Here is a 57,671-nt window from a genome sequence, read left to right as displayed (position 1 = left end):
CCAAAGCGCCCGCGCTGATCAGCATCTTGGAGCCGAAGCGATCGAGCAGCAACCCCGCGGGGACCTGCGCGACGGTGTACACGATGACCTGAACGACTACGAATACCGAGAGCACACCGGGCGTGACGGCAAATCGTTGCGCGGCCTCCAGACCCGAGACGCCCATTGTGGTGCGGTCCAGCACAGCGACGATGTAGGCCAGCAGCCCGCCACCCCAAATGATCCAAGGCCGCACGGTCGCCTCCCTGCATACCCACCGGTGTGGTCATTGTCGCGTACGGGGCGGTTCGGTCAGGCGGTATTTCTAATGTACATTTGTACATGTACATTCGTACACCAAGGAGGCGTGTTGGCTTATCTATATCTTTTCTGCGCGATATTCGCCGAAGTGGTGGCGACCAGCTTGCTCAAGAGCACCGAAGGCTTCAGCCGGCTGTGGCCGACCGTGGTCTGTCTGGGTGGCTACGGGATCGCTTTCGCCCTGCTGGCTGCCTCGATATCGCGCGGGATGCAGACCGACGTCGCCTATGCACTGTGGTCGGCAATCGGCACCGCCGCCATCGTGCTCATCGCCGTACTCTTTCTCGGGTCACCACTATCGCTGTCGAAAGTCGTCGGGGTCGGGCTGATCGTCGTCGGCGTGCTGACCCTGAACCTCACCGGGGCGCATTGACCGCGATGTCCGACCGCCGCCCGCGTGATCCCGCCGGCCGTCGCCAGGCGATTGTCGAGGCGGCGGGGCGGGTGATCGCGCGCCAGGGCCTTGGCGCACTGACGCACCGCCGGGTCGCGGCCGAGGCCGAGGTGCCCGTCGGATCGACGACCTACTACTTCAGCGACCTCGGCGCGCTGCGCGAAGCCGCACTCGCGCATGCAGCGACTTCGTCGGCCGAGGATCTCGAGGAATGGCGCCGCCGGCTCGACGAGAACGACGACCTGCCCGCCACCCTGGCTCGCCTCGTCGGCGAATATCTGGCCGACCCCGACCGGCACCGCACGCTCAATGAGCTCTACCTCGCGGCGACCCATCGACCGGAGTTGCAGGGGCTGGCCCGGTTGTGGCCGGACGGCCTGGTCGCCCTGCTGGAGCCACGCATCGGCCGGCAAGCCGCCGAGGCCGTCACGGTGTTGCTCGATGGTGCCACGCTGCGCGCACTCATCACCGGAACCCCGCTGGGCATGGACGCATTGACCGACGCCATCCGCAGGCTTACCACCGACGCGTGAATGTGCGGCGCACGCTCTGGAGTGGACGCCGAAACCCATTGGGGCAACAGACATACTTGTCTCATCACGTGGCTCGCTGCCGGCGCACGACTCGGCCGTCAGGAGGGCGTTTTTGACATCGGACGGTTCGAACCCGTCGAATTGACCGTGTTCTCCAATGACGATTGGATTACGGTGTCCCGCTTTGCGATTCCAGTTCGGAGATACGCTCAGCCAACGCAAGAATGCGCTGCGCCCCACGTACGTGCAGGCTCTCGATCATGCGGCCGTCGACGGTTATGACGCTCTCCCCCGCGGCCTGAGCCCGCTCGTAGGCCGAGACTATCTTGCCGGCCTCGGCCAGCTCTTTTTCCGACGGCCCGAACACGTCATTGGCCGGCACAATCTGAGACGGATGGATCAGGGTCTTGCCGTCGAAACCCATCTCGCGGCCCTGGCGCGCCTCGGCGGCAAACCCCGCATCGTCATTGATGGCGTTGAATACACCGTCCAGCACCACCTTTCCGGCGGCCCTTGCGCCCAGCACGGTCAGCGCCAACGCCGGCACGACCGGCGCGCGCCCGGGCACATGAAGTCCGTGCAGCTCGTTCACCAGATCGTTGGTGCCGACCACCAGCACGGCCAGACGATCGCTGGCCGAGGCGATCTCCTCGGTCCGCAAGAACGCCCCAGGTGTTTCGACCATCACCCACAGCTGCAACGAATCCGGCGCGCCCAGCCGTTGCAGACTGGCGACCAGCTCCTGAACCTGTTGTGCGGTACCGACTTTCGGCACCAGGACTCCGTCGGCGGCCGATTCAGCCACGGCGGCCAGATCGTCGTCGTGCCAGTCGGTGCCAAAGCCGTTGACGCGCACCACGATCTCGCGCGGCCAGTACTTACCGGACGAGACGGCCTCACACACCGCGCGCCGCGAGTCGACCTTCGCATCGGGGCCCACGGCATCCTCGAGGTCGAAGATCAATACGTCAGCCGGCAGTGTTTGACCCTTCTGCATTGCCCGGGCATTGTTGCCTGGCAGGTAGAGGGCCGATCGGCGCGGGCGCACACGAGCTAGCGTAAAGCACGCATCGGCGCACATTGGAGGACACAGTGACGGTCGTTTTGGTCCATGGCAATCCGGAAACCGACGCGATCTGGGGGCCGCTGCTCGGCATTCTGGGCCGCGGGGACGTGGTGTGTCTCTCGCCGCCGGGCTTCGGTGCGCCGCTGCCCGACGACTTCCCGGCGACCTTCCTTGCCTACCGCGACTGGCTGGAGGGCGAGCTGGAATCCATCGGTGAACCGGTCGACCTCGTCGGCCACGACTGGGGCGGCGGCCACGTCGTGAACCTCGTGCTGCATCGGCCCGAACTAGTGCGCAGCTGGGCCAGCGACATCCTGGGCGTCTTCGACCCCGACTACGTGTGGCACGACCTGGCCCAGGTCTGGCAGACGCCCGGGGACGGCGAGCAGCTCATCGAGACGATGCTGGGCGGGACGCTCGAGGACCGGACCACCCAGATGGCCGGGTTCGGCATACCCACCGAAATCGCGGCGTCACTGGCCGCCGCGCAGGGCCCGGAGATGGGCCGGGCCATCCTGGCGCTCTACCGGTCAGCGCGGCAACCGGCGATCAGCGAAGCCGGCCGGGCGCTGGAGAGCGCCGCGGCACGGCCCGGCCTGTCGCTGCTGGCCACCGAGGACATCTTCGTCGGTTCCGAGGCCATTCGCCGCCGTGCGGCCGAACGAGCCGGGGCACACACGGAAGTGCTTGACGGACTGGGACATTGGTGGATGGTGCAAGACCCGGCTCGCGGCGCGGCCGCGCTGACCCGATTCTGGGAATCGCTCGGCTGATCACGTGCCTTTCACGTTGAGCACCTGGCGCAGTTCGTGCTCGACGTCGACGAGATCGGCGGCATCGGCCATCACGATGTCGATGTCCTTATAGGCGTCGGGGATTTCGTCTACCCATTGATCGCCGTGCCGGTACTCGATGCCGTGCATTCGGGCCGCCAGGTCGTCGGCGGTGAACCGGCGCCGGGCTTCGGTGCGGGAGAAGCGCCGGCCCGCCCCGTGCGGCGCCGAGCACAACCCGGCCGAATTGCCTTTACCCCGCACGATGTAGGAGCGGGTACCCATTGAGCCGGGAATGACGGCTTGAACGCCTTCGTGTGCGTCGACCGCACCCTTGCGGGTTAGCCAGACATCTCGACCGCCGTGCCGCTCCAGCTGGGTGTAATTGTGGTGGCAATTCGTTCTCTCGACTTCGACGCGCTGCGACTCGACCCCTATCCAGTGCGCAAGCGCTTGCCGGAAGCGATCCATCATCTCGTTGCGGTTCTCGTAGGCGAACTTCTGCGCCCAGTTCAATTCCCTGAGATACGAGTCGAATTCGGGTGTGCCTTGCGATAGATAGGCCAGGTCCTGGTTCGGCAGCGCGATATGAGCCCGCTTGCACAGTTGCTGCGCAGTCTTGATGTGGCGTTGGGCTATCTTGTTGCCGACGCCGCGGGAGCCGGAGTGCAGGAACATCCACACGCGATGTTGCTCGTCGAGACACAGCTCGATGAAATGGTTTCCACCGCCGAGGGATCCGAGTTGTTCGGGCCACTTCGGCGAGTGTGACAAGTCGATCTGCTGCGACCGCGCCAGATCGCAGAGCGTGTCGATCCGGCGCTTGGTGAAGGGGAACCTGGTGGTGGACTTGTTGTAATTGCCGGGTGACAGCGGTATCGCCGACTCGAGTGATTCACGGAGTTCGGCAAGATTCTTGTCGGCAATGTCGTCGGCGGTGAATCGGGTGCGCGCGGCCACCATCCCGCAGCCAATGTCGACGCCGACGGCTGCGGGGATCACGGCGCCGTCGGTGGGTATCACGGTGCCGACGGCAGATCCCTTGCCGCTGTGCGCATCTGGCATCAAAGCGACATGAGGGTACACGAAAGGCATTGCGGCCGTTTGCTTTGCCTGTTCGATGGTGTTGGGGTCGACTTGGCTGGCGAAGTTCAGCAGTTTGTAGCCGTCGACTTTGTGGGCGGTCACGGCAACGGGTTTACGCCATCCCGTAATGCGGCGCAACTCAATATCGGCGGGCCCAGCCTCGTTGAGCGATTTGCCTTGCTTCGGCGCTTCCTCTGTGATGATTGTTCGATGGGCGCCGTGGATGCGCCCCGGCAGCCGGCAGGAGGCTGACACATGACAATTCTCCGCGTGCTTGCCGTCGCCCTGATCCTGGGCGCGGTGGACTCAGCAATCGCCGTCGTCGCACCCGGAACCGCGGCAGCGACTGCGTTGGCTGACGGCATGTATCGGTTCGACTTCGACGGAAGTAAACAGACGTTGGACGGCAAGCCTCACCCGGTTACACCCTCGTCCACCGTGATCGCGATTCGCTCCGCGTGCCCACCTGCGGGGTGTGTGGCGACGGCGGCGGACACGTCGATCGGCGCGAAATGGCTGCAACCACCCTACGAACGCACCATCGTCTTTCGCGAAGACAAAGGCCAATGGGCAGGCACCAGATGGCGAATGTATACCTGCAACAACAGCATCAACCAGGGCAGCGAAACACTGTCCTTCCAAGCCCGGGCGGATGGAACATTCGTCGGCGCCAGCACTGGCCTGGAGGCGCCATGCGGCCCGATCGTCACGCCGCTCACCGCGGTGCGGGTCGGTGAGCTGGCACCAGACGTGGACCTGGCCGACCCGAATACCGCGTAGGACTCTGTCCGGAGAACGACACGGACGCGAATTGGTATCAGCTCAAACACTCCATCATTTCACAGCAGCCACATTGTTAACATCACGCGATGGACATGTCGGCGTGTCTAGACTTCCGGCGGCCGCGCTCAGTTTCCCGCCGTGACGCATTGCGCTACACCATCGCTTTGTCGGCACTGCCTGCGTTGTCTGCGACAGCGGCCATGGCATCTGTCGCCGCCCCAGCGGCGGCTGCTGCGGCTCCCAAACTGATCGACTTCGCCCAGAGCCAAATTCCCGCGGAGCACATACGAGCAGCCGGCTATACCGGCGTCATCAACTACGTCTCGCTGTCGCGGCCCGGTTCGTCCTTTGGTGCCAAACCGATCACCCGGCCCTACGCCGATCAACTCAAAGCCGCCGGGCTGATGATCGTCAGCAACTACCAATACGGCAAGCCAGGCGGCACAGCGTCATCGGACTTCAAACGCGGGTTCGACGGCGGCGTCGCCGACGCTCGCACCGCCTGGAAGCTGCATACCGCGGCGGGCGGCGGTCAAAGTGCCCCGATCTTCTTTACCATCGACGAGGACATAAACCGCGACACTTGGAACACTCAGGCGCTGAAGTGGTTTCGCGGAATCAACTCGGTGTTGGGAGTGCAGCGCACCGGCGTCTACGGCGGTATCGATGTGTGCCAGTGGGCGGCCGCCGACGGCGTTATCGGAAGTTCGCGCTCCCCCGGCCACCGGTGGGCCTGGCAGACCAAGGCCTGGTCGCACGGTCGGGTCGACCCCGCCGCAGTCCTCTACCAACGCGTGGTGAGTACCGCGTCGAATCCAGGGCCAAAAGTCGGTGGACACGAAGTCGACGTCAACGACGTCCTTGCCCAGGATTACGGTCAGTGGAGCCTGCATCCATGAGCCGTGCGCTCATGACCGTTTTCTTGCGCAGCAACGCCACTGGAATGACTGTCGAGGTCACCAGAACCACAGCGACCGCGAACACCACGGCGTAGCTGTGCGAAAGATCATGCAGCAGGTTGCGCTGAAAATCACCGGCCGACGCCTGTTGCGACAGTGTGGCCGGATCTGGCGATCCCCCCCGCCGAGCAGAGTTTTCCTGCAGGACAGCGATCTTGTGTGCGGCAGTGATGTTCGCACTGCGGTTGAACTGACTGGTCAAGATCACCGATAGCAGCGCGGTCCCAACCGAGGTGGCCACGTGCTGATTGACGTTGATCAACGTCGAACCGCGAGCGATTTGGCGAGGGGCCAGGGTCTGCACCGCCACTGCGGACAGCGGCATCATCGTGCAGCCCATGCCCAGCCCCATGATCGTCAAGCCGGTCACCAGGGTCGGGAAGTAATCCGCCTGTCGGGCAACGCCGTAAGCGAACACGCCCATGCCCGCGGCGATCAAGGCGACGCCTACTAGCAGGATCTTGCCTGGCCCTCGTTTGTCCATCAACAATCCCGCGAACGGCATCGTGACCATGGCGCCGAGTCCGCGCGGGACCATGCTCATCCCTGCCTGCAGTGGCGTCTGGTGCAGCAACTCCTGAAAGTAGCTGGGGAACAGTAGCCCAGCGCCGAAAAACGACGTCGCGAGCAGAAACATCGCCGCGTTGGCCAGCGCGACCACGTGGTTGGTGAACAACCGCAGATCGATCAGCGGATGATCCGTTCGAAAGAGGGCGTGCAAAACGAACCCGACGATCAAAAACAATCCGATGGTTACCGGTATCCACACCCGACCATCGGTTACCGCGCAACTCGGGATCACCGATACCCCGTACAAGAACGTCGCCAAGCCGGGTGACAGCAGCAGCATGCCGATGAAGTCGAAGGTTTCGGATAGCGCCGGGCTGTCTTGCGGGAAAACGATCGCGGCCGAGACGAGCGCAAACACACCCACCGGTAGGTTGATCCAGAAGATCCACTGCCAGCCGTAAGCGTCGATAAGCCAGCCGCCCAGGACCGGACCGAAGACTGGACTCAACAGGACAGGGACGCCCAGCACCGCCATTACGCGGCCCATCCGCTTTGGACCTGCCTCGCGGGTCATGATGGTGAGGATCAGCGGTACCAGCATGCCGCCGCCCAGGCCCTGTACTACTCGAAAGGCTATGAGCAGATTGATGTTTGGCGCCGCAGTGCACAGCAGCGAGCCAAGCGTGAACACAAGAACTGAGGCCATGAAGAGCCGTTTGGTGCCGAACCGGTCGGCCGCCCATTCGGCCAGTGGGATCACCGCGGCCAGCGCAAGCCGGTAGCCGGTTATCGTCCATGCCACGACGGCCTGAGTTGAGTCGAACGTGGTGACGAAGGTGCGTTGTGCGACGGTGACGACCGTCATGTCCAGGGTGGCCATCATCGAGCCCAAGACACACACGGCGGCTATTCGGAGCAACCGGGCATCGAGCTTGCCGGGATCTCGGCTATCTGTGCCGGTGTATTCCATGGCCATCAATCTCTAGGCTCTGGCGTGCGACGCATTCAACGACACCGAGAGCATCGCACACCGCATCCATTTCGGTGTTCATGCTCGTGCCCAGGCATGATTCCGAGCCATCGGTCGCCGCTGGCTGTGCTAGGTTTTTCAACGGTTACCTAATCTCCACTAGCGGATCAGGAAATCTGTTGAGCACCAACACATTCGATGACGATGCCTAGCCTTCTCGGCAGGAGCGGTGAATGGACCTTCACGAGGAATTCCTACCCCTCACGAGGGGGCAGCTCGACATCTGGTTGTCGCAAAACCTACATTCCTTGGATTCGGAATGGCAGGATCAAATACTCGTTGTCATCGCAGGCGCGATACAGCCCGATTTACTCGAACAGGCGATCCAACATGTCATTCGCGAGGCCGAACCACTTAGGGCCACCATTCTCGACAGCGATGGCGTAGTTGGCCAAAGGGTCGTCGATCAGTTCGATATTGAGATTCCCCGTTATGATTTCTCGTCACAGCCAAACCCCGCGCAAGAGGTCTATCGCTTAGCATTAGCGTTCCAGCGCAGGCCAATGCCGCTCACTGGCCCGCTATTCAAGTTCGCTTTGTATCGGACGCAACTGAACGAATTCTACTTGTCTATTTGCGTTCATCATATCGTGAGCGATGGGTACGGCGTCCTGCTTATTGCCAACCGGGTGGCGTCGGTCTATTCCGCCCTCATTGGGGACGTGCCGGTGCCGCCCGCACGCTTCGGCTCGTTGCGAGAACTGATCAATTGGGAATTGGAATACGAGGCCTCCACCGATTATCTAGAAGATCGAGCTTACTGGAGTGCGATTCTTCCGCAGGAAAACACACCGGATTACGGGCCGCCGCGAACCGAGAGTGAGCCTGATCCTGAGCGGGCTGCTGGGTGGGTGCAGTTAGACCGTTCCGTGGTCAGTCGAATCCAGCCGCTGTCCAAACTGTTGGGTGTTCGTCAATCGTCGGTACTGAGCGCGGCGTGCGCGCTTTTGGTGAATCAGTGGGACAGCGGTGGTTCTACGGTGGTGGTCGACTTCGCGGTCAGCAGGCGAACGACTCCCGAATCCAGAACAGTTCCGGGAATGGTGGCTGGAACCGTTCCCTTGGTATTGGAGCCCTCGCCAGGATCTCAGTTTGCGAATTTCTGTCAGCACGTTGATGCCCGAATACAAGAGGCCCTACTGCATCAGAGGTTTCCGGTACACGTCCTGGAGAACAAACCCGACCTCGCCGGCGGCGGACCGGCGCCACGCCGGATCAGTGTGAATTTGTTCCCGTCTACACCCCTTGAGCCCTTCGGTGACGCTGCGGCATCGGTCGTGGTGCTGCCCTTGTCCGGCGACCGTCCGGCCCTGTTTCTCACCAGAGCTGGTGACCGGCTCTTTCTGGACACCACCGGTCAGCCCTTTCCCGATGTCAGCGTCTCAGGTTTGGCGAAACGGTTGGAGCGCCTGCTGGCGCAGCTAATCGCCGATCCGGGGCGGCGGTTGTCGTCGATGGATGCACTACACGACGCCGATCATGCCCGCCTGGACGAGGTGGGCAACCGGGCCGTGCTGAGTGTCGGCGGGCCAGCGCCGGTGTCGATTCCGGTGCTGTGGGCCGCGCAGGTGGCGCGCACACCTGAAGCGGTCGCCGTCGTGTTCAACGGCGACCACGTGACGTACGGCGAGCTTGACGCGAGGGCCAACCGGCTCGCGCATCTGCTCGCCGACTACCACCGGGTGGGTCCCGGCAGCGTTGTGGCGCTGCTGTTGGAGCGCTCCACGAACACCATCGCCGCGATTCTCGCCGTATACAAGATCGGGGCCGCCTATCTGCCCATCGATCCCAACTACCCCGATGCCCGGATCGCGTTCGTAGTGCAGGACGCGGCGCCGGCGGCCGCGGTGAGCACGGCGAGGCTGGCCGGGCGACTCGCCGGGCATGACCTAACTGTCATCGACATCGACGACCCAGCGATCAACGGTTACCCCGGTACTGGATTCCCGGCCCCCGACGCCCACAACCTCGCCTACATCCGCTACACGTCGGGCACTACCGGTGTGCCTAAAGGCGTGGCAATCACCCAGCACAACCTCACCCAACTGTTCGACGCGATGGATCGGCGTTTTTCTCCGATGCCCGGTCGGGTCTGGGCTCAATGTCATTCGTATGCATTCGATTTCGCGTCGTGGGAGTTCTGGGCCGCACTGCTGCACGACGGACGACTCGTGGTGGTACCCGACGCGGTAACGCGGTCACCGGAGGATCTGCGCGCACTGTTGATCGGCGAGCAGGTAGACGTGCTCAGCGTGACTCCGTCGGCGCTGGCCGCCTTGTCGCCGCTGGGTTTGGAGTCGATCGCGTTGGTGGTTGCCGGTGAGCCGTGTCCCGCCGAGCTGGTGGACCGTTGGGCGGGCGGGCGCCTGATGGTCAATGCCTACGGCCCAACCGAGACCACGATCTACGCGACGATCAGCGCGCCGTTGAGCATCGATTCGGGAGTCCCGCCGATCGGGTCACCGGTTTCGGGCGCGGCCTTGTTTGTACTGGATTCCTGGTTGCGGCCGGTGCCGGTCGGGGTGGCCGGAGAGCTGTATGTGGCGGGCCGTGGCGTCGGATGCGGCTACTGGCATCGGCCGGGAATGACCGCGTCACGATTTGTGGCGTGCCCCTTCGGCAGCGGCGCCGACGGAGCCGGCCAGCGCATGTATCGCAGTGGCGATGTAGTGCGCTGGCGACCAGACGGCCAACTGGAGTTTCTCGGCCGCTCCGATACACAGGTCAAGATCCGCGGGCATCGCATCGAGTTGGGCGAGATAACCGCCGCATTGAGCAGCCTCGACGGAGTCGACCAAGCCGTGGTGATCGCCCGCGAGGACCGGCCCGGCGACAAGCGCCTTGTCGGTTACATCACCGGCACAACCGATCCCGTCGTCGCCCGCACGGCACTGACCACCCAGCTACCCGGCTTTATGGTGCCGGCCGCGGTGGTTAGCCTGGCTGCGCTGCCGTTGACGGTCAACGGCAAATTGGACACCCGCGCGCTACCGGCACCCGACTACACGAGCATCGACTGGTATCGAGCCCCGACAACTCCGGCGGAAGAGATCCTGGCCAGCATCTACACCCAAGTGCTCGGAGCTGGCCGCGTCGGCGTCGACGACTCATTCTTCGACCTCGGTGGAGACTCACTGTCGGCGATGCGGGTCATCGCGGCAATCAACAACTCCCTAGACACCGACCTCAACGTGCGCACCTTGTTCGATGCCCCCACCGTGAGTCAGCTGGTTGCGCACGTCACGAGCGGCGGAGCTGCACGCACACCGTTGGCGCCGATTCCGTTGCGGCCCAAGGTGGTTCCATTGTCGTTCGCCCAGAGCCGGTTGTGGTTTATCGACCAATTGGAAGGGCCCACGCCGGTCTACAACATCGCGGTGGCACTACGGTTGACCGGTGCGCTGAATGTCGAGGCGTTGAGTCAGGCATTGACCGATGTGGTGGGCCGTCACGAAAGCCTGCGCACAGTATTTGCGGCGGTCGACGGAGTACCTCGCCAAGTGGTGATTGCGGCTGAACAAGCCGACGGTGCTTGCGAGGTGATCGACACAACCGGATGGCCACCCACCCAGTTAGCCGAAGCCGTCAGCGACGCGGCCCGCTACACATTCGACCTGGCAAACGAAATTCCCTTCCGCGCAACACTTTTCACAACTCGCGAAGACAAACACGCGCTGGTGCTGACCATGCACCACATAGCCGCCGATGGCTGGTCGCTGGCCCCGTTGGCAACCGATCTGAGCACTGCCTACACCAACCGCTGCGACGGACATGTCCCCGAGTGGGCCGAATTGCCGGTGCAATACGTCGATTACACGTTGTGGAAGCGTGAGCAGCTCGGTGATCTCGCAGATCCCCACAGCGGAATTGCCACCCAGCTGGCCTACTGGGAACAGGCCCTGGCCGGAATGCCCGAACGTTTGGAGCTGCCCACGGATCGGCCATATCCGCCGACCGACGATCACCGCGGCACGACCATTTCTTTTCACTGGCCAGCCGAGCTACAGCAGCAGGTGGCCCGGATTGCCCGTGACCACCACGCGACCAGCTTCATGGTGACCCAGGCCGCCCTGAGTGTGTTGCTGTCTCAGTTGTGCGACAGCACCGACGTGGCCGTCGGGATCCCGATCGCCGGTCGCAGCGATCCCGCGCTCGACAAGTTGGTCGGCTTTTTCGTCAATACCTTGGTGCTGCGAGTCCAGGTCGACGGTGACCCCACATTCGCCGATCTGCTCGCCCAGGTGCGCACGCGCAGCCTGGCCGCCTACGAACACCAAGACGTGCCATTCGAAGTGTTGGTGGAGCGGCTCAATCCGGCCCGAAGCCTGACCCATCACCCGCTGATACAGGTGATGCTCGCGTGGCAAAACACGGCTCCCGCCAAGCTGACATTGGGCGAACTCGACATCAGCGAGATCCCGTTGGCAGTTCAGACAGCGCGCATGGACATGGTGTTCTCCTTGTCCGAAAAGTTCACCGACACAGGTGAATCAGCCGGAATCGCCGGCACTGTGGAGTTTCGCACCGACGTCTTCGATGCCGCCAGCATCCACACGCTGGTCGCGCGGTGGGAGCGGCTCATGCTCGCCGTGCTCGCCGATCCGGCATGCTCGCTGTCGTCGATCGATCTGCTCGACGCCGGCGAACACACCTACCTCGATGACCGCGGTAATCGTGACGTGCTGGCTGATCCACCCCCGGCACATCCGGTATCGATTCCCGAGGTGTTCGGCCGCCAGGTGGCGCTACGCCCCGAGGCGGTAGCGCTGGTGGATGAGCAGCGGTCGTGGAACTATGCCGAGCTGGACGCCGCGGCCAATCGGCTCGCCCACCTCCTGAACGGCCACGGTGTGGGGCCCGGCCGGCTGGTGGGGCTGCTGGTCGAGCGCTGCGCCCAAGCCGTCACCGCGATCCTGGCCGTGCTCAAAACCGGGGCCGCGTACCTACCCATCGATCCGGCGAACCCCGATGCCCGCGTTGCGTTCCTGGTCGAAGACGCTGCCCCGGCAGCGATAGTGACAACCGCTGAGCTGGCCGGCAGGTTGATGGGATACGCCGTGCCGGTGATCGATATGAACGACCCGGCAATCGATGCGTATCCAAGCACCGGATTGCCGCACCCCGCGGCCACGAATCTGGCTTACATCCTCTATACCTCCGGCACTACCGGCGTCCCTAAGGGTGTGGCGATCACCCACCACAACCTCACCCAGCTGTTCGGTTCGCTAAGCGACAGGTTCGTGCTGGCGGCCGGGCAAGTGTGGAGCCAATGCCATTCGTACGCGTTCGACTTGTCCTCGTGGGAGATCTGGGGCGCACTGTTGCACGGTGGGCGGCTGGTGGTGGCGCCCGACACGGTAACTCGCTCGCCGGAAGACCTGCACGCGTTGCTCATTACCGAGCAGGTCGACGTCTTGACCCAGACCCCCTCGGCACTGGGCGGGTTGGCCCCAGAGGGGTTGGAGTCGGCCGCGCTGGTGGTCGGCGGTGAGACCTGTCCGGCCGAGCTGGTGAATCGCTGGGCCGTCGGCCGGCTGATGGTCAATCAATACGGGCCGACCGAGACCACGATGTTCACGTCGATGAGTGCGCAGTTGACACCGAATTCGGGTGCGCCGCCTATCGGTTCGCCGGTTTCGGGGGCGGCCCTGTTTGTGCTGGATCGATGGTTGCGCCGGGTCCCGGTCGGGGTAGCCGGAGAACTGTATGTGGCCGGCCGCGGCGTCGGCTGCGGGTATTGGCGCCGGTCAGGCTTGACGGCATCGCGCTTTGTGGCTTGCCCGTTCGGCAGCGGCGCGGACGCGTCCGCAGAACGCATGTATCGCACCGGCGACGTGGTGCGCTGGCGCGCCGATGGTCAATTGGAATACCTCGGCCGCGCCGACGAGCAGGTCAAGATCCGCGGGTACCGCATCGAGCTCGGCGAGATAACCGCGGCACTGGCCAACGTCCAAGGCGTCGATCGAGCGGTCGTCGTCGCCCGCGAGGACCAGCCCGGCGACAGACGCCTGGTTGGTTACGTCACTGGGTCCGCCGATCCGACCGAGGCACACGTGGCGCTCGCCGAGCAGCTTCCTCCACACATGGTGCCTGCGGCAGTGGTGTCGCTGAGCGCGCTGCCGTTGACGGTCAACGGCAAGCTCGACATCGGCGCCCTGCCGGCACCCGAGTACACGACTACGGACCCGTACCGCGCCCCGGCGACGCCCGCCCAAGAGATCCTGGTCGACATCTACGCCCAGGTGCTCGGCGTCGAGAGAGTCGGAGTCGACGACTCGTTCTTCGACCTCGGCGGCGACTCGCTATTAGCGATGCGGCTCATCGCCGCAATCAATAGCTCACTGGGGACCAACCTCAACGTCCGCATGTTGTTTGATGCCCCGACGGTGGGTGAGCTTGTCACCCATGTCGCCGCGAGAGACACCGCGCTAACCCCGTTGGAGCCGGTGCACCCGCGGCCCGTGGCGATTCCGCTGTCGTTTGCGCAGAGCCGGTTGTGGTTCATCGACCAGCTTGAGGGCCCGTCCGCGGTATACAACATCCCGTTGGCATTTCGATTGCGTGGCGAGCTGAATGTCGAGGCGTTGCGCCAGGCGTTGGCTGACGTGGTGGGCCGTCACGAAAGCCTGCGCACAGTATTTGCGGCGGTCGAGGGCATACCGCATCAGGTGATCATCGCCGCTGAAGAAGCGCACTATGGGTGGGACGTCGTTGACGCAAGCCGATGGTCACCCAGCCAGTTAGCTGAGGCCCAGAGCGCGGCGGCCCGGGATACCTTCGACCTGACAACCGAAATCCCTTTTCGCGCAAAGCTTTTCATCGTCGCCGAGCACCAGTATGTGCTGATGCTCACGATGCACCATATCGCCGCCGACGGCTGGTCGCTGGCACCGTTGGCAACCGATCTGGGCGCGGCCTATGCCAGCCGGCGCGCAGGACAGGAGCCTGCCTGGGCGCCACTGCCGGTTCAATATGTCGACTACACGCTGTGGCAGCGCGAGCGCCTCGGCGATTTAGCCGATCCGGCCAGCGCGATCGCCGCGCAGCTGGCCTATTGGCAAGACGCGCTGGCCGGTGCGCCGGAACGCTTGGAGGTGCCCACCGATCGGCCCTATCCGCAGATCGCCGATCACCGCGGCGCCACTGTTGCTTTTCATTGGTCCGCAGAGTTGCACGAGCAAGTACGCGACGTTGCCCGTCACCACCATGCCACCAGTTTCATGGTCATCCAGGCGGCCCTCGGTGTGCTGCTGGCCCGGATCACCGCCAATCCCGATGTGGTAGTAGGGATCCCAACCGCCGGACGGAGCGACCCCGCACTCGACGAGTTGATCGGCTTCTTCGTCAATACCCTGGTGCTACGAATCCAGGTCGACGGCGATCCGACATTTGCCCAACTGCTCAGCCAGGTGCGGGCGAGCAGCTTAGCCGCCTACGACCATCAAGACGTGCCGTTCCACGTCCTCGTGGAGCGACTCAACCCAACCCGAAGCCTTGCCCACCATCCCGTGGTCCAAGTGACATTGGCGTGGCAAAACACCGGGCCCGACCAGCTGGTGCTGGGCGATCTCGACGTCACACCGGTGCCGATACACACCCAGACCGCGCGTTGGGACCTGGTGTTTTCCATGGCCGAACGCTTCACCGACACCGGTGCGGCCGCCGGCGTCGCAGGCGTTGTGGAATTTCGCACCGACGTCTTCGACCCGGCCAGCATCCACCGGCTGATCACCCGGTGGGAGCGCCTGCTGCACGCCGTGCTCGCCGACCCAGAGCGGCGGTTGTCGTCGACCGACCTGCTCGACGAGGCCGAACATCTCAGTCTCGATGCGTGGAGCAACCGTGCAGCGCTGACCCGGCCGGGACCAACCGTCTCGATACCGGAATTGCTTGCCACGCAAGTGATTCGCACACCTGAGGCGGTCGCCGTGGTTTTCGACGACGACCGCCTGACGTATCGCGAACTCGACACGGCCACCAACCGGTTGTCGCACTTGCTGGCCAGCCATGGCGTGCGCCCGGGCAACTGCGTTGCGCTGCTATTGGAGCGCTCGACGCAGGCGATCGTGGCAATGACGGCAGTGCTCAAAACTGGTGCGGCCTACCTGCCTATCGACGCCAACTACCCGGACGCCCGAGTCGCATTCATGCTCGACGACGCCACCCCGGCAGCCGCACTTACGACGGCTGGCCTGCGCCCCCGACTTGATGGGCGCGACCTGCTGGTGATCGACGTCAAAGACCCTCGAATCGACAGCTGTCCCGACGTACCGTTGCCGCCGCCTGCCCCGGACGACGTCGCCTACCTCATCTACACGTCCGGCACCACGGGAGCGCCCAAAGGCGTTGCCATCACTCACCGCAACGTAGCTCAACTGTTCACGTCGCCTATGCCGTTCGCACCCGTGGCAGGGCAGGCCGTAACCCAGTGCCATTCGTATGCTTTCGACGGCTCGGTAAAGGAAATCTGGGGTGCGCTGTTGCGCGGTGGACGGCTGGTGGTGGTGCCCGAAGCAGTGACCCGGTCGCCGGCAGACCTGCATGCACTGCTGATCTCGGAGCAGGTTGACGTGTTGAGCCAGACGCCGTCAGCGCTGGCGGTGCTACCTGCGCAGGGGTTGGAGTCGACGGCGTTGGTGGTGGCCGCCGAGCCCTGTCCGGCTGAGCTGGTGGACCGTTGGGCCGACGGACGGCTGATGGTCAATGTCTACGGGCCAACCGAGACCACAGCGTATGTGTCGATGAGCGCGCCGTTGAGTTCAGGTTCGGGTGCCCCGCCCATTGGTTCGCCAGTGCCGGGCGCGGCATTGTTCGTGCTGGACCAGTGGCTGCGACCGGTACCGGTGGGAGTCACCGGAGAGCTCTACGTCGCGGGCCACGGAGTCGGCTGCGGCTATTGGCGCCGTTCGGGTTTGACCGCGTCACGCTTTGTCGCGTGCCCGTTCGGCAGCGGCGCGGACGCGCCGGGACAGCGCATGTATCGCACCGGCGACCGGGTGCGCTGGCGTACCGACGGCCAACTGGATTTCCTTGGCCGCGCCGACGAGCAGGTCAAAGTGCGTGGGTACCGCATCGAGGTCGGCGAAATCAGCGCGGCGCTAACGAGTTTGGCAGGAATCGACCAGGCGGTCGTGATCGTCCGCGAAGACCGTCCCGGCGACAAACGCCTCGTCGGCTATATCACCGGGACCGCCGACCCAGTCGACGCGCGCACGGCACTAACCGACCAGCTGCCAGAGTTTATGGTGCCCGCCGCAGTGGTGACGTTGCCCGCGCTGCCTTTGACAGTCAACGGCAAACTGGACACCCGCGCCTTGCCTGCTCCCGAATACGGTGAGGTTGACCACTACCGGGCCCCCGCCAACCCGACCGAGGAAATCCTCGCGGCCGTCTATGCCCAGGTGCTTGGTATCGACCGCGTCAGCGTCGACGACTCGTTCTTCGACTTGGGCGGGGACAGCATTTCCTCGATCCTGGTGACCGCGCGAGCGCGTGCTGCCGGCGTGTTGTGTAAACCGCAAGACATTTTCGTCGAGCGGACCGTGGCCGCGGTTGCTCGTGTTGCCAAGCTAATTCGTGACGAGGACGCCGGGTCCGACGATGGGGTCGGTGAGGTGATGGCGACGCCAATCATCTGCTGGCTGGCCGGCGTTGAGGGCTCGGTTGACGAGTTCAATCAGACGATGATGTTGCGGGCTCCCTCGGGGGTCAGCGATGACGACGTGGTGCCGTTGGTACAAGCGCTGTTGGATCGCCACGCGATGTTGCGGTTGCAGGTTGTCGACGATGTCGCCGATGACCGACGGTGGTCGCTGCGGGTGCCCGAACCTGGCTCTGTTAGTGCGAATTCGTGTGTGCAGTGTGTGCCAGTGTTATCCGATGCCGCGCTGGTAGCGGCGCGACACCGGTTGGATCCGGCGGCCGGAGTGATGGTCAGCGCGGTGTGGGTGTCGTCCACAGCCGAGCTGGTACTGGTTATTCACCACCTGGCTGTGGACGGAGTGTCATGGCGGATCCTGGTCCAAGATCTGAACACCGCATGGGGGCAGCGTCGTGCCGGTCAGCCGGTGGCATTGCCGTTGAGGGGCACGTCATTTCGTCAGTGGGCGGCGAAGTTGTCGGTGCATGCGCGCTCGACGGCCGTGCTCGATCAGCTGGCGGCGTGGCGGCGAATCCAGGCGGCGGGGGCGGTGCTGCCGGCGGCGGACCCCGCAGCGGATACCTTTCTCACCGCGGGCCACCTGTCGGCGTCGTTGGATATTGAGACGACCCGCATGCTCATCGGTGAGGTGCCGGCGGCCTTTCGCGCGGGAGTGCAGGACATTCTGCTGATTGCTTTTGCGTTGGCGTGGACGGAATTTCGCGGTCGCCCGACTGCGCCGATCGGCATCAATGTCGAGGGACACGGCCGCAAGGACGAGCTGGCCCCCGACATCGATCTGTCGCAGACAGTGGGGTGGTTCACCACCAAGTACCCGGTTGCGATCTCGGTCGAGCGGCTCGATTGGCAACAGGTGCACGGCGGCGGCCCGGCGTTGGCGACGGTGATCAAGGATGCCAAAGAACAGCTTCGAGGCATTCCCGACGACCTGAGCTACGGTTTGCTTCGCTATCTGAACGACGACGTAGAACTGACCGGCCCCGATCCTTCGATCGGTTTCAACTATCTCGGCCGGCTGGGCACTACAGCGGATTCGCTTGCGCCCCAAGATGAATGGCAGATCGCGGGTTCCGGCCCGCTGTTCAGTGATCCCGCCGCTGCCGCGGTGCCCATGCAGCTGACCCAAGCCGTGGGACTGAACGCGGCCACCGTCGACACTGCCGGCGGCCCGCAACTCAAGGCCGAGTGGACCTGGGCGCCGTCGACCGGACTCGATCACGCCCAGGTCGCCAGGGTCAATGCGCTCTGGTTTGAGGCTCTGGCCGGCATATGCGCTCATGTGCAAAAAGGTGGGCGCGGCCTGACTCCAAGCGATGTGGCCCTCACCGCGCTGAGCCAGCAGCAGATCGACCACCTCGAAACGCGGTACGCGATCGCCGACATCTTGCCGCTCACTTCGCTGCAGCAAGGCTTGCTGTTCCACACCAGCCACGGGCATCGGTATGGACAGGGTGCCGCTGATCCGTACGTGGTGCAGCTGAGCATCGACTTGGCCGGTCACCTCGAACCCGACCGCATGTGCGGTGCCATCCAGGCAGTGCTCAACCGTCATCCCAACCTGGCGGCTCGATTCGTTATCGACCAGTTCCACCAACCGGTGCAGATTATTTTGGCCGAACCGGTGTTGCCCTGGCGCTACACAGACCTAACCGAGGACCTAGCCGGCGCTCCTGCGCCGGACGCACAGATCGAGCGAATCTGCGCCGACGACCGTGGTTCCGTCGCGGATGTGACTCGAGCATGTCCGTTGCGCGCGACCCTGATTCGCACGGCCGCTCATCGCTATCGGCTAGTGCTGACTCACCATCACATCGTGTTGGATGGTTGGTCCCTGCCGATCCTGTTCCGCGAAATATTCGCCGGTTACGACTTGCAGCCCTTACCCACTCCTGCTCCATACCGCAACTACTTGTCCTGGCTGAGCGGGCAAGATCACGACGAGGCGGCCACTGTGTGGCGCTCCGTGCTTGCCGGCTTGCCAGCGCCCACGTTGGTCGGCCCTGCCGACCGGTTCGGCCTCACCAGCAAGGAAGTGAAATCCTTTTCGCTCCCTGCGGCCACTACCGACGAGCTCACCCGAATGGCACATTGGCACAACACCACCGTCAGCACCGTGCTGCAGGCCGCCTGGGCGTGCCTGTTGAGCTGGCTTACCGGCCAGCAAGACGTGGTGTTCGGGGTGACGGTCTCAGGCCGGCCGGCCGAACTTGCGGGCGTGCAATCAATGGTGGGCTTGTTCATCAACACGCTGCCGGTACGCGCCACCATCGCCGCGATCACCACCACCGAACAACTGTTGGACCAATTACGGCACGCCCAGAACGAGACCCTGGCACACCAGCACCTGCCGCTCACCGAAATTCATCGCATAACCGGCCACGCCTGGCTGTTCGACACCTTGTTCCGCTACCAAAACTATCCCTATGATTCGGGCCCCCAACCTTGCGGCCACGACCTGAGCATCCGCGAAATCAGCGGCTATGAGTTCAACCATTACCCACTGAACTTGATCGCGGTTCCGGGCCCTGAGCTCGAGTTCCGCATTGAATTCGCCACCGAGGTTTTCGACGGCCCCACAATCGACGCCCTGCTGGCGCGGCTGGAGCGAGTGCTGGTGGCGATGGCAGCCCATCCGGATGAGACGTTGGCGTCCGTCGCTTTTGTCGACGACGGGCAACCCGCCCGTGTGAATAGGATCGTTGGCCGCCGCCCGGTGGCGACTCCCGCGCCGATTCGGGACTACCGGGCCCCCACGACCGCCACCGAGCAGCTCCTGGCGAGCATCTACTCCCAGGTGCTGGGTGTAGGTGACGTCGGAGTCGACGACTCGTTCTTCGACCTTGGCGGCGACTCTATTTCGGCGCTGCGGGTGATTGCCGCGGTCAATAAATCTCTTGACGTCGATTTGAATGTGCGTGCCCTGTTCGACGCATCTTCGGTGGGCAGCTTGAGCTCGCTCGTCGACAGCCGCGCCGCTTAGCTCGGGGTTGACGGGCCTTGGGGCGGCACCGGGTCAGCCATGCCGACCAACACCCGGCGGTCGCCGGTGAATGGCCGGCGCCCGTGCGCGACCAACATGTTGTCGACGAACAGTAGGTCGCCCGGCTGCCAGGGAAATGTTCGCGTCTGCTCGCGGTATGCCCGGTCGATCTCTTGCAGCACGGCATGCGGAACGGCTTCTCCATCGCCATATGTCGTGTTGTAGGGCAGGCCTTCGACGCCGACGGACTCGAGTAGCACTTCGCGCACCTCCGGCGTCAGCGAATACGGGTTGAAGAACAACCCGTGGTTGAACCACACTGGCTCGCCAGTGACCGGATGGACGTGGATCGCGGGGCGCGCATAGGTGACCGTCAGCGAGTCGTCGCGACCCCACTCGACGTCCATCGCGTTCTCGCGGCAGTAGGCCTCCACCTGATCGCGGTCGGCCGAGGCGAATACCTCCTGCCAAGAGAATCCAAAAAGCCCGAAATGCCGTCGGTACCGCCACCCGCGCTCGGCGAACTCGTCGCGGATTGCGGATGGGATTGCGGCGAGCACGTTTCGGCAGTCCGCAAGCGGTGTCTCACCGCCGGTGGCGGATGCAGTTACGCAGCAGAAGTACAGCTTCAGGGGCCACGACGTGCAATGCGAGTTCTCGTTGTGCAGCTGGATAACTTCCCGCGCCGGATATTCCGTGGAGGTGAAGATGTTATCGCCGACGGCGGTCCGTGGGGTGGCACGCTCGCGGTAGCTTGCCCACTCCTCGGAAGTCGCCACGATGCAGCGGTTAAGTGCCACGGGGCTGTCGATCCCGAATCCTCGAAACAGCAGGGCGCCGCTGTCCCGCAAGGCAGCTTCCCAGATCTCAGAATGCTCATGAAGCCATGGGACAAGGTCCTGCCCGAGGTCATCCGGCAGCATGACCCGCGGCAAAGGCGGTGTCTGCGACTCGCTCACGCGCTACCCTCCTTGGTCTTTCTCACCGGAGGCTGACGCGACTCATCACATGGGTGGAGCTAAGGGGACTCGAACCCCTGACCCCCACACTGCCAGTGTGGTGCGCTACCAGCTGCGCCATAGCCCCAATAAGTTGTGCCAATCGAAGCTACACCACTGTCAAGACGGGTTCAAAGCCGCTGGTCAGCGCTCACCGATATCGCCTGCGATATCGCACTTGGAGATCGGGTATGCCCGTTCAGCCGGTGACTGGTGTGGCTGATGTGGCGCGAACCGGCCGCTACCCGATGACCTTGCTGACCACCTCCCGGGCCGCCTGTTGCACCTGGGCCAAGTGGTCGGCTCCATGAAACGACTCCGCATAGATTTTGTAGACGTCCTCGGTGCCCGACGGCCGAGCGGCAAACCAGGCGTTAGCCGTGGTCACCTTGAGTCCGCCCAGCGGTGCACCGTTGCCCGGCGCCGCCGTCAGCTTCGCCACAATCGGCTCCCCCGCCAGCTCGGTGGCGGTCACCTCCTCGGCCGAAAGCTTGCTCAGCCGGGCCTTTTGCTCCCGGTTTGCCGGCGCGTCCACCCGGGCGTACGTCGGCGCCCCATAAGCAGCAGCCAGCTCGGCATACCGTTGCGACGGCGTCTTACCGGTGACCGCCAAGATCTCGGATGCCAGCAACGCCAGGATTATGCCGTCCTTGTCGGTGGTCCACACCGAACCGTCGCGCCGCAAAAACGACGCCCCTGCGGATTCCTCTCCGCCGAAACCGATGCTGCCGCCGATCAGGCCGTCGACGAACCATTTGAACCCGACCGGTACCTCGACCAGTTTGCGGCCGAGGCCGGCGACCACCCGGTCGATGATCGACGAGCTGACCGCGGTCTTGCCCACGGCGATGCCGCCCGGCCAGGACGTCCGATGCGTGTAGAGGTAGTCGATCGCAACGGCCAGGTAGTGGTTGGGATTGAGCAGCCCCTCGTCCGGGGTGACGATGCCGTGCCGGTCCGAGTCGGCGTCATTGCCGGTGGCGATCTGGTAGCGGTCCCGGTTGGCGATAAGCCCGGCCATCGCATCCGGCGAGCTGCAGTCCATTCGGATCTTGCCGTCGTGGTCGAGCGTCATGAACCGCCACGTCGCATCGACAAGCGGATTGACCACCGTCAGATCCAGCCGGTGCCGAGCAGCGATCTCGGCCCAGTAATCCACGCTCGCCCCACCCAGCGGGTCGGCGCCAATGCGAACCTCAGCCGAACGGATCGCCGCGATATCGACGACGTTGGGCAGGTCGTCGACATAGTTACCCAGATAGTCGTGCCGCTGCACGGCCGGTAACGCACGGGCCAGCGGCACGCGCCGCACTCCCGACCCGCCGTCGCGCAGAATCTCGTTGGCGCGCTTGGCGATAGCGCTGGTCGCGTCGGTGTCCGCGGGGCCGCCGTTGGGCAGGTTGTACTTGAAGCCGCCGTCGGGCGGCGGGTTGTGCGACGGCGTCACGACGATTCCATCGGCCAATCCACCGGACGAAGCCTCAGTGCGGCCCCGGTTGTAGGTCAAGATAGCGTGGCTGATCGCCGGCGTCGGCGTGTAACGATCGGCCGCGTCGATCATGGCGACGACGTCGTTGCCGGCCAGCACCTCCAGCGCCGACACCCAGGCGGGCTCTGAAAGTCCGTGTGTGTCACGGCCGATGAACAACGGCCCGGTGGTGCCCGCCGCGGCGCGGTACTCGACGATGGCCTGGGTGATGGCCAGAATATGGGCCTCGTTGAACGCCCCGTTCAGGGCCGAGCCGCGGTGCCCCGAGGTGCCGAACGCCACCTGCTGCGCGACGTCGTCGGGATCTGGCGCCACGGTGTAGTAGGCCGTCACCAGGTGTGACAGATCGACAAGGTCTTCGGGCTGGGCCGGCTGTCCGGCTCGGGGGTTGGCCATGGTTACCAATTCTGCCCGTACGCGGCCGTCCCGATTAGGCTGCGAAGCGCACAGTTGGCCGATCGAAGGGAAACAACCAGTGGCAGGCCGCGATTACCGGGAGTTGGCCGCGATTTTCGCCGGCGGAGCGCTGGGCGCACTGGCTCGAGCGGCGCTCGGCACGCTCGCGGTCCCCGACCCGGCGCGCTGGCCCTGGCCGACCTTCACCGTCAACATCGTCGGCGCCTTCCTGGTGGGTTACTTCACCACGCGGCTACTGGAGCGATTACCGCTGTCCAGCTATCGGCGCCCGCTACTGGGCACCGGATTGTGCGGCGGGCTCACCACTTTTTCCACCATGCAGGTCGAGACCATCAAGATGCTCGAACACGGCCACTGGGCGCTGGCCACCGCCTATACGGTCACCAGCATCGCGCTCGGCTTGTTGGCTGTGCACCTGGCGACGGTCCTGGTCCGCCGGGTGCGAGTGCGCTCATGACGACGGTCCTGGTCTGGGCCGGCGTCATGGTCATCGGTGGCATCGGATCGGTGTCTCGTTTTCTGGTGGACCGCACGATCGCGCGCCGGATGGCACGGTCGTTCCCATACGGCACCTTGACGGTGAACATCAGCGGCGCCGTGCTGCTGGGTTTCCTCGCCGGCCTGGCGCTACCCAAAGACGTGGCACTACTGGCCGGCACCGCGTTCGTCGGCGCGTACACCACCTTTTCCACCTGGATGCTGGAAACCCAGCGGCTCAGCGAAGAGCGCCAGATGGTTACCGCGTTCGCCAATATCGCCGTCAGCGTCGTACTCGGTTTAGTCGCCGCCGTGCTGGGGCAGTGGATCGCGGAGCAGATATGAGCGAGCAATCTCTGAAGTTGACCGCGTACTTCGGCGAGCGCCAGCGCGCGGTCGATACGCCAAGACGGTTCCTGGCCGACGCCATGTTGGATTTGTTCGACACCCGCGAAGTCGCGACCAGCGTGATGATGCGCGGTACCACCGGCTTTGGGCCCAAGCACGAACTGCGCGGCGACCAAACGCTGAGCCTGTCCGAGGACCCGCCGGTGACCATCGTCGCCGTGGACGTCGAGTCGAAGATTCGTCCGCTCGTCGAAGATGCGACGGCCATGACCGGTACCGGTTTTGTGACGCTGGAACGCGCACGACTGGTCACCCGGCATAGCGGTGCCGACGCGCTCAACGACATCGACAGTCGAACCGGGGACGCCACCAAACTCACCGTCTACGTCGGCCGGCAAGTGCGATGCGCCGGCGCACCGGCCTACCACGCCGTGTGCGAACTGTTGTATCGGCATGGATTCGCAGGTGCCACAGTACTTTTGGGGGTCGACGGCACGGCGTACGGTGAGCGCTACCGGGCCCGGTTCTTCGGGCGCAATACCAACGTTCCGCAGATGATCATCGCCATCGGGTCTGCTCCACAGGTGACGGCCGCTGCCGCCGAACTCACCACGCTGCTGCCCAATCCCCTGCTGACCATCGAACGGGTTCGCCTGTGCAAACGCGACGGTGAGTTATTTGCCCGTCCTCAACAGCTGCCGCAGACCGATACCCAAGGTCGCACCCTGTGGCAAAAGCTGATGGTGCACACCGCCGAAGCGACCCACCACGACGGGCAACCGATCCACCGCGCACTCGTTTACCGGCTGATGCAGTCCGAGACGGCCCGCGGCGCAACCGCGCTGCGCGGCATATGGGGCTTTCACGGCAACCACAAACCCCACGGAGACAAGCTGTTTCAGATCGTCCGGCGCGTCCCGGTGACCACCATCATCGTCGATACACCCGACGCGATCGCACGCAGTTTCGACATCGTCAACGAGCTGACCACCCACCACGGGCTGGTAACCAGCGAAATGGTCCCCGCGGCAGTGTCCCTCACCGGATCCGCACACTCCGCGGAAACCCAACTGGCACAGTACGATTACTGACCGGGCGTCCACTGCTCGGCCAACGCCGAAATCCAGTCGGGCACCGCGCCGGGATCAGCTGGTGGCGCCTCAACAATGACCAACTCGTCCACCCCGAGTTCGGCAAGCGCACCGACGTCATCTGATTGCAGGTTTCGCAGGGCCACCGCAAGCCGCAGTTCACCACGTTCGCGGCCGGCATCGGCGCACAGCCGTTCGAGCTTGCCGATGCTTTCGCGCACCGCGGCCACCCCGTCGAGATTGAAGCCGTACCAGCCGTCGGCCCAGGCCGCCACTCGCCGCAGGGCGGCATCACTGTTGCCGCCGACCACAATCGGAATCCGGCGATCGCGGACCGGTTTGGGGTTGACCCGGATCGAGTCGAAGCCGACGAATCTTCCCTCGAAGGAGGCGACGTCGTCGCGCCACAGGGTGCGCATGGCGGAAACGTACTCGGCGGTGCGCGCGGCGCGATGTTCGAACGGCACTCCAAGAGCGTCGAACTCCTCGCGCGACCACCCGACGCCCACACCGAGAGTCAGCCGCCCGCCGCTGAGCCGATCCAGGCTGGCGGCCTGTTTGGCCACGATCACGGGATTGTGTTCGGGCAGCAACAGCACGCCGGTGGCAACGGTGATCCGCGACGACGCCGCCGCGGCGAAACCCAGCGCGATCATCGGGTCAAGCCAATCCGCTTGTGCCGGAACGGCGATGACGCCGTCATCGGAGTAGGGGTAGCGCGATTGCGATCGGTCCACCATCACGACGTGTTCGCCGGCCCACAGGGTGGCGAACCCGCTTTCCTCGGCCGCGGACGCGACGGCATCGATCACGGCCCGGGCAGCGCCGGCGCCGATTCCCAGTGCGTGCAATCCCAGCTGCATCCGACCCCGATCTCTCAATTGACGTCAGCGAACTCGCGCTGAACCATGTGGTAGGAGAAGTCGATCGTGTGCTCGACCATCTCGAAAGCCATTGCGCTGCCAAGGAAATAGGTATTCAGCTTACCCTGCAACGCATCGGCACGGTCGTATAGGCCGGCCGCGACATCGGCGCAGGAGAAGCGGGGAAAGTATCGCCACTGTTGGGTGTGGAGCACCGACCCGAGTGAGATCCCGACGTGAGCGAGGTCTCGACGCAACCGGTCGACCGCGGCGTCGGCGTTCCAAGGATTATCGGGATCACCGTAGTGGTAGAAGACGCGCAACTTGCTGTCAGACCAAGGCCGAATCGAGGAATGGCCGCCCGCGTGCCCCAATTGTTCGGCGCCGTAGGCAAAATGCATCTCCGCGTCGTCAAACAGCGCAGAGGATTCCGCCAGCGTGCCGTAGTACTCCGTGTACTCCAGGCGCTTGAAGACTGACGCGGTTTCCTCGGCCAGCCCGGCGGGGGTGTCATCCGCAAGAAGATCGGCAGCGGCGTCCAAAGGCATCGCCAGCAATACCTTGTCGAATCGCTGGGGTTCGGCATGCCCGGCACAGTGGATGATGACACCGTCTTGACTGCGGCAGATCCGGGTGATCGTGGTGCCCGTGGTCACGTCGAAATCCCTTGCCACAGCCTCGAATAGGGCCTGATAACCAGAAGTGAACGAAAGCATGGGAGCGGCGCGCCTGCTGACCATTGTCCATAGCGCTTGGCGAACGGACATCCGCGGGTGGCAAAGCATGTACTTCAATAGGTATTGGGCGGCAACAGATGAATATGGGCCATATCCCATGTTGGCGACAGCGGGTTCCCAGGCGGGCAGCAGCAGTTCCAATTTGTTCGCTCGCGCCCAATCAGACATGGGTTGGGCGATCTCCTGCCTCAGACTTTCCAGCTCAGGAAAGCCGGTGAAGGCGAATCCGGGGCGGTCGAAGAACCTACGGTATTTGGATACGTAGTGCTGGGCGCGCGCCAACATGATGAGACGTTGGCGGGCTGAGTATTTTTCGGCGTGCGCATCAACGATGTCGGCCCAACGCTGGTTCGCCAGGTCGACGACAGACCTGGTGCCGCTGAGCGACGAGAGCTGCAAACCATATCGCTTGGCCAGCTCCATCGCATGTCGACAGCGGTCGCTGATCAGCACCGCACCCAGGTCGTAATGTCGACCGTCGACCTCGACACTCATCGCCTTGCCGCCGACGCGATCAGCCTTTTCGAAGATCTTGACGTCGCGGTACCCGAGGTCGCGCAGCTTGACCGCCGCGGCGAGGCCAGCCGGCCCTGCGCCGACAATCGCGATGCGCAACGTCAATCCTTCCCGCGGGTGAGCAACTCCACCAGGACGGCAAGGTGCGTGCCGTCCAGCTGACGGGTGGCGGTGACCAGGGTGACGACGCCGCGCTCGGCTCGCTTGCGCAGTTCGTCCAGTGCGGGATTGCCGGCCAGTTCCGCCTCGTAGCGCGCGGCGAATTCGCCGAACCGCTCGGGCCGGTGGTTATACCACTCGCGTAGTTCCTTCGACGGTGCGACTTCCTTGCACCAGATGCCCACTCGGGGATCGTCTTTACGGATACCGCGGGGCCACATGCCGTCGACCAGCACGCGCTGGCCCTCATCGGGATCGATCTCGTCATAGATCCGTGCCGCTCGGACGCCGCGGTTGCCACTCATGAATAGATCAGCTTGCTGTGCTTGGTGCAGTAGTTGATGAGTCCCTGCGGAGTCAGTAGATCATCTTGTGCCACTGGGCAAATCAGCACTGTCAAGTCCGTAACGGGCGCCGCGAGCGTTACCAGGTGCCCCATCATTCGTCTCCTCGATGCCGACGTTGTCAACCCCGATCGCAAACGTTACGCCGCAAAGCGGCCCACACCGGTGTTTGGTTTGACGATTCGGCACACCGGCGGACGGGTATGCGGCGAGTTAGCCGTACGACAAGGAGTAGCCATGGAAAGTCGCGCGAAGGCACTCGGCCATGCCATCCACCCGATGTTGATTCCATTTCCCCTCGGGTTGCTGGCCACGGCGGTGGTGTTCGACATCGTCTACCTGATCACCGACAAGGCCGGATTCGCACTGGCATCGGCCTATGCAATCGGCGCTGGCATTATCGGCGGTTTGATTGCAGCACCTTTCGGCTGGATCGACTGGCTGAAGATTCCACGCAACACGCGGGCCAAGCGCGTCGGCCTCGTGCACGGCCTCGGCAACCTGCTTGTAGTGGTGTTGTTTGCAGTCAGCTGGGCGCTGCGTGCCAACAGTGACGGCTGGGTTCCCACAACCTGGGCGCTGGGCTGCAGCTTCGTCGCGGTGGTGGTGGCGACCGCCGCCGGCTGGCTGGGTGGCGAACTGGTCGAGCGCCTCGGCGTCGGCGTCGACGACGGCGCCCACACCGACGCGCCGAGCTCGCTGGCTGCCAAGCGGGTAGGGACTGCGCCGACTGCAACCTGACGCGGCGCCGCCCTCTGGTTCCGCGACGCTGGTCAGTAGTGGTAAGTGTCCGACGGCGCCGGCGAGTGCACCGGTTCATCCTCGAACTCGGAGGCCTCGATGCCGTAGGACCGCGCCAGATCGAGAATCTTGGTGGCACGAGCGATGCGCGGCAGGTCCGACCCGTTGCGGATCTCTCCCCCGTCGCGCTCGAATTCAGCGAAAAACTCTTTCGCCCAACCGATTTCGTCTTGCGACGGCGACAGGCCCTCATTCACCACGGCACACTGCTCCGGCGAAAGGCAAATCTTGCCGGTCATTCCGAACTCGACCGAGACGGCACTGGCCTCGATCAGCTTGAGCGGATTGGAACCGATGGTGGGCCCGTCGATCGCACTGGGCAGCCCGGCCGCCTTGGCCGCGATGGTGAAGCGTGACCGGGCGTAGGCCAGCGTGGTCGGGTCCTCGCCGAAACCGGTGTCCCGGCGGAAGTCTCCGATACCGAAGGCGAGCCGGAAGGTGCCCTTGGCGGCAGCGATCTCGGTGATGCGCTCCAGCCCGCGGGCCGTTTCCACCAGGGCGACGATCGGGACGTTGGGCAGTCGGCGCGCGGTCTCGGTGATGTGGTCCACCGATTCGACCATCGCCAGCATCACCCCGCCCACCGGGGTGTTGGCCAACTCGGCGATGTCCTTGGCCCACCACGGCGTGCCGAAGCCGTTGATGCGGACCCAGTCCTTGTTGTCGGCAGTCAGCCAGCGCACCACATTGTCGCGCGCGACGTCCTTGTCTTTGGGCGCAACCGCATCCTCGATATCGAAAACGACGATATCCGCGCGGGAATGGGAGGCAGCTTGGAACCGGTCGGCGTGCGTGCCGTTGACCAATAACCAGCTTCGAGCCAGAACCGGATCGATGCGCGAACCTATGTCAGCGGGATCCGCCGCCTCGTAGTTGACTTGGTCATACATTGCGTGCTGCGCCGCCTCTTCATTCCGTCCGGTGAGTTCGTGCCCCTAAACCGTAGCGGCGAGCCGGCAACGAGTTGATCCTGGTCTCTTTTCACGAAACGTTGCTGCACTAACTAACCCTCCGGTAAATTTCCCGCTTACCCGCTGCGCGCAACGTTCCCGGGTGAAGACTCCCCAGGGTGGACGGCGCTGGCAGGCGAACGGTCGGAGAGGTGGTGATCATGACCGAAACGGCGCAACCGGTCTGCGCTGCCGGAGCCACGACGCGCGTCGAAACCCTGCTTGCCGAGACCCGCCTTCTCATCGAACCGGCACAACGCGCCGTGATCGAAACCCTTCCGCCCGCCATTCGCCATATCGTCGGCTTTCATCTGGGCTGGTGGGACGCAGATGGCCGGGAAAGTTCCGGAGGCGGCGGCAAGGCGGTCCGCCCGGCGTTGACCATTGCCTGTGCGCGAGCCGCAGGCGGCTCCGCGCAAGCCGCGATCACACCCGCTGTTGCCGTGGAGTTGCTGCACGACTTTTCATTGCTCCACGACGACATCATGGATGGCGATCTGACCCGGCGGCATCGGCCTACGGCCTGGGCCGCGTTCGGGCTACCGATGGCCTTGCTGGCCGGTGACGCGCTTTTTCTATTGGCCTCTGAATTGATCCACGACGGCCCGTCGGGGACCGCGATCAGAAGTGCCGCGCTGGAATTGTGCGCCGGACAGTCCGACGACATTGCGTTCGAAAGCCGCGCGGCGGTGGGCCTGGCGGAGTGTCTGCGCATGTCGGAGGCCAAGACAGGGGCGTTGCTCGGGGTGGCATGCCAGTTGGGCGCCCTTTCGGTAGCCGACGACATCGAGTTGGCCAGTTTGTATGGGCAATTCGGGCGGCACTTAGGAATTGCTTTTCAGCTGATCGATGACATTCTCGGCATTTGGGGCGGGGAATCGGTTACCGGTAAACCGATTTTTTCCGACGTCAGGTCGAGAAAGAAGTCTTTGCCGGTGGTGGCGGCTTTGACCTCCGGCACGTCCGCCGGTCACGAATTGGCCAGGCTGTACGCCAGGACCGACACCCTCGACGATCGCGAGCTGAGCCGGGTCGCCGACCTCGTCGATGCCGCCGGCGGCCGCACATGGGCGGAAACCGAGGCTCAGCGGTATCGCGCCAGCGCGCTGGACGCGCTGGCGGCCGCCAAACCGCAGCCTTGCGCGGTGGCGGATTTGCACGCGCTGGCCGAGTTGGTCACCAACCGCGTGTGTTGAACTTCGTTCGCGGCGCCGTCTTGGTATTCGGGGCCGGAGCCATCACCCCGCGCGCTCGTCCCGGCATCGCGATAGCCGTCCTATGCATCAGCAATTTCGTCGCCAGCATCGATATGACGATCGTCAATGTCGCTCTGCCCACGCTGTCGCGCGTCATGCGAGCCGACAACGCCGAACTGCAATGGGTCGTCGATGCCTACACCTTGACCTCAGCCGGATTGTTGTTGCCGGCGGGCAACTTGGGCGATCGTTACGGCCAACGCGGCTGGCTCAACATCGGTCTCGCCCTATTCGCCGCGACGTCCGCGATTGCCGCCAGCGCCAACTCGCCCGGGACGCTCATCGCGGCGCGCGCGGCCATGGGAATCGGCGCGGCGATCATTTTTCCGACCACGCTGGCACTGGTCACCAACATCTCCACCGACGCGACCCAGCGCGCCAGGGCGATCGGTGTGTGGTCGGCGATGAACGGCATCGGGATAGCCGTCGGCCCGATTACCGGAGGCTGGCTGCTCGAACACTTCGCCCTGGGTTCCATCTTCTGGATCAACGTCCCGATCGCCGTCTCGGCCCTCGTCGGGACGATTCTGTTCGTGCCGACATCGCGCGATCCCGCTTGCCCCCCAACGCATTTCGGCGGACTGTTGGTGTCCGCGACCGGCGTGACCGTGTTGGTCTACACGCTGATCGAAGGGCCCAACAACGGCTGGGTCAGCGTGCGGACCGGCGCCGGTTTCGTGATCGCGGCCATCATGTTGTCGTTGCTCTGCCGGCTGGAGCGGCGGACCTCGCACCCGGCGCTCGATTGGTCGATTTTTGCCGATCGGCGCTTCGCGGGCGGAAGCGTTGCCGTCACGACGGCCTATCTTGCGCTGTGCGGGTTCATTTTCATCGGCACCCAATATCTGCAATTCATGACCGCTTATCTGCCGTTGGAAACCGGCGTCCGATTGCTGCCGCTGGCGTTCTCGTTCGCCGGCGCCAGCGTGCTGGCACCCAGAATCGTCGAACGGTTCGGCACCACCGCCGTCGTCACCGCCGGACTACTGATCTTCGCTGCCGCCTTGGCAGGATCGGGGACCTTCACCACCCACACGCCGTACTGGGTGATCGGTTCGACGATGGCCCTGCTGGGTGGCGGCCTTGGTCTCACCATGGCCCCGGCCACCGAGGCGATCATGGGTTCGCTGAGCCCGTCGAACGCGGGCACCGGATCGGCGGTGACCGGTGTGACGCGCCAACTCGGCGGCTGCCTCGGTGTGGCGATCGCGGGCAGCGTTTTCGCCTCGGTCTATGCCAGATCACTGGATGGCCGTGCCGCACTGTCCGAGCTGGATCCCGGCGTGCGCGCCGCGCTGCGCCAGTCGATGGCCGCCGCCGAGCACGAGCTGGGCCGGCTGCCCACGACGCAGGCGCATGGCCTGCGCCCGCTCGTCGAATCCGCGTTCCTCGACGGTGTGTGGGCGGGTTGTCTGACGTGTGCGGGTTTCGCGGTGGCCGGCGCGATCATCGTCACAGTCCTGCTGCCCCCGCGCGCCCAGCCGCGTCGCGACGCGGCAGCGCCGGACGCGTGACGTGACCGCCGATGCGCAATGCACCCGGCAATCTCGGACAAATCTCAGGGTCATGGTGTTGGATGGCGGAGTGTCAGACATCAGCCGCAGCCGGACGATAACGGCGCCGCCACAGGCGATCTGGGATGTATTGGCAGACTTCGGCTCGCTGAGTTCGTGGGCCGACAACGTCGACCACTCATGTGTATTGAACGGCGGCCCCGACGGCTCCCCCGTGGGCACCACCCGCCGCGTGCAGGTCGGTCGCAACGCCCTGCTGGAGCGCATCACCGAGTTCGATCCGACGGCCGCGCTGGCCTACGACATCGAGGGCCTGCCGGCCCGGTTGCGCAAGGTCGCCAACCGCTGGACGCTGCGTCCGGCGGGGAATACCACCGAGGTCACCTTGACCAGCACGGTCGAGATCGGGACCGCGCCGCCGGCCCGGCTGGCCGAGCAGGTCGCACTCCGTGTCCTGGCCAAGCAGTCCGACACGCTGCTGACCGGGCTGGCACACCGATTGGAGAACACCCATGTCTGAGCGTCCCGACATCGTCATCTTGATGACCGACGAGGAACGCGCGATCCCGCCCTACGAGTCACCCGAGCTGTTGCAGTGGCGCCGCCAGACCCTGGCCGGCCGTCGCTGGTTCGACGAGCACGGGGTGAACTTCACCCGGCATTACACCGGCTCGCTGGCGTGCGTGCCGAGCCGTCCGACGATCTTCACCGGACAGTATCCCGACCTGCACGGCGTTACGCAGACCGACGGCATCGGCAAGCGGTTCGACGATTCGCGGCTGCGCTGGCTGCGGGCCGGCGAGGTGCCGACGCTGGGCAACTGGTTTCGCGCGGCCGGATACGACACCCACTACGACGGCAAGTGGCACATCTCGCACGCCGACGTCGAGGACCCGGCGACGGGCGCCTCGCTGGCCACCAACGACGACGACGGCGTCGTCGACGCGGCAGCCGTGCAGCGCTACCTGAACGCCGACCCCCTGGCCCCGTACGGCTTCTCCGGTTGGGTGGGCCCCGAGCCGCACGGCGCCGGCAACGCCAACAGCGGATACCGGCGCGACCCGTTGATCGCCGACCGGGTGGTCGCCTGGCTGAAGGACCGCTACGCCCGGCGTCGTGCCGGTGACGAAGCCGCGCTGCGCCCGTTCTTGCTGGTGGCCAGTTTCGTCAACCCGCACGACATCGTGCTGTTCCCGGCATGGGTACGGCGCAGCCCGCTGCAACCCTCCCCGCTGGACCCGCCACCGGTGCCGGCGCCGCCGACCGCCGACGAGGACCTGTCCACCAAGCCGGCCGCGCAAATCGCCTTCCGGGAGGCGTACTACTCCGGATACGGTCCGGCGCCGGCGATCAGCCGCAGCTACGAACGCAATAAGCAGCGCTATCGCGACCTCTACTACCGCTTGCACGCCGAAGTCGACACCCCGATCGACCGGGTCCGCCGCGCGGTCACCGAAGACGGGTCCGATAACGCCGTGCTGGTGCGCACCTCCGATCACGGCGATCTGCTGGGCGCGCACGGCGGGCTGCACCAGAAGTGGTTCAACCTGTACGACGAAGCCACCCGGGTGCCGTTCGTCATCGCCCGGATCGGCGAGCACGCCACCACGCCGCGCACCATCGAGGCACCGACTTCACACGTCGACCTAGTGCCGACGCTGCTCGGGGCGGCCGACATCGACGTCGACGCCACTGCCGATGTGCTCGCCGAATCGTTCTCCGAGGTGCATCCGCTGCCCGGCCGCGACCTGATGCCCGTGGTCGACGGGGCACCGGCCGACGAAAGCCGGCCCGTCTACCTGATGACGCGCGACAACGTGCTCGAAGGCGACACCGGTGCTTCGGCGTTGGCCCGACAACTCGGCCGCGACGTGAATCCCCCTGCGCCACTGCGTATTAGGGTGCCTGCGCACGTGGCCGCCAATTTCGAGGGCCTGGTCGTGCGCGTCGACGAGCCCGAAGCCGGCGGCGCCGTCGGCGGGGCGGGACACCTGTGGAAGCTGGTGCGCACCTTTGACGACCCGGCCACCTGGACCGAACCCGGGGTGCGGCACCTGGCCACCAATGGCCTTGGCGGCGACGCGTATCGCACCGACCCGCTCGATGACCAATGGGAGCTCTACGACCTGACAACCGACCCGGTCGAGGCGGATAACCGGTGGGGCGATCCCGATCTGCACGAGTTGCGCCAGCATCTCAGAATGCAACTCAAACAGCAGCGGGCGTCGTCGGTGCCCGAGCGAAATGCACCGTGGCCGTACGCCAACCGGCAGCCGCCGACGGGCGAATCACAGGGCGTGCTGCGTCGGGTGCTGGGGCGATTCGGCCGCTGACTATCCCAATTGAGCCAGGTCGGCGGCCAAGGCGTCCAGGTATCGAAGCGTCTCGTCGCGAGGTTCGGTCGGCAGCTCGAACAGGACCCGCTCCACTCCTAGATCGGCATAGCCCGCAACGGCTTTCGCCGTTTGCTCACCCCACTGGCAGACGGTAACCGCCACGTCGGAGCCGGCCACCGCGCGTAGCTCTTCGAGCGGACCGGACAGCAACTCCGGGGCGGGGCAGATCGCGATCCATCCGGCATTCAGCGCGGCGATGCGCTTGAAGCTGGATGGGCCGCCACCCACATACAGCGGTGGATAGGGCTTCGACACCGGCTTGGGCCAAAGGTAAATCGGATCGAAATCCACATATTTTCCATGGAATTCCGCCTTCTCTTGCGTCCAGATCTCGATCATCGCGCGCAGCCGCTCGTCGGTGACGCGCCCGCGCACCGCCGGATCCACGCCGTGATTGGCGACTTCTTCACGTAGCCAGCCCACACCGACGCCAAGGCGAAACCTGCCCTGCGACACCACATCCAGCGACGCGACCTCTTTGGCCATCATGATCGGATCGCGCTCCGGAATGAGCGCGATACCGGTGCCCAGAACCAGGCGCTGGGTGGTAACCGCCGCCGCGGTCAGTGCCACGAACGGATCCAATGGCCGGTAGTACTTGCGTGGAATGTCGCCGCCGCCCGGATACTGGCTCGAGTGATTGACCGGGATGTGCGTGTGCTCGGCTAAGAACACCGACTCAAAGCCACGCTCCTCGAGCGCCGCACCGAGCTCCGCTGGGCCGATGCTCTCGTCGGTAACGAACGTCAGAACCCCGAAATCCATGCCGCTCCTCTCGTCATTGCCTGGTGGGCGGGGCAATGCGGGCCACCCCGCGCAGGATCCAGGGCGTGCGCTTGGCGATCAGGGCCGCCGCGCGGTCCGACCGTCGCATGCCGGTTCGGGGGCCCGGGGTTGGCGTCGCCGCCAACTGCGCCTCGACCGACCCTGATTGCGCGCCATCACGTTGGAGCGCAAGCAGTTGCCAAATCCCCGGCACGCCGCGCAGTTCAACGTTGCCGCGGTCCTCGAAACCGGTGCCTGAGCCCACGACCAGATCGCGCACGGTGCGCGACACGATGATTTCACCGCCGTTCGCCTGGCCGAGTATCCGTGCGGCGATGTGCACCGCGATCCCGCCGATGTCATTGTCCACCAGCTCGCATTCGCCGGTATGGATGCCGGCGCGGATCTGGATGCCCAGTGTATCCGCCTCCGTGCTCAGCGATTCCGCGCAGCGAATGGCTTGTGTTGGACCCTCAAACGTCACCAGGTGACCGTCGCCGGTGCTCTTGACGACGGTGCCGCCGAATCGCTGCACAACTTCGGTCGTGATCTCCCCAAAGCGCTGCAAGATCGCCCGCCACCGCTCATCGCCGGTGGCCGCCGCTCGTTCGGTCGACGACACGATGTCGGTGAACAGCACGGTGCGCAGAGCGCGATGTGACCGCACGGACGCGGCATGACTGCCGACCAGTTTCTCGATCTCAGACATCATCCGGTCGGGCGCGGAGAACCAGGGCGCGTGGTCCTCGCCGTCGACTTCGAGCAGCCGTGCGCCCGGGATGTGATCGGCAAGATAGCGGCCGCACTGCACCGGGCAACCCGGGTCCTTCGTGGCGTGGACCACGAGGGTTGGCACCGTCAGCGTTGGCAGGATGGGACGGACGTCAACCTCGAATGCCGACGTGAGGGTCGCTCGCGCCATTCCCGGGCTCGCACTCATGCGCTCGAGCATTCCGAGTTGCCGTATGGATCGAACAGCCGGCAGGAGGAACTTGAGGGACGCACCACTGCCCCAAGAAGAGCGGACCGAGCGGGCGAATCCCATGCTGTGCGCGATCTGATCTTGCGGCGGCGCGTACTTCTCGCCGATATCGGCAACGAGGCGCATGCGCACTTCGGCTGGGTCCTTGTCGAGATCCTCCCAACCCCCGACACCCGACCACGCGTATGTGCTGCAGAGGACCAGCGCCCGCGTGCGCTCGGGTCGCGTCGCCGCGAAGAGGATAGCGGCCGGGCCACCTTCGCTCAGACCGAAGAGCACAGCATTGCCGAAACCGGCGGCATCCATCACTGCCTCGATCTCGGTGGCCCGATCATCGAGCGTGCGCACCTGCGAAACTGGGTCCGACAGCCCGACCCCGGCCTTGTCGAACAACAGGATCCGGCAAAAGGTGCCAAGCCGGTCGAAAAGGACTTTGATTTCGGGCATGGTCCAGAACAGCTCAACGTGGCTGACGAACGACCAAGCAAACACGAGCTCCACTGGCCCGTCGCCGAAGACCTGATAGGCCAGGCTCAGGTCGCCGCAGGGTGCATACGACGTCTCCGCCACGCGCTGAGCGTACCGAGGCCGTGCTGAATTGAGCTATCGCGACGACTGAAGTTCGGCTAGCAGTTCATGACAGCGCTGGGCACGCTGCGAATCTTCGGCCATGACGTCCTCGAAAAACTTTGCCACGCTGTCCAGTCCGGCATTTTTCGCGTCACGGACATACTGTCCGTAGTCATGACCGGCTTTCAGTGAGTGGTATTGCAGTGAGATCAGGTCGAAGCTGACGTCGTCGAATCCGGTTTCTCCGGTAGCCATGCTTGCTCCCTCCCGAGGTGATGTGCTGACACGTCGGTGCTACCCGCCCGCCGGCGACATAAACGCGACGGGCCGCGGCATGCATGACGTGCCCGCAACCGGGTAGCCCACACCCATGACGAAGATCGGATACTTCTTGTCCTGCGAGCAATTCGGTCCGGCAGAGCTGATCGACCAAGCCAAACGCGCCGAAGCCGCCGGCTTCGACGCGCTGTGGATCTCCGATCATTTCCACCCGTGGAACGACGAGCAGGGCCAAAGCCCATTCGTATGGGGAGTCATCGGGGCCTTGTCACAAGTGACAAGGCTGCCGGTGACTACTGCGGTCACCTGCCCGACGATCCGCATCCACCCCGCGATCATCGCCCACGCAGCCGCGACGGCGGCGGTCCAATTGGACGGACGCTTCATTCTCGGTGTGGGTAGTGGCGAGGCGCTCAACGAGCACGTGCTGGGTGATCGCTGGCCCTCGGTCGGCGTGCGGCAACAGATGCTCGAGGAGGCGATCGAGCTGATCCGGCTGCTGCACAAGGGTGACGAGATCAGCCATCACGGCAAGTACTACGAGGTTCAGGAAGCACGCATCTACACCTGCCCGGAAAAGCCCGTGCCGATATATGTTTCAGGCTTCGGCCCACAGGGCGCGCAGCTGGCCGGGCGCATTGGCGACGGGTACTGCCTGGCGATGCCCGAGATCGAACTGGTGCAGGCCTTCCGGGACGCCGGCGGAGGTAACAAGCCGGTTCAGGCCGGCACCAAGGTCAGCTGGGACCGCGACCCGGACACCGCGCTCAAGGTCGCACACCGGCTATGGGCCAACGAGGGCCTGCCCGGCCAGACCGCCCAAATACTGCCCAGGCCAAAGGATTTCGCCGAATTGATGACTCTGGTTCCGCCGGACACCGTCGCGGAGTCGGTTACCTGCGGACCGGACGCCGACAAGCATGCCGCCCAGCTCCGCCAGTATCTCGATGCCGGCATCGACGAGGTGTACGTCCAGCAGATCGGACCGGATATGGACGGATTCTTCAGCGCCTGGGAGCGCGAGGTGCTTCCGCAGTTGGACTAATGCCAGAAGCTGACTACTCCGTTACCGATGCCGCAGCAGTGGCTTATCGCAGCTGGATCGTGACCTCTTTGATCGTGCTGTTGAACGGGAAGGTGCTGTTATAGGTGTCGGCCGCCGGTGTGCCGCCGTCCATGCCGATGTCGATTCCCTCGTCAGCGCTGAATCCAAATGGCACGGTGCGCTCGATACGCGCTTCCCCGACTGGGCGACCGTTGAGCAGCAACCTCGCTATGCCGCCCTTGCCCAGACCTCCACCGTCGTAGTCGAATTCGACTGCGACGGTAGCTTCCCCGGCGGGAAGCAGCTGCGTTGCGGTGACCGTGGTGTATTCCGAGCCGAAGTAGTTGTAGGTGAAGTGCGGCAAACCGTTCTGGACGTACAGCGACAACCCGGCGAAATACCCCCCGGCGGCCAGCAGAACGCCTTCGACTACCGTGCCGCCGGGGGTGTCGATTGTCGCTGTGATCGAATACGACCGGTTGAACGCGCTGCGAATTATGTCCTCCGGCATGCGGATTGCGCCCTGCCCGAAGGAGATCGCAGACCGCTCGCCCAGAATTGTGGGACGGGCACCCATCGCGCGGATGGGTCCGCGGTCATCAAGCGGAAAGACGCTGTTCTTCTCGGCTTCGGATTCGAACAATGCCTTCAGTTCGGCAAGCTTGTCCGGGTGCTCGGTGGATAGGTCGACGGCCTGGCTGTAGTCGCTGCGCAGATCGTAAAGCTCCCAGCGGTCGTCGGAAAACGCCGGAAGTGCGCCCTTCTTCCACTGAATTTTTCCGTGGTAAGTGCACGCGATCCAATTCTCGTGATAGATGCCGCGGGTGCCCTGTATCTCGAAGTACTGGGTGCGGCGACGGTCCTGGGCCGCGGCATCGTCGAAGGTATAGGCCAGGCTGATGCCGTCGTAGGGCCGTTGGGCCACACCGTTGACCACCATCGGCGCCGGGATGCCGGCGGCTTCCAGGATGGTGGGGGCAATGTCGATGACGTGGTGAAACTGGGAGCGCAGGCCGCCGCCTTCGGCGATTCGCCCGGGCCAGGTCACAACCATCGGGTTGCGGGTGCCCCCGAAGTGGCTGGCGAACTGTTTGGTGAACTGGAACGGCGAGCACGTCGCCCACGCGAATCCGACCGGATACTCATTGCTGGCCTTCGGCCCGCCGAATTCGTCCATCTTGGATAGGACGACCGCGACATCCTCTTGGAGTCCGTTCAATGCGACCATTTCGTTGAAGACACCGTCGATTCCGCCCGCCGGGGCAGCTCCGTTGTCGCCGATGATGTAGAGGAACAGCGTGTTGTCCCATGCGGACATGTCCTTGAGGGCCGTAACCATCCGCCCGATCTCGTAATCTGTGTGGGCCAAAAACCCCGCGTAGACCTCCATCAGCCGTGATGCAATGCGCTGCCTATCCGGCGAGATCGAGTCCCACGCGGGAATGGACTCGTGGCGCGGCGTCAATGCGGCATCCGCGGGGATCACCCCAAGCTGTTTTTGGCGAGCGAAGATTTGCTCGCGTAGCGTGTCCCAGCCCTGGTCGAACTGCCCTCGGAACGGCTCGCTCCACTCGGGTGCGACCTGGTGCGGCGCGTGGGTCGCCCCGGGAGCCCAATAGACGAAAAATGGGCGGTCCGGAGCGATGGACCGCTGCCGATGTACCCATTCGATCATCCGATCGGCCAGATCGGTGGTCAGGTGGTAGTTCTCGACTCCTTCGGGACGTTCGATGGGCGTCGTGCCGTGATAGAGACCGGGATTGTATTGGTGCGCTTCACCACCCATGAACCCGTAGAACTCTTCGAAACCCATGCTCGTCGGCCACCGATCGAACGGGCCGGCCGGGCTGACCTCCCACACCGGGGTGTTATGCCATTTGCCGAACGCCGCGGTGCTGTACCCGTTGAGCCGCAATGTCTCGGCGACAGTGGCGGCAGATTTCGGGATGATGCTGTTGTAGCCGTCGTATCCGGTGGCCCACTCGGTGATGTTGCCGGTATTCACCACATGGTGGTTGCGGCCGGTGAGCAATGCCGCCCGCGTGGGAGAGCACAGCGCGGTGGTATGAAACCGGTTGTAGCGCAGCCCTTCTGCCGCCAACGCATCGCCGGTAGGAGATGGAACCGGGCCGCCGAAGGTAGCAGTGGACCCGAACCCCACGTCATCAAGTAGCACGATCACCACATTGGGGGCGCCCTCCGGAGGCCGGATGGGCGTGATCCGCGGCATCACCGATTCCGGAATCGTCGGTCCGGCCTTGCCGCCGGTCGGTGTGTCAGGCAGCGGCAGCCTGGTGCGATCGAACTCTGCCGGCGCGCCTCGCATCATTGCCTCACCTGGTTTCACGTCGGTCGAATCCGTGTTCTCCGCAGATCACAAAGTTAGTGGGCATGACCCCGTGCGGTGGACTCAGGGTCGGCAGGCAACGCGCGATCCCGATGGTCAGCCTGGCCCGGCCTTGGCGGTCAACCGGAACAAGGCCCGATCCAGCGTCGGCAGGATTTCGGTGATCGCAATCTCGCCCGCAGAAAAGCGCGCCACCAGTCCGTACGCCAGGTTGGACACGATCGCGGGCAGGTCTTCGACAAGATCGGGTTCGGCGTCGCCGAGCACGGCCATGGTGACGGGTATGACGGCGTCCAGGCCGCGGCTCACCAGCCGCGCGCCACCGGGGGCAGACCGGGCCCGAAAGTAGGCGCGCAGCATGTCCGGATGACGTTCCCATGGCTCGAAAATCGTTCGGAACACCTGCATTAGGCCGTCGTAGATGGATTCTCCCGGGTCGTGAGTCTGCGTCGCCAAAGCGGCATAACGGTTTTCGTCCATCCAGCGCTCGAGCGCCGCGAGGATGAGGGCGTCGCGAGTCGGGTAACGCTTGTAGATGGTGGTCAACGACGTCCGCGCACGCTTGGCGACTTCGCGCAGCTGCACCGCGTCATACCCGTCGGTCTCCAAGATGTCCACGACGACGCCCAGGATCGGGTCGCCGGTCATCACTTCAGCGCTTGCCACCTGTACCCTTGCCCTCGTTGAGTAACGAGGTTACCGTACCGAGTGTAACGAGGTTACTCAACGAGGAGGGCCGGATGCCCAAAACGGGGCCAGCACATGACAGTTAGCACCGATGTCTACTACGACCCGTATGACGTCAACATCACCGCCAACCCGTATCCCACCTTCGCTCGGCTGCGCGACGAGGCGCCGTTGTATTACAACGAGCGCTACAACTTCTGGGCGATCTCCCGCCACGCCGACGTCGAGCAGGCCCTCTCGGACTGGGAAACGTTCTCCAACAGCCGAAGTGACATCCTCGAACTGATCCAGTCGAAGTTCGACATGCCGCCGGGCGTGATGATGTTCGAGGACCCGCCCACGCACACCATGCTGCGCGGCGTGATGTCGCGGGTCTTCACCCCGCGCCGGATGGCCGCGATAGAGGACCAGATCCGCCGCTATTGCATTCGGTGCCTGGACCCGCTGGTGGGTTCCGACGGCTTCGACATCATCGCCGAGCTGGCGTCGATGATGCCGATGCGCGTCATCGGGATGCTGCTGGGCATCCCCGAAGACGAACAGATCGGCGTGCGCGACGCCAACGACGCCAACCTGCGCACCCGGCCCGGCACACCCATGAAAGTGGCCGACCCGGACGCGATCGCCGACGGCCGCATCTACGCCGACTACGTCGACTGGCGCGCCAAGAACCCGTCCGACGACCTGATGACCGCGCTGCTCAACGTCGAGTTCGAAGACGCCACCGGCGTGACGAGAAAGCTCACCCGCAAAGAGGTGCTGCACTACACCCAGGTGGTGGCCGGGGCGGGCAATGAAACGACGGGCCGGCTGATCGGCTGGCTGGCCAAGGTGCTCGCCGAGCATCCCGATCAGCGCGCCGAAGTCGCACAAGACCGCTCGCTACTGACCCGCGCGGTCGACGAGACGTTGCGCTTCGAGCCGACCGGGCCGCACGTCGCGCGCTACACGATCCGCGATTTCGAGGCCTACGGCACCACCGTGCCGGCCGGCAGCGCAATACTGCTGCTGTTCGGCTCGGCCAACCGAGACCCGTTGCGCTACAAGGATCCTGACACTTTCAACCTCCACCGCGACAACATCTCGCACCTCACGTTCGGCAAGGGTGTGCACTACTGCCTGGGCGCCAATCTGGCCCGCCTGGAGGGACGGGTCGCACTCGACGAGTTGCTCAACCGGTGGCCGCGGTGGGATGTCGACTACGACAGCCTCAAGCTCGCGCCCACCTCAACGGTCCGCGGCTGGGAGCGCCTTCGCATTGTCGTGGCGTGACGGGCGCCGCCGCGTGGCACCCCACAACCCCACCCCGATGCCGACCACCGCACCGCCCAGGCCGATGGCGCGTTGCGCCGGCTTGAGTTCCTCGTGCACGCTCAGCCCGCCAAGCAGGTCGGCGGCGTCGGCGCCGCCGGAGGCCAAAAACCAGCCGCGGGTGTTCTTGCCCCGCAGCGCCGCCGCCGCAAGCAGTCCACCGATCAACGCGTCGCGGTAGCCCATCGACCGCAACAACAATTGCGCCGTCGCCGTTTGATCATCGGGATCGCCCCAGAGCCGATTGGCGGCCATCGGGTCGTAGAGGAAAGAAAGGCCCGAGGCGAGCCGGATGCTGCCCGCGACCAGTGCGGCACGATCGATCGACATGCCAGCAGCCTAGGCTGCCTCTACCGCCTGCAGAAGGAGAGCGATCGATGACGTGGCAGATCGTGCTGTTTGTCATTTGCTTGATCATCGCCGGAGTCGCCGGCATCTTCTGGCTCGTCAACCGCACCAGCGCGAGCTCGCGCACCAAAGCGGTCACGGTGGGCGCCCTGGCAGCCGCGTTGCTGTTCTTCCTGTGGGGCTGCTTCACCATCGTCGGCACGCGACAGATCGCGATCGTGACCACCTTCGGCCGCCCCAACGGGGTGAGCCTGAACAACGGCTTCCACGCCAAGTGGCCGTGGCAGATGACCCACCAGATGGACGGTGCGGTGCAGATCGACAAATACGTCAAAGTGGGTAGCCACGACGAGCGCATCATGGTGCGGCTGGGCAACCAATCCACCGCGCTGGCCGACGTCAGCATCCGCTGGCAGCTCAAGCAGCATGCCGCGCCTGAACTGTTCCAGCAGTACAAGACTTTCGACAATGTCCGGGTCAACCTGATCGAGCGGAATCTCTCGGTTGCCCTCAACGAGGTGTTCGCCGCCTTCAATCCCCTGGACCCGCAGAACCTCGATGTCTCGCCGCTGCCCAGCCTGGCCAAGCGCGCCGCCGACATCATGCGTCAGGACGTCGGCGGCCAGGTCGACATCTTCGACGTCAACGTGCCCACCATCCAGTACGACCAGGGCACCGAGGACAAGATCAATCAGCTCAACCAGCAGCGCGCTCAGACCTCGATCGCGGTGGAGGCACAGCGCACCGCCGAGGCCCAGGCCAAAGCCAACGAAATCCTTTCCCGCTCGATCAGCAACGACCCCAACGTCGTGGTGCAGAACTGCATCACGGCCGCGATCAACAAGGGAATCAGTCCGCTGGGCTGCTGGCCGGGCAGCTCAGCGCTGCCGACCATCCCCGTACCGGGACACTGATGCTCGTGCAGATCCCATTCGCGGACGCGATGCTGGCCCGGTTGGGCCAGCGCGGCGGCGGACCCGACGTGGACCCTGACATCGACCAGATCGACCGGATCGACGCCGAGACCCGGGACACCGATGCCGCGCTCGACACGGTTGAGTTGCCGTCGACCGAGCCCAATCTGTTGCTGCAGAAAATGGAGAACCGGCTGGTCCGGCAACACCTGGCCAACCCCGGCGTGCTCAGCGACGACGAGCTGCGCCAACTGCGCTACATCCTCAACTTCGCCCGGCTCGCCGACTTCGAACCGGGTGCCGCCGGGCCGGGCGGAACCCGGGGACGCGGGGACATCGCGGTGGGCGCCGAAGTGGCGCCGTGGCGTTCGCGGGTCACCGACACCCTGTTCGGGCCGCTGCGCGAGGAGCCGGACCCGGTCACGGCGTTGAAGGCGGCACGCGACGCGCTGGCGGGTCTGGCGGCCGACCAGGACGACCAGCGGCGCGTGCTCATCGAACGCCACGGCAACGACTTCTCCGCCGCGGAGCTGGACTCCGAGGTCGGATACAAGAAGCTGGTCACCGTCCTCGGCGGCGGCGGTGGCGCGGGCTACGTGTACATCGGCGGCATGCAGCGCCTGCTGGAAGCCGGCCAGGTGCCCGACTACATGATCGGCTCGTCGTTCGGGTCCATCATCGGCAGCCTGGTCTCGCGGGCCCTGCCGGTGCCGATCGAGGACTACGTCGCCTGGGCCAAGTCGGTGTCCTACCGCGCCATCCTCGGGCCCGAACGGCTGCGCCGCCGGCACGGCATGGCCGGCCTGTTCGCACTGCGCTTCGACCAGTTCGCCCTGGCGTTGCTCAGCCGCGAAGACGGCCAGCGGATGCGCCTGTCGGACTTGGCGATCCCGTTCGACGTCGTGGTCGCCGGTGTGCGCCGGCAGCCGTATGCGGCGTTGCCGTCGCGGTTTCGCCGGCCTGAACTCGCCGCCCTGCAGCTGCGGTCGGTCCCGTTCCGCCCGATCGGCATCGGTCCCCAGGTGGCCGCACGCATGTGGCAGGTGGCCGCCTTCATCGACTTGCGGGTGGTCAAGCCGGTCGTGCTCAGCGGTGACGACCCGGCGCTGGACTTCGACGTCGTCGACGCGGCCTCGTTCTCCTCGGCCATTCCCGGTGTGCTGCACCACGAGACGCGCGACCCGCGCATGGTCCCGATCCTCGACGACCTGTGCGCCGAACGGGACATCGCCGCGATCGTCGACGGCGGCGCAGCCAGCAACGTCCCCGTCGAACTGGCCTGGAAGCGGGTCCGGGACGGCAAACTGGGCACCCGCAACGCGTGCTATTTGGCCTTCGACTGCTTCCATCCGCAATGGGACTCCCGGCACATGTGGCTGGCCCCGATCACCCAGGCGATTCAGGTGCAGATGGTGCGCAACCTGCCCTACGCCGATCACCTCATCCGGTTCGAGCCGACGTTGTCGGCGATCAACCTGGCGCCGTCGGTCGCCGCGATCGACCGCGCCTGCGAGTGGGGCCACAACAGTGTTGACCCGGCCATTCCGCTGACCACCGCGCTGTTGGCGCCGACGTGGTGGGAAGGCGAGGCGCCGCCGGCCGCCGAACCGTCGGCTCACGCCAAGTCGGTGGCCTCGTCGATGAGTTCGGTGATGGCCGCAATTCAGATGCCGACGGGCCGAATCAGACAGTGGCGCAACCGCCACCTGACATAAAACGGGACGGCCAGGGCTGCTGGCTAGGATGGCCCTCATGGTCGAGTCGCACCCGGCTGCCGACAACACCGGTGCGGTCAACCGTGACGAGACCGTTGCCGTACCCAACGCGGCGCCCACCGACGCCGTTGAAGTCGCATGGTCGCGGGGCGAAGAGGTGGTCCCCGATTTGGGCGCAGACGTACCGGACGACGGCGAGTACGACGACGCCAGCGAACCGGTGGCCGCCGCGGAGACCTGGCGCTCAACGTGGGGCAGAGCCGCCGCCCTGCTGCTGGTCGGTTTGGGGTTGGCTGGCGCAATTGTGTTGGGGCACTGGGCTTTAACCAGGTCGCCGTCTTCGGGTAAGGCCGCACCGACGGCGTCTGCCACCAGCTCGGCGGCAACGACTACCGCGCCGAATCCTGCCTCCATCAACTCGACCCCCGACCAGGACAACAAGTACATCCAAGATCTCAGCGACCGGGGCATCTCGTTCGCCAACCCCGAGGCGGCCGTCTACAACGGCAAGATGGTGTGCCTGAACATCGGCCAGGGCATGACCGTGCAACAGATCGTCGCGGAATTCCGTAACAACAGCCCCGCGTTCAGCAACGTCGCCAATGACTACGTGGCGATCTCGGTGCGCACGTACTGCCCGCAGCACAACAATCTGGTTGCCGCGTTCTGAACAGCCGCGACACATAACCGCGGCGCGCCACACGCCGCTGCGCATGACCGTGGCTGCTGTCTGGGCGTCCGGCGCCGCGGGCGTTTAGTACAGCTGCGCCGGGGTATGCGGCGGCTATTGATTCCACAGGAGGTATATCCGCGTGGCCGATATGATTGTTCAAACACCTGACGAAGTTGTCACGTTTCTCAAAGCCCAGCATGCCCTCATCGAGGACATGTTCGAAGAAGTCCTGCACGCGTCGGAGCCGCAGGCACGCGAAAAGCCGTTCATAGAGTTGCGCCAGTTGCTTGCCGTGCACGAGACGGCCGAGGAGATGGTGGTGCACCCGCGGCTGCGCCGCGAGGCCGACGACGGCGACGCGATCGTTGACCTGCTCTTGAAGCAAGAGCACGAAGCCAAAGAGCAGCTGTCGAAGATCGAAGCCCTCGATATCACCTCGCAGGAGTTCATCGACGAGCTGACCAAGCTGCGTGATGCGGTGCTGGCGCACGCCGAGCACGAGGAGATCGAGGAATTTCCCAAGTTGCAGCAGGAAGTCGACGCCGACGACCTCAAGCGAATGGGGACCGCGGTGAAGATGGCCGAAGCGATCGCCCCGACCCGTCCGCATGCCGGGGTGGAGTCGGCGAAGCTGAATTTCGCGGTCGGACCGTTCGCGTCGATGCTCGACCGGGCTCGCGACCTGATCCACCAAGCGATCGGCTAGGGATACCGATGAACACCGTCGAACCGCCTGACGACAAAGAACAGGCCGCCCAGCCCGCCCATGAAGAATCCGAAGACGACAGCGTGGTGTCGCCGCCGGCTTATCCGGCGTACTCCACGCCTCCCCCGGAAGGGCTGGCCACGCCCGAGGACGGGTGACGGCAGCTCTCCGTACTGTGGACTAAGTGAGCGTTACACCGGACACCGTCGTTCTGCAGGACCGCTTCGCCCGCGAGCTGCCGGAGCTGGCCGTGCACTGGCAGGCCGAGGCCACGCCGGACCCAGAGTTGCTGGTGCTCAACGAGCCGCTTGCCGCCGAACTCGGTCTGGACGCCGACTGGTTGCGCAGCCGCGACGGGGTGGGATTCTTGGTCGGCAACCGAGTTCCCACCGGGGCCGTACCGGTGGCTCAGGCGTATGCCGGGCACCAATTCGGCGGCTACGTCCCGCGGTTGGGCGATGGGCGCGCGCTGCTGCTCGGTGAACTCGCCGAAGGCGACGGGCGACTTCGCGACATCCACCTCAAGGGTTCGGGACGCACGCCGTTTGCCCGTGGCGGTGACGGCCTGGCCGTCGTCGGGCCGATGTTGCGCGAATACGTCATCAGCGAGGCGATGCACGCCATGGGCGTCCCGACCACGCGATCGCTGGCCGTCGTCAAGACCGGCCGGCCGGTAGAGCGGGACGGCCAACAGCTGCCCGGCGCTCTGCTGGTTCGGGTCGCCAGCAGTCACTTGCGGGTAGGCAGCTTCCAATATGCTTCTGCCACAGGCGATGTCAAGCTACTGCGGCGCCTTGCCGACCATGCCATAGCCCGCCACCATCCCAGCGCAGCCACGGCCGAGCGGCCCTACCTCGCGCTGTTCGAGGCGGTGGTAGGCGTCCAGGGATCCCTGATCGCCCAATGGATGCAGATCGGCTTCATCCACGGGGTGATGAACACCGACAACATGACGATCTCCGGGGAAACCATCGACTACGGACCGTGCGCCTTCATGGAGGCCTACCACCCCGAAACCGTCTTCAGCTCGATCGATTACTGGGGCCGCTACGCCTACGCCAACCAGCCGGTCATCGCCGGATGGAACCTGGCCCGGTTTGCCGAGACGCTGCTGCCCTTGATCTCGCCGGACGTCGAGGAAGCAATCGCATTGGTGCAGAACGCTTTTGGCGAATTCCATCAGTACCACGACGCCTGGACGTCGGGCATGTCGGCCAAACTCGGCCTGAAGTCGGGTGACACATCGCTGATCGACGAGCTGCTTGCGCAGCTGCAGGAAAGTCACGTCGACTTCACTTCGTTTTTCCGACACCTCGGCGAAGCTGCCCGAGGCGACAACGAGCCCGCACGCGGACTGTTCGTCGACCTCGCCCGGTTCGACGAATGGTTGTCGCGCTGGCAGGCTCTGGGCCCCGACGCGGAATTGATGGACCGGGTCAACCCGATCTACATTCCGCGCAACCACCTTGTCGAGGAGGCGCTGACGGCGGCCACCGGCGACGATCTCGAACCGCTGAGTCAGCTTCTCGAAGCCGTCACCAACCCGTATACGCAACGGGCCGGGCTGGACCGCTACGCCAGCCCCGCCCCCGACGATTTCGGTACCTACCGCACTTTTTGCGGCACCTGAGTCACATGAGGGCCGTCTACCGCGCGCCGATGCGCTCCCGCAGTGACGGCGTCGACCTGCGAGCCGGCGGTCGTAATTTTCAGCAGAGCCACCACCGGTCGATCAGCCTTGATACGCAACAGATCTGGGACGCGCGGACGGAACGCTAGCTAAGCTTGCCGCGGATCAGCCGCGTCTGCGCAACAGCTTTCCGGCGGTGACGACGGTGACCGCCAGCGCTCCGACGACCAGGCCCACCACCGCCGAAATACCGGTGCTGACCAACCAGCCGAAAACCCCGTGGTGCACGTAAGCCTCGGCGTGGTGAACCAAGCCGTACGGCGTGTGCCAGCCCAGCTTGTCGCTGCCCATCAGCAAAATGTGGCCGCCCACCCAAAGCATCGCCACGGTACCGACGACCGACAACGCCGACAGCAGCCTGGGCATACCGGCCACCAGCGCACGGCCGAGGGGCCGCCCGATTCGGGATGCGGTGTTGGCCAGGTGCAGGCCGACGTCGTCCATTTTGACGATGACGCCCACGACGCCGTACACCGCGGCGGTGATGACCAGCGCCACGATGATGAGAATGATCAGCCGCGGCACGAACGCCTGATGGGCGACCTCGTTCAGTGCGATCACCATGATCTCGGCGGACAGGATGAAATCGGTCCGGATCGCCGCGCTCACCATGTGACTCTCGGTCTGCGGCGACTCCGAGCGGGCGTCATGACCGCGCAGGGCGCTCCACACTTTCTCGGCGCCTTCGTAGCACAGGTAGGTGGCGCCCAGCATCAGGATCGGGAACAGCAGCCACGGCACGAACTGGCTGAGCAGCAATGCGCCGGGCAGGATGAACAGCAGCTTGTTGCGCAGCGATCCGATCGCGATGCGCTTGATGATGGGCAATTCGCGCTCGGCGCTGATCCCGTCGATGAATTGGGGTGTCACCGCGGTGTCATCGATGACCACTCCGGCGGCCTTAGCGGTGGCGCGGCCGGTGGCAGGCGCGATGCCCCCGATGTCCTTGACGGAGGCCGCGGTTAGCCGTGCCAGCGCGGCCACGTCGTCCAGGAGCCCGAAGAGGCCCGCACTCATCGCGGCTTCCCCATGGCGTTGCAGGGTACTCGGGTCGTCAGGCCGTCCACATAACACTTGTTACCCATTTAGCTGCGCTGCCCATCCACCGAATCGGCGCATTCTGCGGCTGTCACCGTGCCCAGCAGCTATCCAAACCATTAGCCTTATGCTGGCCCGCCACCGCGGGGTGAGGAGAGTCGGGGATGGGTGACACCGCGGACACGCGGGAAGGTACGCAGTTCGGGCCGTACCGGTTGCGACGGCTGGTAGGCCGCGGCGCCATGGGCGACGTCTACGAAGCCGAAGACACCGTCCGGGAACGAGTTGTCGCGCTCAAGCTGATGTCCCAGACGCTGTCCACCGATCCGGTCTTCCGCACCCGCATGCAGCGCGAAGCCCGCACCGCAGGGCGGCTGCAGGAACCCCACGTCGTTCCGATTCACGATTACGGCGAGATCGACGGCCAGCTTTACGTCGATATGCGCCTGATCGACGGCAAGGACCTGGCCGGCATCTTGAAGCGCTACGGCCCATTGACGCCGCCGCGTGCGGTGGCGGTGATCCGGCAGATCGGATCGGCGCTGGACGCCGCGCACGCCGCCGGTGTGTCACACCGCGACGTCAAGCCGGAGAACATTCTGGTCACCTCCGATGACTTCGCCTACCTCGTCGACTTCGGCATCGCCAGCGCCACCTCCGACGAGAAGCTGACGCAGCTGGGCAGCACCGTGGGCACCCTCTACTACATGGCCCCGGAGCGGTTCCGCGAGGGCGAAGTGACGTATCGGGCCGACATCTACGCCCTGGCCTGTGTGCTTTTCGAGTGTCTGACCGGATCTCCGCCGTACCGGGGTGACCAGCTCGCCGTGATGGGTGGACACCTGAACCAGGCAGTTCCGCAGCCAAGCGTCGTGCGCCCGGGCGTTCCGGTCGCGTTCGATGCCGTGATCGCGCGCGGCATGGCCAAGGAACCCGCCGATCGCTATGCCACCTGCGGTGACCTGTCCGCAGCGGCCTATGCGGCGCTGGCCACACCAGATCAGGATCGAGCCACCGACATCTTGGAACGCAGCCAGGTGGCACAGCTGCCGCCACCCGGGTACGTCACCGCCCAGCCAAGCGGCTTTGCGTCCACACCGCCGCCCAGTTCGGCGTGGGGCACGCCGTCGGCCCCGCAGCCGTATCCCTCGGGACCGATTCCGCAGGCTCCGTGGGCCGGCGCTCCGGGCTGGGGCGTCGGACAAACCGCAACCACCGGGGCGCCGCCGTGGGCTCAACCGCCGGCACCCGTCAGCCGCAAACCGTGGATCTGGGTTGGTGCCGCCGTCGCCCTGGTCATGATCGTCACCGGCGGCCTGCTCGTCGCGCTCGCCCAGCCGTGGCGCTCCTCCCCACCGCACCCGACGAAGTCCTCGTCGCCGGCACCGGCGGCCGACGCGGTCGAACTGCGCGTCCTCGACGACGGCGTATTCGTCGGCAGCTCGGCGGCAACGGCGACCATCGACATCTTCAACGAGCCGATCTGCCCGCCGTGCGGCGCCTTCATCAGGTCGTATGCCACCGATATCGACACCGCGATAAACAGCAAGAAACTGGCCGTGCGTTATCACTTGTTGAATTTCCTGGACGGCCAGTCGCATACGAAGAACTACTCGACCCGGGCGGTAGCGGCCACCTACTGCGTCGCCGGCCAGAACGACCCGAAGGTCTACACCGGCTTCTACTCGCGCCTGTTCGCCAGCGACTTTCAGCCTCAGGAGGGCGCCGCGTCGGACCGCACCGACATCGAGCTGGCCCATCTGGCGCAAACCGTTGGCGCCGATACCAACGCGATCAACTGCATCAAGTCCGGCGATGATCTCGGCGTTGCCCAAACCAAGACCGCCAATGCCGACAGCACGCTGGCCGGTCTCAATGCCCAGGGCACGCCGTTCGTGTGGGACGGGAAGAAGGGTGTGAACCTGCAGGATTCGAGCTGGCTCACGCAACTGATCGGCTGAGCTCGGGGCCTCGATTTCTACTGTGCACCCGTGGCTTTGAGTGTGAACCTGCGCAGGCCTCAGCGGCGAATCGCCGCCAAGGACGCCCACTCAAAGCCGTAGGTGCGCACTCAATGCTGTTCGAGCGCGAGCACGAGCTTGCCGGTATTCCCGCCTCGAAACAGCGACAACAGCACCTCGGGAAAGTCGCCGACATCGCCGTGGACCACCTGCTCGCGCGAGCGCAACTCCCCGCTGCGCAGCCAATCGGCAAGCTGCGCAACGCCTTGCGCGTACCGGTCGGCATAGTCGAAGATCACGAAACCGGTCATCGAGGCCCGCGCGACCAGCAGCTGCATGTAGTTGGCCGGCCCGCGGAGTTCGCCGTCGGCATTGTATTGCGAGATGGCTCCGCAGATCACGACGCGCGCGGCCCGGGCCAGCCGCGCCAGCGCCGCCTCCAATACCGCTCCCCCGACGTTGTCGAAGAAGACGTCAATACCGTTGGGGGCGTGCGTCTTCAGCTGCTGGCGCAGGTCGCCGGCCTGATAGTCGATGGCCGCATCGAAGCCGAGTTCGTCGACCAGCCAGCGGCATTTGTCCGCGCCGCCGGCGATACCGATCGCCCGGCAGCCGTTGATCCGGGCGATCTGCCCGACGATGCTGCCCACCGAGCCGGCGGCTCCGGAGACGACGACCGTCTGGCCCGGCTGCGGGCGACCGACATCGAGCAGGCCGAAGTAAGCGGTCAGGCCGCTGATCCCCAGTGCGCCGAGGTGCACCGGAGCCGGCGCGAGCGTGGTGTCCACCGCGGTCACGTCCCGGCCGTCGGAAAGTGCGTAGCGCTGCACTCCGAAGGTGCCGAACACCTCGTCGCCGACCGCGAAATCCGCATGGCGGGAATCGATTACGCGTCCGATGCCGCCGGCGCGCATCACCTCGCCGATCTCGACCGGCGGCACGTAGGACCGGCCGGCGTTCATCCAGGTCCGCATCGCCGGATCGACGGAGAGGTATTCGACCTGGACCAGGAATTCGCCGTCGCGCGGGGTGCGGGCGGGCTCGTCGCTGATCTGCCAGTCCTCGGCCTTGGGCAGGCCGACCGGGCGAGCGGCCAGCCGGCACACGGTGTTGACGAGCGTCACTGGTGTCTCCCTGCTATTGCGTGGAGGGTCGCCCGCCCTCCCGGATCTTCGGCGGTAGACGGCACGATTGCGACACAGTCGGCGCCGGCGTCCCGGTAGGCGCGCAAGCCCGCCGCGACTTGGCCGGCATCACCCAAGGCGCACACCGCCCGCAGCAACTCGACGGGGATGGCGGCGGCCAGTTCGCGGCGTGTCGTCCCGGCCCGCGCCTTGCCGACGAGATCGCCAAAACCCAAGGCGCTGAACATTTCCCCGTAACCCGGCGGGGCAAGATACACCGCGAGCTGAGCAGCCAGCTGGGCGTGGGCGGCGTCACCGGGGTCGACGGCGGCCGGCACCCACACCGTCAGGCGCGGCGCGGACCGGCCGGCCTGCGTGGCCGCGGCGTCGACCATCGCACGTACCTGCGCGACGCGCTCCGGCGAAGAAAGGTTGAGCGCGATCTCGTCGGCTTGCCGCGCGCCCAACCGAATCATGCCAGGCCCGAACGCCCCCAACGCAATTCGCGTCTCGGGTGCCGGGCTGCGCAGCCGAAAGCCGTGGCTGCTGACGTAGCGGCCGGTGTAGTCGACGCGAGCGCCGTCCAGCATCGAGCGCAGGCAGTCGATCGTTTCGCGCATGACCGCCACATGGTGATCCCAGCGGCGCTGGTGCCAGCCGGCCACGATCATCGGGCTGGAGGCGCCCAGTGCGATGTCGACCCGGTTGCCGGTGAGGGAGGCGACCGAACTTGCCCCCAGCGCCAATGTCACCGGACCGCGAACGCCCACCGCGAGCGGCCCGATCTTCAAAGGCATTCCGGGCGCGCGCAGCCCGATCGCGGTGGCGAGTGCGAACGCATCGTAGGTGGCCATCTCGCCGATCCACACCGCAGCGAAGCCCGCATCCGATGCCGCCAGCGCGACGTCCATTGCCTCGATGTCGGGCCGGTCCAGCCAAAACGGCAGGACCACTTCGTAATCGGTCACAGCATCGATACGTCGGCCGGCTGGTCGAGCAGTACGCGGCCGGGCAGCTCGCGCGACGCCTCGTTGACCTGGAAGTGTGCGGTGGCCGTGAACGCGTCACGGAATCGGCGCTGCAGGGGCGCGCCGTCGTAGATGGCGCTGCCTCCCGCGAGGTCGTACATGTTGCGCACCACATCGGCCGACGTGCGCGCCGCATGGGTGGCCGCCAACCGCAGCCGATTGCGCAATGCCACTGGTACCGCGGCAGATTCGTGACTGGCCTGCCAGGCGGCGTCGATTGCCTCGTAGTAGAGCGCGCGGGCGGCCCCCAATGCCGCTTCGGCCGTTGCGACGCCGGCTTGGGTCGCCGGGCGCTCGGCCAGGGTGCGGGTGGCGCCCAGCCCCTTCTTGCCGCCGGCCAGTTCGACGAGGTCGTCGATCGCGGCACGCGCATTGCCCAGCGCGGCCGCACCGATCGACAACGCGAAGAATCCGAACACGGGGAAGCGGTACAGCGGCCGGTCGATGGCCGGCCCGTCGAATACCGAGAACACGCGATTGGCGGGCACGAAGACCTCGTCGGCGACGCTGTCATGGCTGCCGGTGCCGCGCAGGCCCAGCGTGTGCCAGGTGTCGAGCACCCGCAGGTCGTCCTTGGGCAGCGCGACCACCGAGGGCACCCGCCGCTCGTCGATGAAGCAGCCGGCGAACATCATGTCGGCGTGGTTGATCCCGCTGCAGAACGGCCAGCGCCCCGACACCACGACTCCGCCGTCGACCGATTTCGCCTTGCCGCGCGGCGCCCAAACCCCCGCCGCGACTCCCGTTCCGCCACCGAACATTTCGTCACGGGCCGACGATGGCAGGTAGGCGACCAGCAGGGCGCTGGTGATCGCGATCGAGACGCACCATCCGGCCGAGGCGTCGCCGCGCGCGATCGCTTCGGCGCACCTCAGGGCCGGGCCGGGGGCCAACTCCAGCGCGTCGACCTCGCGGGGCATGGTGGCTCGCAATAGTCCGGCCTCGTTAAGCCGGGTCACCAGCGCGTCGGGAAGCCGCCGGTCGCGATCGATGTCCGCCGACAACTCGCGGGCGCAGAGTGCGATCTTCTCGGCGAGGGTCTCGATATCGGTGTCGCTGTGGCTCATGGTTCAGTCAAGTTACCACCTATGGTTCAGTAATTGAACCGGGTACAGTGATTGAACTATGTCTGCTGCCGATCTGTCGCACCGCTTCGAAGGCGAGTCGGTTGGCCGCGCACTCGAGCTGGTCGGCGAGCGATGGACGCTGCTCATCCTGCGCGAGGCGTTCTTCGGCGTGCAGCGGTTCGGTCAGCTCGCACGCAACCTCAGCATTCCGCGTCCCACGTTGTCCTCGCGGCTGCGGATGCTCGTCGAGATGGGCTTGCTCGACCGGGTGCCCTACTCGCGAGACCCCGAGCGCCACGAGTACCGGCTCACCGAGGCGGGCCACGAACTCTTCGGCGCGATCGTCGTCCTGATGCGCTGGGGTGACGAGCACCTGCCCCACCCCGGCGGACCGCCGATTCTGCTGCGCCACAACACTTGCGGTGAGTTTCTCGATGCGCGCTTGATCTGCGCCCACTGCGGCGACGAGATCACCGCGCGAAACGTGACGCCGGAGGCGGGACCGGGTTTTCGGACCGAGAACAGTTAACCGGGCACGCATTCGCGATCCCTTGCGGTCGCCCACAAATAACGATTCCCAACCTCAACAATTGCGAATCGATAAGCAAGGCTAAACACGTCGCCGGATAAGCCGGGGCAAGGCGTCGGCAAAAATTATCGTCAGTTCGTGCACCGTCGAACGGCCCTCAAGCTACCGCTGGCTCTGGCGGTTGGTGCTGCGTTGGTCCAAACACCGCGCGCTGCAGCCGAACCCGGCCGGTGGAGCGCTGACCGGGCGAACAGCTGGTATCAAGCGCACGGCTGGCTCGTCGGCACCAACTACATCACCTCGACGGCCATCAACCAGCTCGAGATGTTTCAACCGGGGACCTACGACCCCCGTCGCATCGACGCCGAACTCGCCGTGGCCCGCTCGCACGGGTTCAACACCGTGCGGGTGTTTCTGCACGATCAGCTGTGGGCCCAGGATCGCCAGGGCTTTTCCAGCCGCCTGGGCCAGTTCGTCACGATCGCGGCAAGCCACGGCATCAAGCCGCTGTTCGTCTTGTTCGACTCCTGCTGGGACCCGTTCCCCAGGGCCGGCCGTCAGCGTGCGCCGAGACCGGGGGTGCACAATTCCGGCTGGGTGCAGAGCCCGGGTGCTGAACACATCGACGACCGCCGCTACGCCAGCGTCCTGTACGACTACGTCACCGGCGTACTGACCCAATTCCGTTCTGACGAAAGGATTTTGGGTTGGGACCTGTGGAACGAACCCGACAATCCCGCGCGCGTCTATCGCAAGGTGGAACGCAAGGACAAGGTGGAGCGGGTTGCCGAGCTGCTCCCCCAGGTGTTTCGGTGGGCCCGCGCGGTCGATCCGGTTCAACCACTGACCAGCGGCGTCTGGCAAGGCAACTGGGGAGATCCGGGGAGCCGCAGCGCGATCAGCGGCATTCAACTCGACAACGCCGATGTGATCACGTTTCACTCCTACGCCAAACCGGCCGAATTCGAGGGGCGCATCGCCGAACTCGCCCCGCTGGGCAGGCCGATCATCTGCACCGAGTACCTGGCCCGTTCCATGGGCAGCACCGTCGAAGGCATTCTGCCGATTGCCAAGCGACACAACGTCGGTGCGTTCAACTGGGGTTTGGTCGCCGGGAAGACCCAGACGTACCAGCCGTGGAGTTCCTGGGAGCACCCATCCCCCACGCCGCCGAAGGTGTGGTTCAGCGACCTCTTACTCCCCGACGGACGCCCCTTTCAGGGCAGTGAAATTCAGACGATCCGCACACTGGGCGGCGTGCAGACCCGAGACTGACACCTCACCACGTCGGCGCCGGATCCAACATCGCGACATGGTCGTTTTGCCACTGGTACCGCACGGTGGTGGTCGGTCCGGTGCACGCGGTGCAGACGTTGCGGCCATCCTTGTAATTGAGCGCCACGATGTCATCCGTTGTCTGCGCACCGTTGAGCGACGTGAACGGATAGGCCTTCGACGTACCCACCCCGACGAAACTGCCCTTGTGGAACAGCAGCGCCAGATCGGGTGAGCCGCCGGTCGCTCCGTCCACGGTGATGATGACCGCCGACAGGGTCAGACACGGGTTGTAGTTGCTGCTCGGGTCGAAGCTCTTCGGGTTGGTGCTCCACGGATAGTTTTGCGGCAGAGCCGGTAACGAGGTGATCGCTGCCTGCACCTCGGGGGCACTCAGGTTGACCCCGCACGTCGGTGGTGCGGCGTGGGCAGGTGTTGCCAGTGGATTCAATACGCAGAGAACGGCGACGAGCGCGACCCAAGCAGCGATTCGCATCGTCGCAGTCTGTCATTGCGGGAGCCAATAGTGGTGCGGTGCTTCGAATAATTGAGGAAATCGATAGCTCGGCTTTATCGAGTCTTGACCGACCTACCGAGGCTGGTTGGGTACGCCGGGGAAGAGCTGCTCCGTCGACCCCGAGGTCACCCAGCCGCCGAGTTTGGTGACCAGGTGCGGCGCGAAAACCGCACCATATAACAGGTTTCCGATAATGATGACGGCCACGACTGACAGCGCCGAAGCTTGCAGACGGGTCTTCGATGCCCGGTCGGCCCACATCTCGATGACATTTCGCCCCTGGGCGTCCGTACGGCCGAGCAGATAGGTGAACACCATCATCTGCACACCCAGCGCGATCGAGTCATAGATCGGGTACTGGTGCTTGGTGCCCTCGAAGACGCCGAGCCCGGGGATCACGTAGCCGTAGTAGAAGACGCCGAGCCGGGCGCCGACGAACGCGTTGAAGAAGAAGGCCCAGCAGAAGCCCACGACGAGACCGACGCTCAGCAGCGTGAGCGGTCTGTTTTTCGCGCCGAGAAAACCGAACCGCGCGCTCAGCTTTTGTCCGAGCGCCGCGCCGATCACCGCCGGTAGCACGAAATACCCGATGTAGCCGACGGGCACCGACGACGGCAGCCCACCCCAGGTCATGTTCAACGGCCACCACGACGGCATGCGCGGGAGGGC

Annotated in this window: 47 protein-coding genes and 1 tRNA gene (1 of these 48 running past the window's edge); 25 read left to right on the top strand and 23 right to left on the bottom strand. The window is 65.0% G+C overall.

Features of this window, described 5'->3' with window-relative positions:
* Positions 1 to 235, bottom strand: the beginning of a protein-coding gene (locus tag BST12_RS05355; protein WP_083111981.1) for an MFS transporter. Its footprint begins 1,025 nt before the window's first position; the window shows 235 of its 1,260 coding nt (coding positions 1–235); its start codon is at positions 233 to 235; its stop codon lies off the left edge, out of view.
* A gap of 114 nt (positions 236 to 349) precedes the next feature.
* Here BST12_RS05355 and BST12_RS05350 point away from each other — a divergent pair, with 114 nt between their 5' ends.
* Together BST12_RS05350 and BST12_RS05345 are read left to right on the top strand one after the other, a co-directional pair.
* Positions 350 to 673, top strand: a complete 324-nt coding sequence (locus BST12_RS05350) for an SMR family transporter (protein ID WP_083112112.1) — start codon at positions 350 to 352, stop codon at positions 671 to 673.
* Positions 670 to 1,227 (top strand): TetR/AcrR family transcriptional regulator, encoded by a 558-nt coding sequence (locus tag BST12_RS05345; RefSeq protein ID WP_083111980.1) that lies wholly within the window; start codon positions 670 to 672, stop codon positions 1,225 to 1,227. Before BST12_RS05350 ends, BST12_RS05345 begins: the two co-directional genes overlap by 4 nt.
* 169 nt (positions 1,228 to 1,396) lie before the next feature.
* Here BST12_RS05345 and BST12_RS05340 read toward each other — a convergent pair whose 3' ends face one another.
* A complete protein-coding gene (locus BST12_RS05340; RefSeq protein ID WP_245850083.1) occupies positions 1,397 to 2,275 on the bottom strand; it encodes an HpcH/HpaI aldolase/citrate lyase family protein in 879 nt (292 codons plus the stop codon).
* A 44-nt stretch (positions 2,276 to 2,319) separates the two neighbouring features.
* Between BST12_RS05340 and BST12_RS05335 the strand changes: the two genes are divergently transcribed.
* A complete protein-coding gene (locus BST12_RS05335) occupies positions 2,320 to 3,066 on the top strand; it encodes an alpha/beta fold hydrolase (protein ID WP_083111978.1) in 747 nt (248 codons plus the stop codon).
* On the opposite strand, the gene BST12_RS05330 is transcribed toward BST12_RS05335, so the two are convergent.
* Positions 3,067 to 4,254 (bottom strand): RtcB family protein, encoded by a 1,188-nt coding sequence (locus BST12_RS05330; RefSeq protein ID WP_083112111.1) that lies wholly within the window; start codon positions 4,252 to 4,254, stop codon positions 3,067 to 3,069. It lies immediately after the preceding gene.
* Between the two features lie 153 nt (positions 4,255 to 4,407).
* On the opposite strand from BST12_RS05330, the gene BST12_RS05325 reads away from it, so the two are divergent.
* Positions 4,408 to 4,932: an Rv2253/PknI dimerization domain-containing protein gene (locus BST12_RS05325; protein WP_083111977.1), complete on the top strand. Its 525-nt coding sequence runs from the start codon at positions 4,408 to 4,410 to the stop codon at positions 4,930 to 4,932.
* Positions 4,933 to 5,021: 89 nt separating this feature from the next.
* Entirely contained in the window at positions 5,022 to 5,834 is an 813-nt protein-coding gene (locus BST12_RS05320; protein ID WP_083111976.1) for a DUF1906 domain-containing protein, read from the top strand.
* Here BST12_RS05320 and BST12_RS05315 read toward each other — a convergent pair.
* Positions 5,785 to 7,374 (bottom strand): DHA2 family efflux MFS transporter permease subunit, encoded by a 1,590-nt coding sequence (locus tag BST12_RS05315; RefSeq protein ID WP_245850082.1) that lies wholly within the window; start codon positions 7,372 to 7,374, stop codon positions 5,785 to 5,787. The two genes, BST12_RS05320 and BST12_RS05315, sit on opposite strands and share 50 nt — an antisense overlap.
* A 233-nt stretch (positions 7,375 to 7,607) precedes the next feature.
* On the opposite strand from BST12_RS05315, the gene BST12_RS05310 reads away from it, so the two are divergent.
* Positions 7,608 to 20,075, top strand: a complete 12,468-nt coding sequence (locus BST12_RS05310; RefSeq protein ID WP_083111974.1) for a non-ribosomal peptide synthetase — start codon at positions 7,608 to 7,610, stop codon at positions 20,073 to 20,075.
* Here BST12_RS05310 and BST12_RS05305 read toward each other — a convergent pair.
* The 3 genes from BST12_RS05305 to pgm all read right to left on the bottom strand — a co-directional run bounded on the left by BST12_RS05305 (position 20,072) and on the right by pgm (position 22,958).
* A complete protein-coding gene (locus tag BST12_RS05305; RefSeq protein ID WP_139801498.1) occupies positions 20,072 to 21,034 on the bottom strand; it encodes a TauD/TfdA family dioxygenase in 963 nt (320 codons plus the stop codon). The two genes, BST12_RS05310 and BST12_RS05305, sit on opposite strands and share 4 nt — an antisense overlap.
* A gap of 54 nt (positions 21,035 to 21,088) precedes the next feature.
* Positions 21,089 to 21,161: transfer RNA gene (locus BST12_RS05300), tRNA-Ala, on the bottom strand.
* A 153-nt stretch (positions 21,162 to 21,314) separates the two neighbouring features.
* Positions 21,315 to 22,958, bottom strand: a complete 1,644-nt coding sequence (gene pgm / locus BST12_RS05295) for a phosphoglucomutase (alpha-D-glucose-1,6-bisphosphate-dependent) (protein ID WP_083111972.1) — start codon at positions 22,956 to 22,958, stop codon at positions 21,315 to 21,317.
* Between the two features lie 79 nt (positions 22,959 to 23,037).
* Here pgm and crcB (BST12_RS05290) point away from each other — a divergent pair, with 79 nt between their 5' ends.
* The 3 genes from crcB (BST12_RS05290) to BST12_RS05280 are packed head-to-tail and all read left to right on the top strand — an operon-like array spanning position 23,038 to position 24,895.
* Positions 23,038 to 23,436: a fluoride efflux transporter CrcB gene (gene crcB, locus BST12_RS05290; RefSeq protein ID WP_083111971.1), complete on the top strand. Its 399-nt coding sequence runs from the start codon at positions 23,038 to 23,040 to the stop codon at positions 23,434 to 23,436.
* Complete coding sequence (gene crcB, locus BST12_RS05285) at positions 23,433 to 23,801, top strand: fluoride efflux transporter CrcB (RefSeq protein ID WP_083111970.1); 369 nt, start codon at positions 23,433 to 23,435, stop codon at positions 23,799 to 23,801. The genes crcB (BST12_RS05290) and crcB (BST12_RS05285) overlap by 4 nt, the downstream gene beginning before the upstream one ends.
* The gene (locus tag BST12_RS05280; RefSeq protein WP_083111969.1) at positions 23,798 to 24,895 is read left to right on the top strand and encodes a DUF190 domain-containing protein; all 1,098 of its coding nucleotides are present in this window, start codon (positions 23,798 to 23,800) and stop codon (positions 24,893 to 24,895) included. Before crcB (BST12_RS05285) ends, BST12_RS05280 begins: the two co-directional genes overlap by 4 nt.
* On the opposite strand, the gene BST12_RS05275 is transcribed toward BST12_RS05280, so the two are convergent.
* Genes BST12_RS05275 through BST12_RS05265 form a run of 3 tightly spaced genes read right to left on the bottom strand, consistent with a single transcriptional unit; the run spans position 24,889 to position 27,475 of the window.
* Positions 24,889 to 25,758, bottom strand: coding sequence for an LLM class F420-dependent oxidoreductase (locus BST12_RS05275; protein ID WP_083111968.1), 870 nt, complete (start codon positions 25,756 to 25,758; stop codon positions 24,889 to 24,891). The genes BST12_RS05280 and BST12_RS05275 overlap by 7 nt on opposite strands.
* A 14-nt stretch (positions 25,759 to 25,772) precedes the next feature.
* Complete coding sequence (locus tag BST12_RS05270) at positions 25,773 to 27,110, bottom strand: FAD-dependent oxidoreductase (protein ID WP_170062054.1); 1,338 nt, start codon at positions 27,108 to 27,110, stop codon at positions 25,773 to 25,775.
* Between the two features lie 2 nt (positions 27,111 to 27,112).
* Positions 27,113 to 27,475 (bottom strand): DUF488 domain-containing protein, encoded by a 363-nt coding sequence (locus BST12_RS05265; RefSeq protein ID WP_083111966.1) that lies wholly within the window; start codon positions 27,473 to 27,475, stop codon positions 27,113 to 27,115.
* A gap of 276 nt (positions 27,476 to 27,751) precedes the next feature.
* Between BST12_RS05265 and BST12_RS05260 the strand changes: the two genes are divergently transcribed.
* On the top strand, positions 27,752 to 28,255 hold the full coding sequence (locus BST12_RS05260; RefSeq protein WP_083111965.1) for a DUF2231 domain-containing protein: 504 nt from the start codon (positions 27,752 to 27,754) through the stop codon (positions 28,253 to 28,255).
* 32 nt (positions 28,256 to 28,287) lie between these two features.
* Here the strand turns inward: BST12_RS05260 and BST12_RS05255 are convergent, their stop codons facing one another.
* A complete protein-coding gene (locus BST12_RS05255) occupies positions 28,288 to 29,205 on the bottom strand; it encodes an HpcH/HpaI aldolase/citrate lyase family protein (protein ID WP_083111964.1) in 918 nt (305 codons plus the stop codon).
* Between the two features lie 221 nt (positions 29,206 to 29,426).
* Between BST12_RS05255 and BST12_RS05250 the strand changes: the two genes are divergently transcribed.
* Genes BST12_RS05250 through BST12_RS05235 form a run of 4 tightly spaced genes read left to right on the top strand, consistent with a single transcriptional unit; the run spans position 29,427 to position 34,368 of the window.
* Complete coding sequence (locus BST12_RS05250; RefSeq protein WP_083112110.1) at positions 29,427 to 30,461, top strand: polyprenyl synthetase family protein; 1,035 nt, start codon at positions 29,427 to 29,429, stop codon at positions 30,459 to 30,461.
* The gene (locus BST12_RS05245; protein ID WP_372510950.1) at positions 30,458 to 32,035 is read left to right on the top strand and encodes an MFS transporter; all 1,578 of its coding nucleotides are present in this window, start codon (positions 30,458 to 30,460) and stop codon (positions 32,033 to 32,035) included. The genes BST12_RS05250 and BST12_RS05245 overlap by 4 nt, the downstream gene beginning before the upstream one ends.
* Positions 32,036 to 32,087: 52 nt before the next feature.
* Positions 32,088 to 32,555, top strand: coding sequence for an SRPBCC family protein (locus BST12_RS05240; protein ID WP_083112109.1), 468 nt, complete (start codon positions 32,088 to 32,090; stop codon positions 32,553 to 32,555).
* Positions 32,548 to 34,368, top strand: coding sequence for a sulfatase-like hydrolase/transferase (locus BST12_RS05235; protein WP_083111962.1), 1,821 nt, complete (start codon positions 32,548 to 32,550; stop codon positions 34,366 to 34,368). The genes BST12_RS05240 and BST12_RS05235 overlap by 8 nt, the downstream gene beginning before the upstream one ends.
* On the opposite strand, the gene BST12_RS05230 is transcribed toward BST12_RS05235, so the two are convergent.
* The 3 genes from BST12_RS05230 to BST12_RS05220 are packed head-to-tail and all read right to left on the bottom strand — an operon-like array spanning position 34,369 to position 37,003.
* A complete protein-coding gene (locus tag BST12_RS05230; RefSeq protein ID WP_083111961.1) occupies positions 34,369 to 35,196 on the bottom strand; it encodes an LLM class F420-dependent oxidoreductase in 828 nt (275 codons plus the stop codon).
* Between the two features lie 13 nt (positions 35,197 to 35,209).
* Entirely contained in the window at positions 35,210 to 36,748 is a 1,539-nt protein-coding gene (locus tag BST12_RS05225; RefSeq protein ID WP_083111960.1) for an adenylate/guanylate cyclase domain-containing protein, read from the bottom strand.
* A 33-nt stretch (positions 36,749 to 36,781) separates the two neighbouring features.
* Positions 36,782 to 37,003, bottom strand: coding sequence for an acyl carrier protein (locus tag BST12_RS05220; protein ID WP_083111959.1), 222 nt, complete (start codon positions 37,001 to 37,003; stop codon positions 36,782 to 36,784).
* Positions 37,004 to 37,118: 115 nt separating this feature from the next.
* Here BST12_RS05220 and BST12_RS05215 point away from each other — a divergent pair, with 115 nt between their 5' ends.
* On the top strand, positions 37,119 to 38,072 hold the full coding sequence (locus BST12_RS05215; protein ID WP_083111958.1) for a TIGR03557 family F420-dependent LLM class oxidoreductase: 954 nt from the start codon (positions 37,119 to 37,121) through the stop codon (positions 38,070 to 38,072).
* 43 nt (positions 38,073 to 38,115) lie between these two features.
* Here the strand turns inward: BST12_RS05215 and BST12_RS05210 are convergent, their stop codons facing one another.
* Both BST12_RS05210 and BST12_RS05205 read right to left on the bottom strand, forming a co-directional pair.
* Positions 38,116 to 40,398 (bottom strand): arylsulfatase, encoded by a 2,283-nt coding sequence (locus tag BST12_RS05210; protein ID WP_245850080.1) that lies wholly within the window; start codon positions 40,396 to 40,398, stop codon positions 38,116 to 38,118.
* Between the two features lie 117 nt (positions 40,399 to 40,515).
* Positions 40,516 to 41,067, bottom strand: a complete 552-nt coding sequence (locus BST12_RS05205; protein ID WP_083111956.1) for a TetR/AcrR family transcriptional regulator — start codon at positions 41,065 to 41,067, stop codon at positions 40,516 to 40,518.
* Between the two features lie 114 nt (positions 41,068 to 41,181).
* Between BST12_RS05205 and BST12_RS05200 the strand changes: the two genes are divergently transcribed.
* Positions 41,182 to 42,378, top strand: a complete 1,197-nt coding sequence (locus tag BST12_RS05200) for a cytochrome P450 (RefSeq protein WP_083111955.1) — start codon at positions 41,182 to 41,184, stop codon at positions 42,376 to 42,378.
* On the opposite strand, the gene BST12_RS05195 is transcribed toward BST12_RS05200, so the two are convergent.
* Positions 42,334 to 42,747 carry a DUF4267 domain-containing protein gene (locus BST12_RS05195; RefSeq protein WP_083111954.1) on the bottom strand — a complete coding sequence of 138 codons (414 nt, stop codon included), beginning with the start codon at positions 42,745 to 42,747 and terminating at the stop codon, positions 42,334 to 42,336. The genes BST12_RS05200 and BST12_RS05195 overlap by 45 nt on opposite strands.
* A gap of 47 nt (positions 42,748 to 42,794) precedes the next feature.
* On the opposite strand from BST12_RS05195, the gene BST12_RS05190 reads away from it, so the two are divergent.
* The 6 genes from BST12_RS05190 (at position 42,795) to BST12_RS05170 (ending at position 48,403) form a co-directional block, all read left to right on the top strand.
* Entirely contained in the window at positions 42,795 to 43,679 is an 885-nt protein-coding gene (locus BST12_RS05190) for an Rv3090 family protease (protein ID WP_083111953.1), read from the top strand.
* 5 nt (positions 43,680 to 43,684) lie between these two features.
* Positions 43,685 to 45,394, top strand: a complete 1,710-nt coding sequence (locus BST12_RS05185) for a patatin-like phospholipase family protein (RefSeq protein ID WP_083112108.1) — start codon at positions 43,685 to 43,687, stop codon at positions 45,392 to 45,394.
* A 37-nt stretch (positions 45,395 to 45,431) separates the two neighbouring features.
* A complete protein-coding gene (locus BST12_RS05180; RefSeq protein ID WP_245850078.1) occupies positions 45,432 to 46,064 on the top strand; it encodes a DUF732 domain-containing protein in 633 nt (210 codons plus the stop codon).
* Between the two features lie 142 nt (positions 46,065 to 46,206).
* Positions 46,207 to 46,773, top strand: coding sequence for a hemerythrin domain-containing protein (locus tag BST12_RS05175; protein ID WP_083111951.1), 567 nt, complete (start codon positions 46,207 to 46,209; stop codon positions 46,771 to 46,773).
* A gap of 8 nt (positions 46,774 to 46,781) precedes the next feature.
* On the top strand, positions 46,782 to 46,931 hold the full coding sequence (locus BST12_RS31880) for a hypothetical protein (protein ID WP_170062053.1): 150 nt from the start codon (positions 46,782 to 46,784) through the stop codon (positions 46,929 to 46,931).
* A gap of 26 nt (positions 46,932 to 46,957) precedes the next feature.
* The gene (locus BST12_RS05170; RefSeq protein ID WP_083111950.1) at positions 46,958 to 48,403 is read left to right on the top strand and encodes a protein adenylyltransferase SelO; all 1,446 of its coding nucleotides are present in this window, start codon (positions 46,958 to 46,960) and stop codon (positions 48,401 to 48,403) included.
* A gap of 165 nt (positions 48,404 to 48,568) precedes the next feature.
* On the opposite strand, the gene BST12_RS05165 is transcribed toward BST12_RS05170, so the two are convergent.
* Entirely contained in the window at positions 48,569 to 49,480 is a 912-nt protein-coding gene (locus BST12_RS05165) for a DUF808 domain-containing protein (protein WP_083111949.1), read from the bottom strand.
* Between the two features lie 185 nt (positions 49,481 to 49,665).
* On the opposite strand from BST12_RS05165, the gene BST12_RS05160 reads away from it, so the two are divergent.
* Positions 49,666 to 51,462, top strand: coding sequence for a serine/threonine protein kinase PknE (locus tag BST12_RS05160; protein WP_083111948.1), 1,797 nt, complete (start codon positions 49,666 to 49,668; stop codon positions 51,460 to 51,462).
* A 110-nt stretch (positions 51,463 to 51,572) separates the two neighbouring features.
* Here BST12_RS05160 and BST12_RS05155 read toward each other — a convergent pair whose 3' ends face one another.
* Genes BST12_RS05155 through BST12_RS05145 form a run of 3 tightly spaced genes read right to left on the bottom strand, consistent with a single transcriptional unit; the run spans position 51,573 to position 54,681 of the window.
* A complete protein-coding gene (locus tag BST12_RS05155; RefSeq protein ID WP_083111947.1) occupies positions 51,573 to 52,586 on the bottom strand; it encodes an NADP-dependent oxidoreductase in 1,014 nt (337 codons plus the stop codon).
* On the bottom strand, positions 52,583 to 53,554 hold the full coding sequence (locus BST12_RS05150) for an LLM class F420-dependent oxidoreductase (RefSeq protein ID WP_083111946.1): 972 nt from the start codon (positions 53,552 to 53,554) through the stop codon (positions 52,583 to 52,585). The genes BST12_RS05155 and BST12_RS05150 overlap by 4 nt, the downstream gene beginning before the upstream one ends.
* A complete protein-coding gene (locus BST12_RS05145; RefSeq protein WP_083111945.1) occupies positions 53,551 to 54,681 on the bottom strand; it encodes an acyl-CoA dehydrogenase family protein in 1,131 nt (376 codons plus the stop codon). Before BST12_RS05145 ends, BST12_RS05150 begins: the two co-directional genes overlap by 4 nt.
* A gap of 58 nt (positions 54,682 to 54,739) precedes the next feature.
* Between BST12_RS05145 and BST12_RS05140 the strand changes: the two genes are divergently transcribed.
* Entirely contained in the window at positions 54,740 to 55,210 is a 471-nt protein-coding gene (locus BST12_RS05140) for a winged helix-turn-helix transcriptional regulator (protein ID WP_083111944.1), read from the top strand.
* A 138-nt stretch (positions 55,211 to 55,348) separates the two neighbouring features.
* The gene (locus BST12_RS05135) at positions 55,349 to 56,485 is read left to right on the top strand and encodes a glycoside hydrolase 5 family protein (protein WP_083111943.1); all 1,137 of its coding nucleotides are present in this window, start codon (positions 55,349 to 55,351) and stop codon (positions 56,483 to 56,485) included.
* A 4-nt stretch (positions 56,486 to 56,489) separates the two neighbouring features.
* On the opposite strand, the gene BST12_RS05130 is transcribed toward BST12_RS05135, so the two are convergent.
* Positions 56,490 to 56,981 carry an LppP/LprE family lipoprotein gene (locus tag BST12_RS05130; RefSeq protein ID WP_083111942.1) on the bottom strand — a complete coding sequence of 164 codons (492 nt, stop codon included), beginning with the start codon at positions 56,979 to 56,981 and terminating at the stop codon, positions 56,490 to 56,492.
* Positions 56,982 to 57,074: 93 nt separating this feature from the next.
* The coding region (locus BST12_RS05125) for a spirocyclase AveC family protein (RefSeq protein WP_139801496.1) at positions 57,075 to 57,671 on the bottom strand (597 nt) is incomplete at its 5' end.

Origin of the sequence: Mycobacterium angelicum, from assembly GCF_002086155.1 — a bacterium.
GTDB classification, from domain to species: Bacteria; Actinomycetota; Actinomycetes; order Mycobacteriales; family Mycobacteriaceae; genus Mycobacterium; species Mycobacterium angelicum.
The sequence above is the reverse complement of the archived record's forward strand: the minus strand, read 5'-3'. Positions and strand labels throughout refer to the sequence as shown.

What these genes read in the sequence shown, in the direction of transcription:
- BST12_RS05325 (WP_083111977.1), top strand. Translation starts at nt 4,408, where the DNA reads ATGACAATTCTCCGCGTGCTTGCCGTCGCCCTGATCCTGGGCGCGGTG.
- BST12_RS05320 (WP_083111976.1), top strand. Translation starts at nt 5,022, where the DNA reads ATGGACATGTCGGCGTGTCTAGACTTCCGGCGGCCGCGCTCAGTTTCC.
- BST12_RS05315 (WP_245850082.1), bottom strand. Translation starts at nt 7,374, where the DNA reads ATGGAATACACCGGCACAGATAGCCGAGATCCCGGCAAGCTCGATGCC.
- BST12_RS05310 (WP_083111974.1), top strand. Translation starts at nt 7,608, where the DNA reads ATGGACCTTCACGAGGAATTCCTACCCCTCACGAGGGGGCAGCTCGAC.
- pgm (WP_083111972.1), bottom strand. Translation starts at nt 22,958, where the DNA reads ATGGCCAACCCCCGAGCCGGACAGCCGGCCCAGCCCGAAGACCTTGTC.
- crcB (WP_083111970.1), top strand. Translation starts at nt 23,433, where the DNA reads ATGACGACGGTCCTGGTCTGGGCCGGCGTCATGGTCATCGGTGGCATC.
- BST12_RS05280 (WP_083111969.1), top strand. Translation starts at nt 23,798, where the DNA reads ATGAGCGAGCAATCTCTGAAGTTGACCGCGTACTTCGGCGAGCGCCAG.
- BST12_RS05275 (WP_083111968.1), bottom strand. Translation starts at nt 25,758, where the DNA reads ATGCAGCTGGGATTGCACGCACTGGGAATCGGCGCCGGCGCTGCCCGG.
- BST12_RS05265 (WP_083111966.1), bottom strand. Translation starts at nt 27,475, where the DNA reads ATGAGTGGCAACCGCGGCGTCCGAGCGGCACGGATCTATGACGAGATC.
- BST12_RS05260 (WP_083111965.1), top strand. Translation starts at nt 27,752, where the DNA reads ATGGAAAGTCGCGCGAAGGCACTCGGCCATGCCATCCACCCGATGTTG.
- BST12_RS05255 (WP_083111964.1), bottom strand. Translation starts at nt 29,205, where the DNA reads ATGTATGACCAAGTCAACTACGAGGCGGCGGATCCCGCTGACATAGGT.
- BST12_RS05250 (WP_083112110.1), top strand. Translation starts at nt 29,427, where the DNA reads ATGACCGAAACGGCGCAACCGGTCTGCGCTGCCGGAGCCACGACGCGC.
- BST12_RS05240 (WP_083112109.1), top strand. Translation starts at nt 32,088, where the DNA reads ATGGTGTTGGATGGCGGAGTGTCAGACATCAGCCGCAGCCGGACGATA.
- BST12_RS05235 (WP_083111962.1), top strand. Translation starts at nt 32,548, where the DNA reads ATGTCTGAGCGTCCCGACATCGTCATCTTGATGACCGACGAGGAACGC.
- BST12_RS05230 (WP_083111961.1), bottom strand. Translation starts at nt 35,196, where the DNA reads ATGGATTTCGGGGTTCTGACGTTCGTTACCGACGAGAGCATCGGCCCA.
- BST12_RS05220 (WP_083111959.1), bottom strand. Translation starts at nt 37,003, where the DNA reads ATGGCTACCGGAGAAACCGGATTCGACGACGTCAGCTTCGACCTGATC.
- BST12_RS05215 (WP_083111958.1), top strand. Translation starts at nt 37,119, where the DNA reads ATGACGAAGATCGGATACTTCTTGTCCTGCGAGCAATTCGGTCCGGCA.
- BST12_RS05210 (WP_245850080.1), bottom strand. Translation starts at nt 40,398, where the DNA reads ATGCGAGGCGCGCCGGCAGAGTTCGATCGCACCAGGCTGCCGCTGCCT.
- BST12_RS05205 (WP_083111956.1), bottom strand. Translation starts at nt 41,067, where the DNA reads ATGACCGGCGACCCGATCCTGGGCGTCGTCGTGGACATCTTGGAGACC.
- BST12_RS05200 (WP_083111955.1), top strand. Translation starts at nt 41,182, where the DNA reads ATGACAGTTAGCACCGATGTCTACTACGACCCGTATGACGTCAACATC.
- BST12_RS05195 (WP_083111954.1), bottom strand. Translation starts at nt 42,747, where the DNA reads ATGTCGATCGATCGTGCCGCACTGGTCGCGGGCAGCATCCGGCTCGCC.
- BST12_RS05190 (WP_083111953.1), top strand. Translation starts at nt 42,795, where the DNA reads ATGACGTGGCAGATCGTGCTGTTTGTCATTTGCTTGATCATCGCCGGA.
- BST12_RS05180 (WP_245850078.1), top strand. Translation starts at nt 45,432, where the DNA reads ATGGTCGAGTCGCACCCGGCTGCCGACAACACCGGTGCGGTCAACCGT.
- BST12_RS31880 (WP_170062053.1), top strand. Translation starts at nt 46,782, where the DNA reads ATGAACACCGTCGAACCGCCTGACGACAAAGAACAGGCCGCCCAGCCC.
- BST12_RS05165 (WP_083111949.1), bottom strand. Translation starts at nt 49,480, where the DNA reads ATGAGTGCGGGCCTCTTCGGGCTCCTGGACGACGTGGCCGCGCTGGCA.
- BST12_RS05160 (WP_083111948.1), top strand. Translation starts at nt 49,666, where the DNA reads ATGGGTGACACCGCGGACACGCGGGAAGGTACGCAGTTCGGGCCGTAC.
- BST12_RS05145 (WP_083111945.1), bottom strand. Translation starts at nt 54,681, where the DNA reads ATGAGCCACAGCGACACCGATATCGAGACCCTCGCCGAGAAGATCGCA.
- BST12_RS05140 (WP_083111944.1), top strand. Translation starts at nt 54,740, where the DNA reads ATGTCTGCTGCCGATCTGTCGCACCGCTTCGAAGGCGAGTCGGTTGGC.
- BST12_RS05130 (WP_083111942.1), bottom strand. Translation starts at nt 56,981, where the DNA reads ATGCGAATCGCTGCTTGGGTCGCGCTCGTCGCCGTTCTCTGCGTATTG.